The 51157-nt window shown below is 75.6% G+C and carries 53 protein-coding genes (1 of these 53 cut by a window edge); 35 read left to right on the top strand and 18 right to left on the bottom strand.

Annotation, left to right across the window (positions count from 1 at the left end; genetic code table 11):
• Positions 1-1341 (bottom strand): RecQ family ATP-dependent DNA helicase (locus LFA75_RS10475; RefSeq protein WP_225233582.1); only part of this gene is annotated, 1341 nt, incomplete at its 3' end.
• Between the two features lie 140 nt (positions 1342-1481).
• On the opposite strand from LFA75_RS10475, the gene LFA75_RS10470 reads away from it, so the two are divergent.
• From LFA75_RS10470 to LFA75_RS10450, 5 genes are all read left to right on the top strand, one after another.
• The gene (locus LFA75_RS10470) at positions 1482-2303 is read left to right on the top strand and encodes a PIG-L family deacetylase (RefSeq protein ID WP_225233581.1); all 822 of its coding nucleotides are present in this window, start codon (positions 1482-1484) and stop codon (positions 2301-2303) included.
• A 77-nt stretch (positions 2304-2380) separates the two neighbouring features.
• The gene (locus tag LFA75_RS10465; RefSeq protein ID WP_225233580.1) at positions 2381-2773 is read left to right on the top strand and encodes a TOBE domain-containing protein; all 393 of its coding nucleotides are present in this window, start codon (positions 2381-2383) and stop codon (positions 2771-2773) included.
• On the top strand, positions 2773-3588 hold the full coding sequence (gene modA / locus LFA75_RS10460; protein ID WP_225233579.1) for a molybdate ABC transporter substrate-binding protein: 816 nt from the start codon (positions 2773-2775) through the stop codon (positions 3586-3588). Before LFA75_RS10465 ends, modA begins: the two co-directional genes overlap by 1 nt.
• Positions 3589-3674: 86 nt before the next feature.
• Positions 3675-4412 (top strand): ABC transporter permease, encoded by a 738-nt coding sequence (locus tag LFA75_RS10455; RefSeq protein ID WP_225233578.1) that lies wholly within the window; start codon positions 3675-3677, stop codon positions 4410-4412.
• Positions 4409-5455: an ABC transporter ATP-binding protein gene (locus tag LFA75_RS10450; RefSeq protein ID WP_225233577.1), complete on the top strand. Its 1047-nt coding sequence runs from the start codon at positions 4409-4411 to the stop codon at positions 5453-5455. The genes LFA75_RS10455 and LFA75_RS10450 overlap by 4 nt, the downstream gene beginning before the upstream one ends.
• A 4-nt stretch (positions 5456-5459) precedes the next feature.
• On the opposite strand, the gene LFA75_RS10445 is transcribed toward LFA75_RS10450, so the two are convergent.
• Both LFA75_RS10445 and wrbA read right to left on the bottom strand, forming a co-directional pair.
• Positions 5460-6266 carry a DNA-formamidopyrimidine glycosylase family protein gene (locus tag LFA75_RS10445; protein WP_225233576.1) on the bottom strand — a complete coding sequence of 269 codons (807 nt, stop codon included), beginning with the start codon at positions 6264-6266 and terminating at the stop codon, positions 5460-5462.
• Between the two features lie 64 nt (positions 6267-6330).
• Positions 6331-6930, bottom strand: coding sequence for an NAD(P)H:quinone oxidoreductase (gene wrbA, locus LFA75_RS10440; RefSeq protein WP_225233575.1), 600 nt, complete (start codon positions 6928-6930; stop codon positions 6331-6333).
• Between the two features lie 106 nt (positions 6931-7036).
• On the opposite strand from wrbA, the gene LFA75_RS10435 reads away from it, so the two are divergent.
• The 3 genes from LFA75_RS10435 (at position 7037) to LFA75_RS10425 (ending at position 10675) form a co-directional block, all read left to right on the top strand.
• Positions 7037-7603 (top strand): TetR/AcrR family transcriptional regulator, encoded by a 567-nt coding sequence (locus LFA75_RS10435; protein ID WP_225233574.1) that lies wholly within the window; start codon positions 7037-7039, stop codon positions 7601-7603.
• 76 nt (positions 7604-7679) lie between these two features.
• A complete protein-coding gene (locus LFA75_RS10430) occupies positions 7680-8726 on the top strand; it encodes a zinc-binding dehydrogenase (RefSeq protein WP_225233573.1) in 1047 nt (348 codons plus the stop codon).
• 203 nt (positions 8727-8929) lie between these two features.
• Positions 8930-10675, top strand: coding sequence for a SpoIIE family protein phosphatase (locus LFA75_RS10425; RefSeq protein WP_225233572.1), 1746 nt, complete (start codon positions 8930-8932; stop codon positions 10673-10675).
• A gap of 3 nt (positions 10676-10678) precedes the next feature.
• On the opposite strand, the gene LFA75_RS10420 is transcribed toward LFA75_RS10425, so the two are convergent.
• On the bottom strand, positions 10679-11482 hold the full coding sequence (locus tag LFA75_RS10420) for a sulfite exporter TauE/SafE family protein (RefSeq protein WP_225233571.1): 804 nt from the start codon (positions 11480-11482) through the stop codon (positions 10679-10681).
• A 73-nt stretch (positions 11483-11555) separates the two neighbouring features.
• On the opposite strand from LFA75_RS10420, the gene LFA75_RS10415 reads away from it, so the two are divergent.
• Complete coding sequence (locus LFA75_RS10415; protein ID WP_225233570.1) at positions 11556-12320, top strand: amidohydrolase family protein; 765 nt, start codon at positions 11556-11558, stop codon at positions 12318-12320.
• A gap of 9 nt (positions 12321-12329) precedes the next feature.
• Here LFA75_RS10415 and LFA75_RS10410 read toward each other — a convergent pair whose 3' ends face one another.
• Positions 12330-14153: a PP2C family protein-serine/threonine phosphatase gene (locus LFA75_RS10410; RefSeq protein ID WP_225233569.1), complete on the bottom strand. Its 1824-nt coding sequence runs from the start codon at positions 14151-14153 to the stop codon at positions 12330-12332.
• A gap of 149 nt (positions 14154-14302) precedes the next feature.
• On the opposite strand from LFA75_RS10410, the gene LFA75_RS10405 reads away from it, so the two are divergent.
• The 4 genes from LFA75_RS10405 to LFA75_RS10390 all read left to right on the top strand — a co-directional run bounded on the left by LFA75_RS10405 (position 14303) and on the right by LFA75_RS10390 (position 18486).
• Entirely contained in the window at positions 14303-15592 is a 1290-nt protein-coding gene (locus LFA75_RS10405; protein WP_225233568.1) for a PP2C family protein-serine/threonine phosphatase, read from the top strand.
• A gap of 124 nt (positions 15593-15716) precedes the next feature.
• Positions 15717-16196 carry an ATP-binding protein gene (locus LFA75_RS10400; RefSeq protein WP_225233567.1) on the top strand — a complete coding sequence of 160 codons (480 nt, stop codon included), beginning with the start codon at positions 15717-15719 and terminating at the stop codon, positions 16194-16196.
• A gap of 99 nt (positions 16197-16295) precedes the next feature.
• Entirely contained in the window at positions 16296-17684 is a 1389-nt protein-coding gene (locus tag LFA75_RS10395) for a cytochrome P450 (protein ID WP_225233566.1), read from the top strand.
• 79 nt (positions 17685-17763) lie between these two features.
• Positions 17764-18486: a GAF and ANTAR domain-containing protein gene (locus tag LFA75_RS10390; RefSeq protein ID WP_225233565.1), complete on the top strand. Its 723-nt coding sequence runs from the start codon at positions 17764-17766 to the stop codon at positions 18484-18486.
• Here the strand turns inward: LFA75_RS10390 and LFA75_RS10385 are convergent.
• Positions 18483-20288 (bottom strand): SpoIIE family protein phosphatase, encoded by a 1806-nt coding sequence (locus LFA75_RS10385; RefSeq protein ID WP_225233564.1) that lies wholly within the window; start codon positions 20286-20288, stop codon positions 18483-18485. The genes LFA75_RS10390 and LFA75_RS10385 overlap by 4 nt on opposite strands.
• Positions 20289-20443: 155 nt before the next feature.
• On the opposite strand from LFA75_RS10385, the gene LFA75_RS10380 reads away from it, so the two are divergent.
• Complete coding sequence (locus LFA75_RS10380; protein WP_225233563.1) at positions 20444-21163, top strand: ANTAR domain-containing protein; 720 nt, start codon at positions 20444-20446, stop codon at positions 21161-21163.
• Between the two features lie 7 nt (positions 21164-21170).
• On the opposite strand, the gene LFA75_RS10375 is transcribed toward LFA75_RS10380, so the two are convergent.
• Positions 21171-22007: a GAF and ANTAR domain-containing protein gene (locus LFA75_RS10375; protein WP_225233562.1), complete on the bottom strand. Its 837-nt coding sequence runs from the start codon at positions 22005-22007 to the stop codon at positions 21171-21173.
• Positions 22008-22333: 326 nt separating this feature from the next.
• Between LFA75_RS10375 and LFA75_RS10370 the strand changes: the two genes are divergently transcribed.
• Positions 22334-22591, top strand: a complete 258-nt coding sequence (locus LFA75_RS10370) for a hypothetical protein (protein ID WP_225233561.1) — start codon at positions 22334-22336, stop codon at positions 22589-22591.
• Between the two features lie 92 nt (positions 22592-22683).
• Here LFA75_RS10370 and LFA75_RS10365 read toward each other — a convergent pair whose 3' ends face one another.
• The gene (locus LFA75_RS10365; protein ID WP_225233560.1) at positions 22684-23397 is read right to left on the bottom strand and encodes an SDR family oxidoreductase; all 714 of its coding nucleotides are present in this window, start codon (positions 23395-23397) and stop codon (positions 22684-22686) included.
• Between the two features lie 92 nt (positions 23398-23489).
• Here LFA75_RS10365 and LFA75_RS10360 point away from each other — a divergent pair, with 92 nt between their 5' ends.
• Positions 23490-23966, top strand: a complete 477-nt coding sequence (locus LFA75_RS10360; RefSeq protein WP_225233559.1) for a winged helix-turn-helix transcriptional regulator — start codon at positions 23490-23492, stop codon at positions 23964-23966.
• Between the two features lie 36 nt (positions 23967-24002).
• Entirely contained in the window at positions 24003-24806 is an 804-nt protein-coding gene (locus LFA75_RS10355) for a thioesterase family protein (RefSeq protein WP_225233558.1), read from the top strand.
• Here the strand turns inward: LFA75_RS10355 and LFA75_RS10350 are convergent.
• Positions 24803-26710: a heavy metal translocating P-type ATPase gene (locus tag LFA75_RS10350; protein ID WP_318249977.1), complete on the bottom strand. Its 1908-nt coding sequence runs from the start codon at positions 26708-26710 to the stop codon at positions 24803-24805. The genes LFA75_RS10355 and LFA75_RS10350 overlap by 4 nt on opposite strands.
• Before the next feature lie 160 nt (positions 26711-26870).
• On the opposite strand from LFA75_RS10350, the gene LFA75_RS10345 reads away from it, so the two are divergent.
• The 4 genes from LFA75_RS10345 to LFA75_RS10330 all read left to right on the top strand — a co-directional run bounded on the left by LFA75_RS10345 (position 26871) and on the right by LFA75_RS10330 (position 30120).
• Positions 26871-27521 (top strand): pyridoxamine 5'-phosphate oxidase family protein, encoded by a 651-nt coding sequence (locus LFA75_RS10345; RefSeq protein WP_225233557.1) that lies wholly within the window; start codon positions 26871-26873, stop codon positions 27519-27521.
• A 12-nt stretch (positions 27522-27533) separates the two neighbouring features.
• Positions 27534-28106, top strand: a complete 573-nt coding sequence (locus tag LFA75_RS10340) for a nucleotidyltransferase family protein (RefSeq protein WP_225233556.1) — start codon at positions 27534-27536, stop codon at positions 28104-28106.
• On the top strand, positions 28103-28513 hold the full coding sequence (locus LFA75_RS10335) for a molybdenum cofactor biosynthesis protein MoaE (RefSeq protein WP_225233555.1): 411 nt from the start codon (positions 28103-28105) through the stop codon (positions 28511-28513). The genes LFA75_RS10340 and LFA75_RS10335 overlap by 4 nt, the downstream gene beginning before the upstream one ends.
• A 65-nt stretch (positions 28514-28578) precedes the next feature.
• Positions 28579-30120, top strand: coding sequence for a SpoIIE family protein phosphatase (locus LFA75_RS10330; protein ID WP_225233554.1), 1542 nt, complete (start codon positions 28579-28581; stop codon positions 30118-30120).
• Positions 30121-30140: 20 nt separating this feature from the next.
• On the opposite strand, the gene LFA75_RS10325 is transcribed toward LFA75_RS10330, so the two are convergent.
• The 6 genes from LFA75_RS10325 to LFA75_RS10300 form a co-directional block, all read right to left on the bottom strand.
• Positions 30141-30347, bottom strand: coding sequence for a hypothetical protein (locus LFA75_RS10325; protein WP_225233553.1), 207 nt, complete (start codon positions 30345-30347; stop codon positions 30141-30143).
• 13 nt (positions 30348-30360) lie between these two features.
• Positions 30361-31386 (bottom strand): hemolysin family protein, encoded by a 1026-nt coding sequence (locus LFA75_RS10320; RefSeq protein WP_225233552.1) that lies wholly within the window; start codon positions 31384-31386, stop codon positions 30361-30363.
• Complete coding sequence (locus LFA75_RS10315; protein ID WP_225233551.1) at positions 31383-32789, bottom strand: hemolysin family protein; 1407 nt, start codon at positions 32787-32789, stop codon at positions 31383-31385. Before LFA75_RS10315 ends, LFA75_RS10320 begins: the two co-directional genes overlap by 4 nt.
• A gap of 59 nt (positions 32790-32848) precedes the next feature.
• Complete coding sequence (locus LFA75_RS10310; RefSeq protein ID WP_225233550.1) at positions 32849-33103, bottom strand: MoaD/ThiS family protein; 255 nt, start codon at positions 33101-33103, stop codon at positions 32849-32851.
• A gap of 3 nt (positions 33104-33106) precedes the next feature.
• A complete protein-coding gene (gene moaA, locus LFA75_RS10305) occupies positions 33107-34159 on the bottom strand; it encodes a GTP 3',8-cyclase MoaA (RefSeq protein ID WP_225233549.1) in 1053 nt (350 codons plus the stop codon).
• Between the two features lie 123 nt (positions 34160-34282).
• On the bottom strand, positions 34283-34807 hold the full coding sequence (locus LFA75_RS10300; protein WP_225233548.1) for a hypothetical protein: 525 nt from the start codon (positions 34805-34807) through the stop codon (positions 34283-34285).
• A 105-nt stretch (positions 34808-34912) separates the two neighbouring features.
• On the opposite strand from LFA75_RS10300, the gene LFA75_RS10295 reads away from it, so the two are divergent.
• From LFA75_RS10295 to LFA75_RS10280, 4 genes are read left to right on the top strand one after another with little or no spacing between them, the layout of a single operon-like run.
• Positions 34913-36148 (top strand): MFS transporter, encoded by a 1236-nt coding sequence (locus LFA75_RS10295; RefSeq protein ID WP_225233547.1) that lies wholly within the window; start codon positions 34913-34915, stop codon positions 36146-36148.
• Positions 36145-37386, top strand: coding sequence for an amidohydrolase family protein (locus LFA75_RS10290; RefSeq protein WP_225233546.1), 1242 nt, complete (start codon positions 36145-36147; stop codon positions 37384-37386). The genes LFA75_RS10295 and LFA75_RS10290 overlap by 4 nt, the downstream gene beginning before the upstream one ends.
• Positions 37383-37715 carry a TIGR04076 family protein gene (locus LFA75_RS10285; protein WP_225233545.1) on the top strand — a complete coding sequence of 111 codons (333 nt, stop codon included), beginning with the start codon at positions 37383-37385 and terminating at the stop codon, positions 37713-37715. The genes LFA75_RS10290 and LFA75_RS10285 overlap by 4 nt, the downstream gene beginning before the upstream one ends.
• Positions 37712-38707: an LLM class flavin-dependent oxidoreductase gene (locus LFA75_RS10280; RefSeq protein WP_225233544.1), complete on the top strand. Its 996-nt coding sequence runs from the start codon at positions 37712-37714 to the stop codon at positions 38705-38707. The genes LFA75_RS10285 and LFA75_RS10280 overlap by 4 nt, the downstream gene beginning before the upstream one ends.
• A gap of 3 nt (positions 38708-38710) precedes the next feature.
• On the opposite strand, the gene LFA75_RS10275 is transcribed toward LFA75_RS10280, so the two are convergent.
• Both LFA75_RS10275 and LFA75_RS10270 read right to left on the bottom strand, forming a co-directional pair.
• Complete coding sequence (locus LFA75_RS10275) at positions 38711-39694, bottom strand: LLM class flavin-dependent oxidoreductase (RefSeq protein ID WP_225233543.1); 984 nt, start codon at positions 39692-39694, stop codon at positions 38711-38713.
• Positions 39691-40107: a Rid family hydrolase gene (locus LFA75_RS10270; RefSeq protein WP_225233542.1), complete on the bottom strand. Its 417-nt coding sequence runs from the start codon at positions 40105-40107 to the stop codon at positions 39691-39693. Before LFA75_RS10270 ends, LFA75_RS10275 begins: the two co-directional genes overlap by 4 nt.
• Positions 40108-40228: 121 nt before the next feature.
• Here LFA75_RS10270 and LFA75_RS10265 point away from each other — a divergent pair, with 121 nt between their 5' ends.
• From LFA75_RS10265 to LFA75_RS10240, 6 genes are all read left to right on the top strand, one after another.
• Positions 40229-41809, top strand: a complete 1581-nt coding sequence (locus tag LFA75_RS10265; protein ID WP_225233541.1) for an ABC transporter substrate-binding protein — start codon at positions 40229-40231, stop codon at positions 41807-41809.
• Positions 41779-42912: an ABC transporter permease gene (locus LFA75_RS10260; RefSeq protein ID WP_225236044.1), complete on the top strand. Its 1134-nt coding sequence runs from the start codon at positions 41779-41781 to the stop codon at positions 42910-42912. Before LFA75_RS10265 ends, LFA75_RS10260 begins: the two co-directional genes overlap by 31 nt.
• Positions 42909-43841 (top strand): ABC transporter permease, encoded by a 933-nt coding sequence (locus LFA75_RS10255; protein ID WP_225233540.1) that lies wholly within the window; start codon positions 42909-42911, stop codon positions 43839-43841. Before LFA75_RS10260 ends, LFA75_RS10255 begins: the two co-directional genes overlap by 4 nt.
• Positions 43838-44824, top strand: a complete 987-nt coding sequence (locus LFA75_RS10250) for an ABC transporter ATP-binding protein (RefSeq protein ID WP_225233539.1) — start codon at positions 43838-43840, stop codon at positions 44822-44824. Before LFA75_RS10255 ends, LFA75_RS10250 begins: the two co-directional genes overlap by 4 nt.
• The gene (locus LFA75_RS10245) at positions 44821-45801 is read left to right on the top strand and encodes an oligopeptide/dipeptide ABC transporter ATP-binding protein (RefSeq protein ID WP_225233538.1); all 981 of its coding nucleotides are present in this window, start codon (positions 44821-44823) and stop codon (positions 45799-45801) included. Before LFA75_RS10250 ends, LFA75_RS10245 begins: the two co-directional genes overlap by 4 nt.
• A 202-nt stretch (positions 45802-46003) precedes the next feature.
• Positions 46004-47530, top strand: coding sequence for a DUF885 family protein (locus LFA75_RS10240; RefSeq protein ID WP_225233537.1), 1527 nt, complete (start codon positions 46004-46006; stop codon positions 47528-47530).
• Position 47531: 1 nt separating this feature from the next.
• Here LFA75_RS10240 and LFA75_RS10235 read toward each other — a convergent pair whose 3' ends face one another.
• Positions 47532-47969 carry a nuclear transport factor 2 family protein gene (locus tag LFA75_RS10235; RefSeq protein WP_225233536.1) on the bottom strand — a complete coding sequence of 146 codons (438 nt, stop codon included), beginning with the start codon at positions 47967-47969 and terminating at the stop codon, positions 47532-47534.
• 212 nt (positions 47970-48181) lie between these two features.
• Between LFA75_RS10235 and LFA75_RS10230 the strand changes: the two genes are divergently transcribed.
• The 4 genes in view from LFA75_RS10230 to LFA75_RS10215 are tightly spaced (at most 9 nt apart) and all read left to right on the top strand, a layout consistent with a single transcriptional unit that may run on beyond the window.
• Complete coding sequence (locus LFA75_RS10230) at positions 48182-48553, top strand: allophanate hydrolase-related protein (protein ID WP_225233535.1); 372 nt, start codon at positions 48182-48184, stop codon at positions 48551-48553.
• Entirely contained in the window at positions 48550-49923 is a 1374-nt protein-coding gene (hydA, locus tag LFA75_RS10225) for a dihydropyrimidinase (protein ID WP_225233534.1), read from the top strand. Before LFA75_RS10230 ends, hydA begins: the two co-directional genes overlap by 4 nt.
• A 9-nt stretch (positions 49924-49932) precedes the next feature.
• Positions 49933-50862 carry a dihydrodipicolinate synthase family protein gene (locus LFA75_RS10220; RefSeq protein WP_225233533.1) on the top strand — a complete coding sequence of 310 codons (930 nt, stop codon included), beginning with the start codon at positions 49933-49935 and terminating at the stop codon, positions 50860-50862.
• Positions 50859-51157: the 5' end (the start) of an NAD(P)/FAD-dependent oxidoreductase gene (locus tag LFA75_RS10215; RefSeq protein WP_225233532.1), read on the top strand. 886 nt of this gene lie beyond the right edge of the window; only the first 299 of its 1185 coding nucleotides appear in the window; its start codon is at positions 50859-50861; its stop codon lies beyond the right edge, outside the window. Before LFA75_RS10220 ends, LFA75_RS10215 begins: the two co-directional genes overlap by 4 nt.

Here is a 51157-nt window from a genome sequence, read left to right as displayed (position 1 = left end):
CCGGGGAGCACGCCGAGTGGGGGCCGGTCCGTCGGGGGCGGGGGTGACCGTGCCGTCGTCGGCCAGCACCACCGCGCCCACCTGGTCCAGCAGGTTGAGGTCCTTGGTGATCGGGCTGGCGCCCTTGCCGGTCTCCGCCCGCAGCGCGCCGACGTCGACCCGTGCGCCGGCGGCCGCACCGGCCCGGACCAGCCCGGCCACCTGCTGCAGGTCCTCCTCGGCGGGCACCCCGGCGGCGAAGAACTTGCGCAGGCCGAGGTCCTCCTGCCGGAAGAAGAGGACGGCGACCGCGGGCTGGCCGTCCCGGCCGGCCCGGCCGATCTCCTGGTACCAGCTGTCCACCGAGTCGGCGGGCTCGGCGTGCAGCACGAACCGGACGTCGGGCTTGTCGATGCCCATGCCGAACGCGGTGGTCGCCACCACGACGTCCAGCTCGTCGGCCATGAAGGCCCGCTGCACGTCCTCGCGCTCGGCCTTGGGCAGCCCTGCGTGGTACGCCCGGGCCCGCAGCCCGCGCGCCACCAGGGCGTCGGCCAGCTCGAGCGTGCCGCGGCGGGTGGCGCTGTAGACGATCCCGGTGCCGCGGGCGGACTCCGCGACTGCCCGGTCCAGCAGGGCGGCGGTCTTGCGGTCGGCGTCGGCGTGGTGCTCGACCTCGAGCCGGATCTCGGGCCGGTCGAAGCCGGCGACGACGACGGCCGGCTCGGTCATCCGCAGCCGCTCCACGATCTCGGCGCGGACCGGGGGGGCCGCGGTGGCGGTCAGCGCCAGCACGGTGGGGGAGCCGAGCTGCTCGACCACGGCGCCCAGGCGGAGGTAGTCGGGGCGGAAGTCGTGGCCCCAGGCCGACACGCAGTGCGCCTCGTCGACCACCAGCAGGGCGGGCGCGGTGGCGTGCAGCGCGGCGACCACCTCGGTGCGGGCCAGCTGCTCGGGGGCCAGGAACAGGTAGCGGACCGATCCGTCCCGCAGGCCGTCGAGGGCGGCCTGCTGCGCGGTCGCGGACTCCGCGGAGTTGAGCAGGGCCGCGCTCAGCCCGAGGGCGTCCAGCCGCTGCACCTGGTCGCGCTGCAGGGCGATGAGCGGGGAGACCACCACGACCGGGCCGTCCAGCAGCTCGCCGGCCACGGTGAACACCAGGGACTTGCCGGCGCCGCTGGGCAGCACCGCGAGGGTGTCCCGGCCGGCGCACACCGCCTGCAGTGCGTCCTCCTGGCCCGGGCGGAACGCGGCCGCCGGGTCGCCCAGCAGCTCGCGGGCTCGCTCCCGGATGCGGCGGGGGCGCACCGCGGCGGGCGGGCCGGCGACGGGGCGCGCGGGAATGATGTTGGTGCTGGTCACGAGGCGATGTCGCGGTCGGTCACCACGGCCTGCTGCCCCGGCCCGCGAGATCGTCAAACACCTCCCAGGTCAGCGGCCGGATTCGTTCCGTCGACGCCGCGCACACTGGTCCCGCACACCCCCCACCCGGAAGGTCGTCCGTGTCCCGTCCGCTCACCCTCATGGCCGTCCACGCCCACCCCGACGACGAGGCGACGTCGACCGGCGGCGTGCTCGCCCGGTACGCCGCCGAGGGCGTGACCACGGTGCTCGTCACCTGCACCGACGGCGCGCTGGGCGACGCCGGCTCGGTCAAGCCGGGCGAGGAGGGCCACTCGGCCGAGGAGGTCGTGGCCCAGCGCGCGGCGGAGCTGGCGGAGAGCTGCCGGATCCTGGGCGTCACGCACGCCCACCAGCTGGGCTACCACGACTCCGGGATGATGGGCTGGCCGCAGAACGACGCCCCCGGCGCCTTCTGGACGACGCCGCTGGACGAGCCGGTCGCCCGGCTGGCCGAGCTGATCGCGCAGCACCGGCCCGACGTCGTGGTCACCTACGACGAGAACGGCTTCTACGGCCACCCCGACCACATCCAGGCCCACCGGATCACCGTGGCCGCCCTGGAGGCGTCGGGCTCGGATGCCCGGCTCTACTACAGCACCATCCGGCGCAGCGACTTCGCGCGGTTCGGCGAGATGATGCGTGCCGCGGGCGAGGAGTTCCCCGAGGCCGAGGAGGGCCAGGAGATGCCGGCGATGGGGGCCGAGGACGCCGACGTCGCCGCCGACGTCGACTGCACCGCCTTCGCCCAGGCCAAGCGGGACGCGCTGGCCGCGCACGCCAGCCAGGTCGAGAACATCTTCTTCCTCAGGCTGCCGATGGAGGTCTTCACCGCGGCCATGGGCCGGGAGGCCTTCGTGCAGGCCCGGCCGGTCCGCACCGGCACCGACGTCGTGGACGACCTCTTCGCCGGCCTGCGCTGACCTCCGGCGGTCTCCGTTCCGCACCTGCGGGGGATGCGGTGTTGTGACGCCGCCGGTGCGTGTCTAGGGTGCGCGATGTGACCGCCACCTACCGGATCGCCGAGGCCGCCCAGCTGCTCGGGGTCAGCGACGACACCGTCCGCCGCTGGATCGACGGCGACCGGCTGGTGGCCCACCGCGGTGCCGGCCCCGCGCAGGTCGACGGCACCGACCTGGCCCGGGTGGCCGCCGAGCTGCACGAGGCGCCGGCTCCGGGCACGACCCGGGGTTCCAGCGCCCGCAACCGGCTGACCGGGATCGTCACCCGGGTCGTCCGGGACACCGTGATGGCCCAGGTCGAGATCCAGTGCGGGCCCTACCGGATGGTCTCGCTGATGAGCCGCGAGGCCGCCGACGAGCTGGGGCTGGAGATCGGCGTCCGCGCCGTCGCCACGGTCAAGGCCACCCAGGTCAGCGTCGACGTCCCCTGATGAGAGGCACCCCCGTGCGACTGCGCGTCCCCCTGGCCCTGGCCGCTGCCGGCCTGCTCACCCTGACCGCGTGCGGCAGCGACGAGCCGACCGAGGCCGCGGCCGCGGGCACGAGCGCGGACGGCGGTGGCCTCACCGGCACCCTCACCGTCTTCGCTGCGGCGTCGCTGACCGACGTCTTCACCGACCTGGGCGACCAGCTGATGGCCGACAACCCGGACCTGACGGTGACGTTCAACTTCGCCGGCAGCTCCGCGCTGGCCACCCAGATCACCCAGGGCGCGCCGGCCGACGTCTTCGCCAGCGCGAACCAGACCCAGATGACCGTGGTGACCGACGCCGGGCTCAACTCGGACGAGCCCACCGTGTTCACCGAGAACGTGCTGGAGATCGCCGTCCCCGCGGACAACCCGGGCGACGTCACCGGGCTGGCCGACTTCGCCGACGCGGACCTGACCCTGGCGATCTGCGCCCCCGACGTGCCGTGCGGCGCGGCCGCGGAGCAGGTGTTCGAGGCCGCGGGCATCACCGCGCAGCCGGACACCCTGGAGGAGGACGTGCGCGCCGCGCTGACCAAGGTCGAGCTGGGCGAGGTCGACGCCGCGCTGGTCTACGCCTCCGACGTGCAGTCGGCCGGGTCCGGCGTGCAGGGCATCGAGTTCCCCGAGGCCGAGGACGCGGTCAACGAGTACCCGATCACCACGCTGACCGCCGCGACCAACCCGGACGCCGCGCAGGCGTTCCTGGACCTGGTCGAGTCCGACGCCGGCCAGCAGGCGCTCACCGACGCGGGGTTCCGGAGCCCGTCGTCCTGACCCGCACCGCTCCCCGCCGACGGCGCCGGGGCACCGGGGTCCCCGCCCCGCTGCTGGTCCCGGCGCTGCTCGGCGTCGCGTTCCTGGTGCTGCCGCTGCTCGGGCTGCTGATCAGGGCACCCTGGTCGGACCTCTGGCCGCAGCTGACCGAGCCCCAGGTCGGCCAGGCGCTGCGGCTGTCGCTGGTCTCGGCGACGCTGGCCACGCTGGTGTCGCTGGTGCTCGGTGTGCCGATCGCGTGGGTGCTGGCCCGGTCGACGATCCCCGGGCGGTCGGTGCTGCGGGCGCTGGTGACGGTCCCGCTGGTGCTGCCCCCGGTGGTCGGCGGCGTCGCGCTGTTCCTGGTGCTGGGCCGGCAGGGGATCATCGGCCGGGTCCTCCACGAGCAGTTCGACGTGACCATCCCGTTCACCACGACCGCCGTCGTCATCGCCGAGACGTTCGTGGCCATGCCGTTCCTGGTGATCAGCGTGGAGGGCGCGCTGCGGGCCGCCGACGCCCGGTTCGAGGACGCCGCCGCCACGCTCGGCGCCGACCGCTGGACGACGTTCCGCCGGGTCACCCTGCCGCTGGTCGCCCCCGGCGTCGCGGCCGGTGCGGTGCTCTGCTGGGCCCGCGCGCTGGGCGAGTTCGGCGCCACGATCACCTTCGCCGGCAACTTCCCCGGGACGACGCAGACCATGCCGCTGGCGGTCTACCTGGCGCTGCAGTCCAACCCGGAGGGCGCGATCGTGCTGTCCCTGGTGCTGCTGTTCGTGTCGCTGGCGACCCTGCTGCTGCTGCGCGACCGCTGGCTGGGCCGCTCCGGGAGCCCGGTCACGTGAGCCTGCACGCGCACGTCGTCGTCCGCCGGGGTGTCCTGCTGGTCGACGTCGACCTGGCGGTGGCCGACGGCGAGGTGCTGGCCGTGCTGGGGCCCAACGGGGCCGGCAAGTCCACCGTGCTGCGGGTGCTGGCCGGGTTGCTCCCGCCCGACGGCGGCCGGGTGACGGTCGGCGCCGACGTCTGGGACGACGACACCCACCACCTCCCGGCCCACGAGCGGCCGCTGGGGATGGTCTTCCAGGACCACCTGCTCTTCCCGCACCTCAGCGTGCGCGACAACGTGGCCTTCGGGCTGCGCACCCGGGGTGTGCGGCGGGCGCCGGCCCGGGCGACCGCGGAGGGCTGGCTGGGCCGCGTCGGGCTGGCCGGGTTCGGCGACCGGCGGCCCACCCAGCTCTCCGGCGGGCAGGCGCAGCGGGCGGCGCTGGCCCGGGCGCTGGTGGGGGAGCCGCGGCTGCTGCTGCTGGACGAGCCGCTGTCCGCGCTGGACGCCCGCACCCGGCTGACCGTGCGGGCCGAGCTGCGCCGGCACCTGGCCGACTTCGCCGGGTGCACCGTGCTGGTCAGCCACGACCCGGTCGACGCGATGGCGCTGGCCGACCGGGTGGTGGTGGTGGAGGACGGCGTCGTCGTCCAGGAGGGCACGCCGGTCGAGGTGGCCCGGCGCCCGCGCACGGACTACGTGGCCCGGCTGGTCGGGCTGAGCCTGCTGCCCGGGACGGCGTCGGGCACGACGGTCGCCCTGGACGGCGGGGGCGAGGTCGCGGTGGCCGAGCCGGCGCAGGGCCCGGTGCTGGTCGCCGTCCGGCCGGAGACGGTCTCGCTGTACCTGTCCCGGCCCGACGGCAGCCCGCGCAACGTGTGGCCGGCGACCCTGGCCGGGGCCACCCCGCACGGGTCGACGGTGCGCTGCGACCTGGCCGGCGCGGTGCCGCTGACCGCCGACGTCACCGCGACCGCGTTCGCCGAGATGGGGCTGGTGCCCGGCGCGCAGGTGTGGGCCTCGGTGAAGGCCTCGGAGGTCGCGGTCTACCCGCGCTGAGCGCTCAGCGCTGGCAGCTGGGGCACCACCAGGTGTGCCGGACCTCGGGGTCGTTCGGGATCTCCGCGGAGAACTCGAGCTTCGTGCCGCACCGCCGGCAGGGCTCGCCGGTCCGGCCGTAGACGTAGTAGCGCTGGCCCGGGCGGGTGTTGCCGGTGGTGACCCGGCCCGGCCCGCCGGGCTGGACGGCGAAGCGCATCGCCCGGGCGGCCAGCTTGACGAGCGGCTCGACCTGCACCTCGCCGACCGGGGTGAGCGGGAGGTGCCCGCGCAGGAAGGCCAGCTCGTTGACCCAGACGTTGCCCAGGCCGGTGAGCACCCGCTGGTCCAGCAGGGCGGCGACCAGCGGGCGGTCGGGCTGCGCCTCGAGGTTGGCCGTGGCCGCGGCGACCAGGTCGGCGACGTCGCGGTGGTCGTCGAGCAGGTCCGGGCCCAGGTGGCCCACGACGGTGTCCTCGGCGGCGGTGGGCAGCAGCTCGACCACCGGCATCCGCAGCGCGATCGCGGTGGCGCCGGTGGTCTCCAGCACGAGCCGGGCGTCGCCCATCATCCGGCGCGGCAGCATCTTCCCCGCGCCGACGACGCTCCACTCGCCGTCCATGCGCAGGTGGGTGTGCAGCGTCAGCGCCTCGCCGGCGAGGTCGAGGCGGGTGAGCAGGTGCTTGCCGCGCGGGACGGTGCCGAGCACCCGGGCGCCGCTCAGGTCGGCGGTGGCGTGCCGGGCGACCCGGAAGTCGCTGCGCAGCACCTCGGTCCCGGTGAGGACGCCGAGGCGCCGGGCGAGCCGGTAGATCGTGTCACCTTCGGGCATGGGTGGCCCACGGTAGTCCGGTGTGCACCCGGGCAGGACGGCGTCCCACCCGGGTGCGGCCGGGTCAGGCGGTGAGCTTGGCGCTGATCTCGGCGAGTCGGCGACCCTGGTAGCGGGCGGCGGCGAGCGCCTCGTCGGAGGCGGCGTCGGCGTTGCCGGCCGAGGGGGCCGAGGTGCCGTAGGGGTTGCCGCCGGCGGCGAACAGCAGCGGGTCGGTGTAGCCCGGCGGCACGATGACCGCGCCGAAGTGCGAGAACACGTTGAACAGGGTCAGGATCGTGGACTCGTTGCCGCCGTGGGTGTTCTGCGCGCTGGTGAACGCCGTCGCCCCGCGGTTCGCGAGCTTGCCGGTCGCCCACAGGCCACCGAGGGTGTCGATGAACTGCTTGAGCTGCGCAGACGGCGTGCCGAAGCGGGTGGGGGTGCCCAGGGCGTAGCCGTCGGCCCACTCCAGGTCCTCGGGCTGGGCCAGCGGGACGTCGGCGACGGCGTCGGCGTGCGCGCGCCAGGCCGGGTTGCTGTTGATCGCGGCGTCGGGGGCGGTCTCGGCCACGCGGCGCAGGCGTACCTCGGCCCCGGCGTCCTCGGCGCCCTGGGCGAGCGCCTGGGCGAGCTGGTGGGTGTTGCCGGTGGAGGAGTAGTAGACGACAGCGATCTTGGTCATGCGGGGAGTCCTCCTGGGGAGACGGTTGCGTCCTCAACCATCTACCCCGGCAGCCCGGACCTACCCGTGCTTGACGGATCGAGGTTGTGATTGTTCACTCACTCACATGACGACGACCGGCGCGGGGTTCCGCTCCACCGCTGAGGAGCAGCGTGAGCGGATCACCGTCGCGGCCCTCGGCGTCTTCGCCGACAAGGGGCTGCACGCCACCCCGGTGGCCGACGTCGCGACCGCGGCCGGCGTCTCGCCGGCCTACGTGTTCCGGCTGTTCGCCGGCAAGGTCGGGTTGTTCGTCGCGGCGGTCGACCGGTGCTACGAGCAGGTCGCCCAGGTGCTGTCGACGGCGGTGCGGGCCGGCGCGGCCGAGGACCCGGCGGCCCGGCTCGACGCGATGACCGCGGCCTACGTCGAGCTGATCCGCGACCGCAGCCTGATCATGATCCAGGTGCACGCGCAGAGTGCCTGCGACGTCCCCGAGGTGCGCGACGCCGTCCACCGCGGCCTGGCCCGCGTCGTGGAGACCGTCACCCGGGACTCCGGCGCCGACCCGGTCGCCGTCCAGCGGTTCCTGGCCTACGGGCAGCTCTGCCATCTCGTCGTCCAGGCCGACCTCGACCCGGCGGACGGCGGCTGGGCGCAGACCATCACCGCCGGCATCGCGCACGCCCCCTGAGCCGGTCCCCGCCGGTCGGGCACCCGTACTGCCCTGCTTTGTGACTGACCGATCAGTAACCACCGAGGAGCCCGACATGACCAGCACCCCCGCCCTGCCGTCCACCACCACCCGGGTCGTCCTGCCCGGGCTCGTCGAGCCCGAGGGGCTGCAGGTCGTGCAGGCCCCGGTCGCCCCGCCCGGGCCCGGCCAGCTGCTGGTGGCCGTGGAGGCCACCGGCGTCAGCTACGCGGAGCAGGCGATGCGCCGGGGCCGCTACTTCGGCCAGCCGGCCTTCCCGTTCACCCCGGGCTACGACCTGGTCGGTCGGGTCCTGGCCACCGGCGAGGGCGTCGCCGCGGAGCTGGTGGGCTCCCGGGTGGCCAGCATGACCAAGACCGGCGCCTGGACCGGGCACGCCGTCGTCCGGGCGCGGGACAGCGTCGTCGTCCCCGACCACCTGGACCCCGGGCTGGTCGAGGCGCTCACCGTCAACGGCGTCACCGCCTGGCAGATGCTGCACCGCGCCGCCCGGGTCACCCGCGGCCAGACGGTCCTGGTCTTCGGCGCCAACGGCGGCGTCGGCACCGTGCTCGCGCAGCTGGCGCAGCACGCCGGCATCCGGGTGATCGGTGCCGCCTCGCCCCGCCACCACGAGGCGCTGCGGGCGGCCGGGGTCGAGCCGGTCGACTACGCGGACCCCGACCTGGCGGCCCGGGTGCGTGCCCTGGCCCCCGACGGCGTGGCCGCGGTCTTCGACAACGTGGGCGGCGAGACCACCCGCACCGCCTTCGGCCTGCTGGCCCGCGGCGGCACCCTGGTCTCCTACGCGATCATCGACGCCGTCTCGGGCACCGGCAGCCTCGGGCTGCCGTTCGCCAAGGCGATCGGCCGCAACCTGTGGTGGTCGGCGCTGCCCAACGGCCGGCGGGCCACCTTCTACGACCTGTGGTCCGGGCACGCCGTCCGCCGGGCCCGCTTCCGCCGCCACCTGGAGACCGACCTCGCGGCGGTCCTCGAGCTCCTGGACCAGGGTGTCCTGACCCCGGTCGTCGCGGCCCGGTTCACGCTGGCCGAGGCCGCCGCTGCGTTGACCCTCGCCGAGTCCCGCACGAGCAGCGGCAAGATCCTGCTCGTGCCGTGAGGGGGGACGGCGGGACCCCACCTCGCGCAACCGACGCGGTGCCCTCTGCTGGACCATCCGATGGCGCGCGAGGCGACGGGGGTCCCGCCGCCGGTCTGCGCGCTGCCGGGTCCGGGGCAGCTCGTGCCCAGGGAACCACGGCGCGACCCCCTGCCACAACGACCCCCTGGGCACCGGCGCGCGTCGTCCGGCACGATGTCCGGGTGGTCACCCCGGGAGGTCCGGCACCGCAGGCCGCCCTCCGGGCCGTCCTCGGCCCGGCCGAGCCGACCCCGTGCCGTGCGCTGTTCGCCGGGACGGACTGGGCCACGACGGCCATCGGCGCACCGGAGACCTGGTCGCCGACCCTGCGGTCCGCGATCAGCACGGCGATGAACACCCGGTTCGGCATGCTGGTGATGGCCGGGCCCGAGCTGGTGATGGTCTACAACGACGCCTACGCACCGCTCATGGGTGCGCTCCACCCGGCGATGGGCCGGCCGCTGCCGGAGGTGTGGGCCGACGAGTGGCCGACGCTGGCCCCGATGGTCGAGCAGGTCGTCACCGAGCAGGTGGCCAACCACTTCGAGGACTTCCTGCTGATGAGCAGCCGCAACGGGTTCCTCGAGGAGACCTACTTCACCTTCTCCTACAGCCCGCTGATCGACGCCGACGGCGAGGTCGTCGGTCTGCTCGACACCGTCCTGGAGACCACCGAGCGCGTCCTGGCCACCCGGCGGCTGCAGCTGGCCCAGCAGCTGGGCCAGACCGGCGCCGCCCGGCACGACGACCTGGGCGCCGCCGTCGCGGCCGTGGTGGAGGTGCTCGCCGAGCACCGGACCGACCTGCCGCTGGCCGGCGTACACCTGCTGACCGACGTCGACGACCCGGGGAGCCCGCTGCTGCTGCACGGCGGGCACGGTGTCCCGGCGGTCGCGCCGGGGACGGCGGAGGAGGCGTGGTTGCGCACCGCCCTGACCGGCCGGCAGACCGCCGAGGACCTCGACGGCAGGTGGGGCGCTGTGCCGGCCGAGATCGGCGACGGACCGGTCCGGACCGCCGTCGCCCTCCCGCTCACGCCACCGGGGCGCAGCGCCGCGGTCGGCGTGCTGGTGCTGGGCCTGAGCCCGCACCTGGTGCAGGACCAGGCGTACCGCACCTTCCAGGAGCTGGTCGCCAACCAGGTCGCCGGCGTCCTGGGCGACACGCTCGCCCACCTCGCCGAGCGGGCGGCGGCCGAGACCAGCCGGACGATGTCGGAGGCCCTGCAGCGCAGCCTGCTCACCGACCCGGTCGAGCCCGAGCACCTGCACATCGCCGTCCGGTACCGCCCGGCCACGACGGAGGCCGAGATCGGCGGCGACTGGTACGACGCCTTCCGCGGCCAGGACGGGGCCACCTGGTTGGTGGTGGGCGACGTCGCCGGGCACGACCAGAGCGCGGCCGCGGTGATGGCCCAGGTGCGCAACCTGCTGCGCGGGATCGCCTTCACCCAGCACTCACCGGCCCGGGTGCTGGAGGCCCTGGACGCCGCGATGGCCGGGTTGGGGGTCGACCGCCTGACCTCGGCGGTCGTGGTGCGGGTCGAGCCGGAGCCGACCGACGGGGTGCACCGGCTGCGGTGGTCCAACGCCGGCCACCCGCCGCCCCTGCTCGTGCCCGCCACGGGCGGTGCGGTCCCCGTCGGGGCACGCGTGGAGCGGATCCTGGGCGCCGTCCCCGGCAGCCCGCGCACCGACCACGACCTGGACCTCCGCCCCGGGGACGGGTTGCTGCTCTACACCGACGGCCTGGTCGAGCGGCGGACCGGCAACCTGGACGACGCCCAGGCCTGGCTGGTCGGGCACGTCGTCGGCCTGCGGGGTCTGCCGCTGGCGCAGCTGTGCGACGAGCTGATCGCCGTGGTGACCGACCACGCCGAGGACGACATAGCCCTGCTCGCCCTGCGCTCGGACCCGCACGGCGGCTGACGCTCAGCTCCGGTGGTCCTGCCAGACGTCGACCGACAGCCGGGTGATCAGCGCGACGGCGACCACCAGGAACACGACCCGGATGAACCGGTTGCCCTTGGCGATCGCCATCCGGGCCCCCAGGTAGGCGCCGGCCACGTTGGCCGCACCCATGAGCAGGCCGAGGCCGACCAGCACCGCGCCCGAGGGCAGGAAGTACAGCAGGGCGCCCAGGTTGGTCGCGGCGTTGACCACCTTGGCCGTGGCGCTGGCGTGCAGGAAGTCGTAGCCGACCACGGCGATCAGCCCGATGACCAGGAACGTGCCGGTGCCGGGGCCGAGCACCCCGTCGTAGAACCCGATGACCGCGGCCAGCACCATCGCCAGCAGGTAGTGCGCGGCCGCCTCCCGGCGCGGCCGGGCCAGCTCGCCCAGGGAGGGCCGGGTGGCGATCAGCCCGGCCACGGCCACCAGGGCCAGCACGATGACCGGCTTGATCGCGGCGGTCGGCAGGTTCGCCGCGACCGAGGCGCCCAGCGTGCTCAGCAGCAGGGCGACCACGGCCATCGGGGCGGCCGTCCGCAGGTCGGTCCGGGTGCGCCGCAGGTAGGTCAGCGCGCTGGTCGTGGTGCCGGCGATCGAGGCCAGCTTGTTGGTGGCCAAGGCCTGCAGCGGGGTCAGCCCGCCGACCAGCAGCAGGACCGGCAGCTGCACCAGCCCGCCGCCGCCCACGACGGCGTCCACCCATCCGGCGGCGAAGGCCGCCAGCAGCAGGACCAGCAGCGCCGTCGCCGAACCGTCGGGCGGCAGGACGTCGAGCAGGGACACGGGGCAGGCTCCACGGCAGCGGTCGGACGACGACGTAGTGGAGCAGGTCCGGGCCGCTCCTACGCTGCCGGGGGTGCCCCCGCCGCTGTTCGACGCGCACCTGCACGTGGTGGACCCGGCGTTCCCGCTGGTGCCCAACCAGGGCTACCTGCCGCCGGCGTTCACCGTGGCCGACTACCGGGCCGCGGTCGCCGACCTGCACGTGGTGGGCGGGGCGGTCGTCTCCGGGTCCTTCCAGGCCTTCGACCAGAGCTACCTGGTCCGGGCGCTAATGCTGCTCGGACCGTCGTTCGTCGGGGTCACCCAGCTGCCGGCCTCGGTGACCGACGAGGAGCTGCTCCGGCTGGACGCCGCCGGGGTGCGGGCGGTCCGGTTCAACCTGGCCCGCGGCGGGTCGGCGCCGGTCGCCGAGCTGGACCGGCTGGCCCGCCGGGGGCACGAGGTCGCCGGCTGGCACGCCGAGCTCTACGTCGACGCCCGCGAGCTGCCCGGGCTGGCCGGGGTGCTGCGCGCCCTGCCGGCGGTGGTGGTCGACCACCTGGGGCTGCACGCCGACGGCACACCCGCGCTGCTGGACCTGGTGGCCGCCGGGGTGAAGGTCAAGGCCACCGGGTTCGGCCGGGTCGACCTGGACCCGGCCGCGGTGGCCGCGGCCGTCGTGGCGGTCGACCCGGGCGCGCTGCTGGCCGGCACCGACCTGCCCTCCACCCGCGCGCGCCGGCCGTTCGAGCCCGTCGACCTCCGGCTGCTGGCCGACGCTGTGCCGGCCGAGCACCACGACGCCGTGCTGCGCGGCAACGCGGCGGCGCTCTACCTGGCCCGGCCGCGCCCGGCCTGAGGACCTGGCTCAGCCGGCAGCGGTGCCCAGCCGGACGACGAGCAGCGCGATGTCGTCGGACCGCTCGACCACCAGGTCGTCGAAGGCCCGGCAGGCGTCCTCGGGGTGCGTCGTGCGGGGCAGCGCCGCCCACAGCCGGCCCAACCGGTCCATGCCCTCGTCGATGTCCCGCTCGGCCGAGCCGGCCGCGCTGGGCTGCTCCACCAGGCCGTCGGTGTAGAGCAGCAGCTGGCTGCCGGCCGGCACCTCGCTGGAGGTCGCGGTCCGCGCCGGTCGCTCCTGGGACATCCCGGTGCCCAGCAGCATGCCGTGCTCGTCGCAGAACACCGAGACCTCGCCGTCGGGGGTGCGCAGCAGCGCCGGCGGATGGCCGGCGTTCGCGCACTCGACGGTCCAGGAGCCGTGCGGGTCCCCGGTGGCCGGCGGGGTCGCCCGCAGCAGCAGGGCGGTGGCCATCACCGGGAGGCCGAGGACCTCGAGGAGGCGGTCGACCCGGCCGAGCACCTCGGCCGGGTCGGGGGCGTCGACCGCCCACGCCTCGGACCGGAGCAGCCCGCGCAGCTGGCCCATCGCGGCGGCCGCGGTGATGTCGTGCCCGGTGACGTCGCCGATGACGACGCCGACCGACCGACCGGGCAGCGGCAGCAGGTCGTAGAAGTCGCCGCCGACCGAGGCCGTCGTGGAGGCGGCGGTGTAGTGCGCCGCGGCGAGGACGCCGGGGATGGTCGGCAGCTCCGGCAGCAGCGCGTGCTGGAGCGTCTCGGCGACCGAGGCCTCCCGGGCGTAGCGGCGCGCGTTGTCCAGCGCCTGCCCGGCCCGGCGTCCCAGGTCCTGGGCGACCTCGACGTCGTCCTCGTCGAACCCCTCGGGGGTCTGGCGCACGAGCACGAAGACGCCCCAGGTGCCGCTGCGGGAGGTGAGGGGGAAGGCCGCCACCGAGCCGGTGCCCAGGTCGTCCAGGACCGGGGTGCCGTGCAGCCCGCGCGTCCAGGGCTGCATGGCCTCGGCGGTCAGCCCGGAGACGACCACCGGCCGGCCGGTGGCCATGGCCCGGGCGGTGGGGGAGGTGTCGGGGAAGCGCCGGCCCAGGAACTGCGCGGACATCTGCTCCGTCGGCTCCCGGGCGGCCTCGCCGGCCCGGTGCTCGCAGGTGATCGAGGTGACCACCCCGGTCTCGTCGACCTCGGAGATCGCCACCCAGTCGGCCAGCAGCGGTACGCAGAGCCGGGCCAGCCGCTGCTGCAGCTCGGTCATGTCCAGGCTCGCGCCCAGGGCGGTGGTGGCCTCGGCCATCAGCGTCATCCGCGCCCGGGCGGCCTCGGCCACGGCCTGCGCCCGCTCGGCGGCCTGGCGGGCGCTCTGCTCGGCGGCGAGCGCCGCCGCCCGCTCGGCGTCGGCGACCACCCGGGCGGTGACGTCGGTCTGCACGCCGACGAAGCCGACCAGCTCCCCGGCGCGGTCGATCACCGAGTTGACCACCACGTAGTTCCAGAAGGCCGTGCCGTCGGCCCGGTGGTTGAGCAGCGTGACCGCCGAGGACCCGCGCGCCGCCAGGTCGCCGACCAACCGGGTGACCGCGGCCTGGTCGGTGTCCGGGCCCTGCAGGAACTTGCAGTTGCGCCCGACCGACTCCTCGACCGTGTAGCCGGTCACCCGCTCGAACGCCGGGTTGACCCAGACCAGCGGGTTGCCCGGCAGACGGGGGTCGGAGATGGTGAAGCAGATGTCGGTGGCCACCCCCGCCCGCCCCCGCAGCTCCTGCAGCTCCACCTCGGAGATCGCCGTGCCCGCCGGCGGCCAGGCGTCGCCCGGAGCGCTCGAACGGGGGTGCACGGGGTCAGGCTAGATCGTCGGCGACCGATCGTGACCCGGGTCCCCGACGGGGTCACCCCGGCGGGCCAGGGGACGCAGACAGCCGCGGCCGGCGCGGGTAGCTTCGGCACCGTCGCCCGGGCACCGTGCCCAGACGCCCGGGAGGACGCATGACCGACACCGTCCTGGGCGGACTCCCCGCCCAGCTCCCGGTGGTCGCCGTCCCGGCCCCGGACCCCGCCTTCGAGCGGTTCGCCCGGCTGGTCCGCCAGCTGCTGGGCGTCCCCGTGGCGCTGGTGTCGTTCGTGGACGTCGACGAGCAGGTGCTCCCGGGCGCGCTGGGGCTGCCCGAGCCGTGGGCCTCGACCCGGCGCACCCCGCTGACGCACAGCTTCTGCCAGCACGTGGTCCGCTCCGGGGCGCCGCTGCTGGTCGAGGACGCCCGGATCACCCCGCTGGTCTGGGAGAACTCGGCGATCGCCGACCTCGGCGTCATCGCCTACGCCGGCATGCCGCTGCTCGACGCCCTGGGCCAGGTCGTCGGCTCACTGTGCGCGATCGACCACCGGCCGCGGCGGTGGACCCCGCAGGAGCTCACCGCGCTGGAGGACCTGGCAGTGGCGTGCAGCTCCGAGCTGCAGCTGCGGACGCTGCGGGTGCAGTCCTCCGACGCCGCGACGCGCGCCGCGGCGAGCCTGGCCGACCGGCGCGTCGTCGCCGAGACGCTGCAGGCGGCGATGCTGACCCACCTCCCCGAGGTCGACGGCCTGGAGTTCAGGGCCCGGTACGCGGCCTCCCACGCCGGCGACCAGGTCGGCGGGGACTGGTACGACGCGTTCGGCACCGCGCAGGGCGGCACCGTCGCGGCGATCGGCGACGTGACCGGCCACGACATGCAGGCTGCGGCCACGATGGGTCAGCTGCGCACCCTGCTGCGCGCGTTCGCCTACGACCGGGGCGAGCGACCCTCGCAGACCCTCCGCCGGCTCGACCGCGCCGTCGCCGGGCTGGACGTCGCCGGCCTGGCCACCGTCGTGCTGGCCCGCATCGAGCAGGCGGGCGCCGAGGGTGCCCGCACGCTGCACTGGTCCAACGCCGGCCACCCCGCACCGGTCCTGCTGCACCCGGACGGGTCGACCACCCTGCTCGAGCGTCGTCCGGACCTCCTGGTCGGGGTGGACGGCGAGCGGGCCCGCCGCGACTGGACCACCGAGCTGCAGCCCGGGGACACCCTGCTGCTCTACACCGACGGGCTGATCGAGCACCGCCACCTGGGCGCCGACGTCGACCGGGGGATCGCAGCCCTGCGGCGGACCCTGACCGAGCACCACCGGTTGCCGCTGGACGCCCTGCTCGACGTGGTGCTCGCGGAGAACCAGCACGGGCACGACGACGACATCGCGCTGCTGGCGGTGCGCGTCGCGCCGGAGGGGTACGTCCCCCCGCCGCGGAGCAGCTGACCGCTCCAGGAGTGGAAGTGCCGATAACGGGCATGCAGGTCGTGGCAGGTGCGCCCGGCACCGCCCGCGGACCCCGTCCGCCGACCATATGACCGAGAGGGTGGGCGTGGCCGATCGTGCACGGATGTCCGCGCAGGAGCACGTGCTGGCGGCGGCGTCCTGGTCGCGGGACAGCCCCGTCCCCGAGCCGGCGACCGCGGACCGGCTGATCCTGGTCCTGGAGTCCCTGCGCGCGCTGAGCGCCGTCCGCCGGCAGGTGCGGGCCTTCCTGACCGCCTCGCTGCCGCCCTCCGCCGGCGACGCGGGCGAGGACGCCGTGGAGAAGGCCGTGCTGGTCATCGACGAGCTGACCTCGAACGCGGTGCGGCACGGCACCCCGCCGTCCCGGCTGCAGGTGTGCGACGACGTCGACTGCTGGGTCGTCGTGGTCAGCGACAGCGCACCGGACCGGCTGCCCACCCCGGCCGTCGAGCGCCCGGCCGGTGCCGGTGGCTACGGCCTGCACGTGGTCGCCGACCTGGCCGACGCGCACGGCGTGCACCACGACACCGCGCAGAAGCACGTCTGGGCCTGCCTGGAGAAGCCGGTGGCCCCGGCCCGCTGAGCCGGTCGCCGCACACGCTGTTTGCCGGCCGACGGGCACGGTCAGGAACTCCTGGACGACGAGCCGCGCAGTCGCGGCCGGACCCCCGGGAGGGCACGGATGGTGGAGCAGGCGCAGCACGACCGGGCCGTGGAGGAGCCGGGCACCTCGTCGGCCGCGCCGGTCCGCCTGGGCGCCGGCGGGACCGCCCGGCTGGTCGCCGGCGTCCTGGCCCCGATGCTGGCCCAGGGCATCATCGTCCGGCGCCCGGCCGTGGTGCGGCTGCTGGACCGGTGGCAGGGCGACGACCGGGCGGTGCGCGCGCTGCAGCGCGCCCGGGCCCGGTACGGCCGGGGCCCGCTGGTGCTCCGCATCCCGGGCCGCAGCGTCGCGCTGCTCACCGGGGCGCAGGACGCCGCCCGGGTCCTGGCCGGCAGCCCGGAGCCCTTCGCGCCGGCGACCACGGAGAAGCGGGCCGCGCTGCAGCACTTCCAGCCCGGCGGGGTGCTGATCAGCGACGGGGCGCCGCGGGCGGCCCGGCGGCGCTGGAACGAGGACGTCCTGCAGCTCGACGTGCCGCTGCACGAGCAGGCGGCCGCGATCGGGGCGGTGGCCGCCGAGGAGCTGGCCCCGCTGCGCCGGGCGGGCTCCTGGGACTGGCCGACCTTCACCGAGGCCTGGGCCCGGATCACCCGCCGGGTGACGTTGGGGGACGGCGCCCGGGACGACGTCGGGCTGACCGACGAGCTCGCCCGGCTGCGCGGGCGGGCCAACTGGGCCTACCTGCGCCGCACCGACCACGACGGCCGGCGGCGGCTGCTCGCCGCCGTCCAGGACCACCTGGACCGGGCCGAGCCCGGCAGCCTGGCCGCCACCGTCACGGCGGCCGCCGGCGGGGAGCACGGGGCGGACCTCGACCTGCCCTCGCAGGTGGCGCACTGGTTGTTCGCCTGGGACGCCGCCGGGATCGCGACGCACCGGGCGGCGGCCCTGCTCGCCGGCCACCCGGAGCACGCCGCGGCGGTGCGCGCCGAGGTGGCCGCGGCCGTGCCCGGGCGACCGGACCTGCCGCTGCTGCGCGCGACGGTGCTGGAGTCGGTCCGGCTGTGGCCGACCACGCTGGCGGTGCTCCGCGAGACCACCCGGCCCACGGACTGGGGCGGGCGGACCGCCCCGGCCGGCACCACGTTCGTCCTGGTCTCCTCGCTGCTGCACCGCGACGACGAGCAGCTCCCCGAGGCGGACCGGTTCGTCCCCCGGATGTGGCTGGACGAGACGGCGCCGGCGGGGACCAGCGCCTCGCTGCGGTCGATGGTGCCCTTCAGCGCGGGCCCGGCTCGCTGCCCGGGGCGGGACCTGGTGCTGCACACGTCCTCGGTGGTCCTGGCCGCCCTCCTCGGCCCCGACGAGCCGGTGCAGACCGCGGGCCGCAGCGCCCCGGACACCGGGCCGCTGCCCCGGACCCTCGACCACACGGCGCTCCGGTTCGCGCTGCGACCCCCGTCCTGAGGCCTCGCGGGGTTCCGGCAGAATCCGTCTCGGCGGTCTCCAGGTCTCGGGGACGGCCACGATGCGTGGGAGGCGTGTCATGCACGGCGGTGATCCTGTCCTGGACCGGGTCGGGGAGAAGGGCGCAGGACCGGCGGGCGCCGGTCGAGCGCTGCTCGGGGACCTGGTGGACACCGTCGTCCGGCTGGCGCCGGGCGCCGACGCGTGCGGGCTGACGGTGCAGCGGGCCGGGGGCCCGCTGACGATCGCCAGTGCCGGCGAGCTGGCCCGGCTGGGTGATGCCCAGCAGTACGAGCTGGGCGTCGGGCCGTGCCTGGAGTCGATGCGCGAGGGCGTGGTCGTGGCCGTGCCGGACATGGTCGCCGAGCGCCGGTGGGGTGGGTACCCGGCCCGCGCGGTGGCCGCAGGAGTGCGGGCCACCCTGTCCCTCCCGCTCCCCGGCGGGGAGACCCCGGGCGCGCTGAACCTGTACGCGCGCACCCCCGGGGCCCTCGGCGACGCCGACCGGCAGATCGGCCAGCAGTGGGCCGACCTCCTCGCCGGAGCGCTGGCGACGACGCAGTCGCTGGAGGAGCACCGCGACCAGGTGGGCCAGCTCGAGCAGGCCCTGGTCAGCCGGACGGTGATCGGGCAGGCCACCGGTCTGCTGATGGCCCGGGCCGACTGCGACGCCGCCGTCGCCCTGGAGGCGCTCAAGCGGCAGAGCCAGCACACCAACCGCAAGCTGCGCGAGGTGGCCGAGGAGCTGGTCGCGGCCCACGAGCGCGGCGCCCGCACCACGGCCGGACCGGCCGGGGGCTAGGCCGGTCGGACCCCTGCGCCGGGGTGCAGCCGGGCGGCGACGAGGGCGACGTCGTCGGCGGGGTGGCCGTCGACCAGCCGGTGCAGCACCTCGTCGCACAGCTGCTCCAGGTCCCGGCCGGCCAGCTCCACGAGGAGGTCCTGCAGGCGGGCCACCCCGCGGGCGACGTCCTCGCCCGGGCGCTCGACCAGGCCGTCGGTGAACAGCAGCACCGTCGAGCCCTGGTCCAGGGTGACCACGACGTCCCCCCGGGTGCAGCCGGCGTCCACCCCCAGCAGCAGGTGCCCGGCCGGGTCGGGGACGGGGACCGCCGCGCCCCGGGAGTCCACGACCACCGGGGCCGGGTGCCCGGCGCTGGCCCACCGCAGCCGGGTGGTCCCGCGGCACGGGTCGTCCGGGTCCTGCTCCAGCCGGGCCAGGCCGACCGTGGCGTAGGTGCGCAGGTCGAGCTGGGCGATCGCGGTGTCCAGGGTGGCCAGCGCCGCCGTCGGACCGGGGCTGCCGGCCACCACGATGCCGCGCAGCAGGCTGCGCAGCTGGCCCATCGCCGCGGCTGCGTGGATGTCGTGGCCCACGACGTCCCCGATCACCAGGTTCACCGCGCCGTCGGCCTGCAGGAAGGCGTCGTACCAGTCACCGCCCACCTGCGCGGCGTGCGAGGCCGGCAGGTAGCGGACGGCGAGCTGGACCCCGCGCGGCGCCGTCGGGGCGCTGAGCATGGAGCGCTGCAGGGTCTCGGCGACGGCCCGGCTGCTGGCGGCGGCCCGGCGCTCGGCCGCGATGCCCCGGATCCGGCGGACGGCGTCCCCCGCCTGGCTGGCCAGCGCCTCCACCAGCTGCGCCTCGTCGTCCCCGGGTGGCCGTGGTCGGTCCCAGGTCGCCAGCAGCGCACCGAGGACCCGGCCGGCGCCGCGGACCGGGGCGGCCAGCCAGGTGGCCGACCCGGGCAGCTCGACCTCGGCACCGGTCTCCGCCGACCACCTGCGGGCACCGTCCGGCCCGGTCAGGGCGACCGGTCGGTCGTGCTGCACCACCCAGCTGCACAACGCCCGCGCGCCGGCCGCGGCACCGTCGGTCCGGGCCCCGGCGACGGTCAGCCGGACGACGGAGGAGCTGTCCTCGCGCAGCGCCAGGGCGCCGCCGACCGCGCCCAGCGCGGCCAACCCGGTGCCGGCGACGACGTCGGTGACCTCCTGGACCGTCTCGACCGCGCCGAGCTGCACGGCGACCTCGGCCAGGGCGGCCAACCGGCGGGCGGTGGCCTCCTGCGCGGCGAGCGCGCTGCGCAGCTCGCGGGTGCCGGCGAACAGGTCGGCCTCGAGCTCGTCGACGCGGGCCCAGGGATCGCACCCGTCGGGCGCCCCGGGCCGCGCCCGTCCGGCCACGAGGTCGGCCACGTAGTCGGTCACGTCCATGACCCGTTGCAGCACCCACCGGGTGGTCCCGCCGGGGCCGCGGACCGGGACGCTGGTGAGGGACCAGGTGCGGCGGCGGACCTGACCGGTGGTCTGGTCGAGCACGTCGTACCGGAACATCGGCAGCGGGTCGGGCACCCCGGTGTCCCGGGCGCGCTCGAAGGACCGCTGCAGCGGGTTGCCGCCGTCGTCGTCCAGGGTGTCCGGCGACGGGGGGAACGCGTCGAAGACGTACCGGCCGACCAGCTCCGCGCGCGTGCGGCCCAGCAGGTGCAGGTAGGCCGGGTTGGCGTCCAGGATCACCAGCTCGGGGGACATCACGAGGTAGGCGGTCGGCAGGGCGGAGAACAGGGCGGCGAAGTCCAGCCCGGCAGCGTCCGCGGTCACGGCGGTGGCCTCTCGTGGCGCTGCGCCGGTGGCACTCGACGCAGCGCCGCCCATCCTGCCCGGTCCGGTCGGCGAGGGGAACAACCGGTGTGTACGGCGGTGGAGCGCCGGGGCAGGAAGAGCGGAGATGGTGTCCCGAGGAGAGGAGGTCGACCGTGCTGGACACGTTCCGGGCCGCGATGGCCGCATCGGCGGGGGGGCTGCCGGCGGCGGAGCTGGTGCCGCAGCGGTTGGCCGAGGCGGCCGCCCAGGTGCTGCCGGTCGCCGGGGTCGGGCTGAGCCTGTACTTCGCCACCGGTCGCCGGCTGCCGCTGGGTGCCAGCGACCCGGTGGCCGCGTCCGCCGAGCGCCTGCAGTTCACCGTGGGCGAGGGCCCGTGCCTGTCCGCGCACGCCGAGCAGCGGGCGCTGGTCGCCGACGAGGCCGAGCTGGCGGAGCGGTGGCCGGTCTTCACCGCGGAGCTGGTCGCCCGCACCCCGGTCCGCGGCGTGATCGCCCTGCCGCTGGAGGACGGGCTGGCCGAGGTGGGCGTGCTGGACCTCTACGTGGTCCCGCCGCACCGGGTCGGCGAGCTGTCGGTCTCCGACGCCCTGGTGGTGACCCGGGAGGTCACCCGGGTGTTCCAGGAGGCGAACGGGCCCGGTCGGCCCGGGGGTCCGGCGTGGCTGGACTCCCCGGCCGCCCAGCGCCGGTCCCTGGTGTGGCAGGCGATGGGCTTCGTCAACGTCTCGCTGCGGGTCGACAGCCCCGAGGCGCTGGCGCTGCTGCGGGCGTACGCCTACGGGCGGGGCACCGACGTGGACGACGTCGCGGCCGCGGTGCTGGACCGCTCGCTGCCGGTGGACGCGCTGCTGGCCGAGGCCGACGCGCCCTGAGCCGGGTTCAGGCCCGGTCGGTGCCCGCCCCGGGAGCCGGCTGCTCGCGGACCACCTGGTCGATCATCTCGGCGGCGATGTCGCGCAGCTTGCGGTTGCTGTTCTGCGACCGGTGGGACAGCACCTCGAAGGCCTTGTCGGCGTCGTAGCCGTGGATGGCCATCAGGATGCCCTTGGCCTGCTCGATGCCGGCGCGCGACTCCAGCGCCAGCTGCAGGTTGGCGATCTCGGTGCGGGCCCGGTCCAGGTCGTGCATGTTGGCGATGGCGGCCGCGGCCTGACCGGCGGTGTGCATGGCCTTGGAGACCAGCAGCGGGTCGTCGAAGGCAGCGGTGCTGGTGGAGTAGAGGTTCAGCGCGGCCTGGGCGCTGTCCCCGACCGGGATCGGTACCGAGAGCGTGCTCGCCACGCCCTGCCGGGCCGCCAGCTCGGCGAAGGCCGGCCACCGGGTCTCGGTCGCGGTGTCGGAGATGACCACCGCGCGGCCGGTGACGGCGGCCTCCAGGCACGGCCCGTAGCCCAGGCCGTACTGGCACTCGTCGAGCTCGAAGGCCATCAGCCCTGTCCAGGCCGCCGAGGCGCGCCGGGGGCCGGTCGTCAGGGTCACCGAGGCCTCCTCCGCGACGGGCAGGGTGCGCTGTGCGTAGCTGGCCGCGCGGTGCAGCACCGAGGCCACCGACTCCGAGCCGAGCAGCAGCCGGCCGAGGGCGTCCACGCCCTCGCTGTCCACCGTCCCCAGCTGGGGGGTGGGCACCTGGTTCCGGGCGGCGCGGTGGGTCTCGTCGTCCATGTCGGCCGGGTCGCCGGACGAGGTGTCGGCACGGGCGTTCCGGTTCGCGTCCATCGGGGTCACATCCATCCCGGCGTCCCGGTGGGGACGCCGACGGAGGCCATCCCTCTCGGGCTGGCGGATGCGCCCTTGGTTGGACGAGCACCGCCGGGGCGGCCTGGCGATCACCGTAGTCCACCGGGAGCGCACAGGTTGGTCCTCCGGGTTGCCGGATCGCCGCGGCTGGCTAGCGTGGGGGGCGCAGTCGAGGGGCCGGCTGCGTCGTGCGAGACCACGCCGTCGCCGGCCCGTGAGCTGCCGGGCGACGGCCGCCGGGAGGCGACCACTCCATGCCGTTGCAGCAGCACCCATCCCACCCCGCCCGACCTCGTCCGCGGGTCGTGCCGCCCGCCCGTCCTGCCGAGCTCGTGCTGCACGTGGGCGGGCCCCGGCACGGCCAGGTGGACCGGATCCCGACCGACCAGCTGCGGGGACGGCTCGTCTACGCCGGTCCGCGCTGGATCGGGGTCTACCGCCGGATCGAGCCCGTGCGCACCCGCAGCACCCCGTACGGGGCTGCCCAGGTCTGGGTGGTCGACGAGGGCGACCTGCTGTCCGGGCCAGCCTCGCCGGCGCCCTGTTTGACCGACGAGACCTGAGCCCCCGTGTCTGGCGGCCTGACCGTGTATAGCACCGTTTCCGCAGGGCGCGGCGAGTCGCGGGGAGGGGTCGCCCGGCTCCGGCCCGCGCGTCAGGCGGCGTCGAGCTGCGGGTACAGCGCGCCGACGCCGCCCGCGAGGCCCTGCTGCACCTGCCGGCTGACGTCGTCGAACAGGACCTCGTGCGCGCCGGCGGCGACGGCGTCGAGCAGGGCGCGGGCGACGTCGGCCGGGTCGGACTTCGGGTCCTGGACGCCGGCGGCCATCTCGGTGTCCATGTAGCCCACGTGCAGCGCGGTCACGGTGACGCCGCGGGGCGCGAGCTCCTGGCGGATGCCGTTGGTCATCGACCAGGCGGCGGACTTGGCCGCGGCGTAGGCCCCGACCGCCGGGAAGGAGACCCAGCTCAGCGCGGACAGGACGTTGGCCACCGCGCCGCCGTGCTCGACCAGGGACGGCAGGAAGGCGCGGGTGACGGCCAGCGAGCCCAGGTAGTGGGTCTCCAGCTCGACCCTGAGGTCGTCGAGCGGGCTGGTGAGCAGGTCGGCGCCCGTCGAGCTGCCTGCGTTGTTGACCAGCAGGTCGACCCCCGGTGCGGCGGCCGCGGCCGCGGCGACCGAGGCAGGGTCGGTGACGTCGAGCTGGACCGGGGTCACCCCGGCCAGGTCCACCGACCGGGGGTCGCGGGCGCCGGCGTAGACGGTGGCGCCGCGGCGGACGAGCTCGGCGGCGAGGTGCCGGCCGAGGCCGCGGTTGGCGCCGGTCACGAAGGCGGTGCTGGTGGACAGGTCACGGACGGTGGGCACGGGGGCTCCTCGGTACAGCTGGCGCACGTGGGATGAAGCCAGCGTAGACCGGCTGGCTGAACCAGCAGCAAGTCAGGGGTACGCTCGGCCTCGTGGACGACTTCCTGGGCGAGCGGGACACCTGGACGTCGGAGGGGTGCTCGATCGCCGGGGCGCTGGACCTCGTCGGCGCCCGCTCGACGCTGCTGCTGCTGCGCGAGGCCAGCCTGGGGACCACCCGGTTCGGCGACTTCGTCAGCCGGGTCGGCCTCAGCGAGCCGATGGCCGCCCGGCGGCTGAAGGACCTGGTCGGCGAGGGGTTGCTGGAGCGGCGCAGCTACCGCGAGCCGGGCAGCCGGGCGCGCGAGGAGTACCGGCTGACCGCGAAGGGGCAGGCGCTGGTGCCGGTGCTGATGGCGCTGCGGCAGTGGGGCGACGAGTACGCCAGCCCCGAGGCCGGGCCGACGCTGCGGATGGCGCACGCCGACTGCGGTGCCGAGCTGCGGGTCGAGGTCCGGTGCGCGGCCGGGCACCGGGTGGGTCGGGGTGAGGTCGAGGTGACCCCCGGGCCAGGCCTGGTGCGTCGCTGACTTGCTCTGACTGAAGCCAGCGGTACTGTCCGCGGCATGTCGACCGCACCGTCCCCGCCCGCCCCGACGGTGCACCGCTGGGACCCCACCTGGCGGTCCTTCGCGGCGGTGCAGGGCGGCGTCGTGGTCGGCGCGCTGCTGTCCTCGGCGCTCGCCTGCGTGCAGGACCACGGCCGGCCGGGCCAGGAGGTCCGGGTGCGGACGGCGGCCACCCACCTGCTGGCCCCCGTCGTCCCGGACGCCGACCTGGAGGGCCGGTCGGTCCCCGAGCGCCTGGGCGCGACGTCGAGCATCCGGGTCGAGGCGCGCCAGGCCGGCGTGCTGTGCGCCGTGGCCCAGGTGCTGCTGTCCTCGTCGCCGGCCGGGGCGCCGGCGGAGGGCCCCGTCCCGGTCCCGGAGCTGCCCGCGGACGCCGTGGGCCCGGCCGCGGCGGAGGAGCTGGTGCTGCCGGTGGCCTACGTGCCGATGAGCCAGCACCTGGACTTCCGCGTGGTCGGTACCGGCCGACCGCTGGCCGGGGGCAGCGAGCCGCGGCTGACGGTCTGGTGCCGGGTCCGGCCCTCGGCCGGGGTGACCGACCCGCTCGTCGCCCTGGGCCTGGTGGTCGACGCCCTGCCGCCGAGCCTGTTCGCCGTCCGGACCGAGCCCGTGGGACTGCCGACGGTGGAGCTGACGATGCACCTGGTGGGCCCGCCGCCGCCGGTCGGCGCCTGGGTCCGGGTGGACCAGTGGACGGCCTGGAGCGACGGCTGGTCGTGCGTGGACGAGGCGGACCTGCACGACGAGCAGGGCCGGCTGGTCGCGACCGCGCGGCAGTCCCGCCGCCTCCCGCGCGGCTAGGGCCGCCAGGTTCCCCGGCGGAGCAGCCGCAGACCGTTCAGCGCCACCAGGATCGTGGACCCCTCGTGCCCGGCCACGCCCAGCGGCAGCGGCAGGTGGCCGACCAGGTCCCAGGTCGCCAGCGCCACGACGACCAGGCCGGCGACCACCAGGTTCTGCACCACCAGCCGCCGCGCCCGCCGGGACAGGGCGACCAGCGCCGGCAGCGTGCCCAGGTCGTCCCGGACCACCACGACGTCGGCGCTGGCCACCGCGAGGTCGGAGCCGATGCCGCCCATCGCCACCCCGACCTCGGCGGCGGCCAGGGCCGGCGCGTCGTTGACCCCGTCGCCGACCACCAGCACCCGGTGGCCCTGCGCCTGCAGCTCCCGGACCGCGGCGACCTTGTCCCCGGGCAGCAGCCCGGCCCGCACGTCGGTGATGCCCAGCTCGGCGGCCAGGGTCCCGGCCGCGCGCGCGGTGTCCCCGGTGAGCAGCACGGGGGAGCGGCCCAGCAGCCCCCGCAGCGCGGTCACGGTGCCGGCGGCGGAGGGCCGGAGCCGGTCGGCCAGCGCCAGCCAGCCGGCCGGGTCGCCGTCCACGGTGACCGCGACGACCGTGCGGCCGCGCGCCTGCTCGGCGGCGGCACCGGGCGGGCCGTCGTCCGTGGCCGAACCGACCGCGACCACCCGGCCGTCCACCGTCCCGACGACCCCGCGGCCGACGGCCGCCCGGAAGCCCTGCACCGGCCGGGTCGCCAGGCCGCGCTCCCGCGCCGCGGCGAGCACCGCCCGCCCGACCGGGTGCTCGCTGGGCACCTCGACCGACGCCGCCAGGGACAGCAGCTCGGACTCCGCCCACCCCGGCCCGGCGCCGACGGCCACCACGGCCGGCGTCCCGTCGGTGAGCGTGCCGGTCTTGTCCAGCACGACGGCGGTGACGCTGCCCAGGCCCTCCATGGCCACCGCCGAGGTGACCAGCACGCCGTGCCGCCCAGAGGTCGCGATCGCCGACAGCAGCGGCGGCATCGTGGCCAGCACGAGCGCGCAGGGCGACGCCACGATCATGAAGGTCATCGCCCGCAGCAGCGCGCTCTGCAGGTCGGCGCCCAGCAGCAGCGGGACGGCGAAGACCGCCAGCGTGGCGACGACGACGCCCACGGAGTACCGCTGCTCCACCTTCTCGATGAACAACTGCGTGCCGGCCTTGGTCTCCGACGCCTGGGCCACCAGGTCGGCGATCCGGGCCACCACGCTGTCGTGCGCCGGCCGGCCCACCTCGACGGTGAGCGTCCCGGTGCCGTTGACGGTGCCGGCGAAGACCTCGTCGCCGGGCTGCTTGTCCGCCGGCAGCGGCTCGCCGGTCACCGAGGCCTGGTCGACCTCCGAGGCTCCCTCGACGACCGTGCCGTCGGCGGGTAGCCGGTCGCCGGGGCGGACCAGCACCCGGTCGCCGACCTCGAGCTCCGCGGCCGGGACCGTGGACTCCCGGCCGTGCTCGAGCCGGCAGGCCTGCTCCGGGGCCAGGTCGGTGAGCGCCCGGACGGCGTCGCGGGTGCGCCGGGTGGCGAAGGCCTCCAGCGCGCCGGACGTCGCGAAGATGACGATCAGCAGGGCGCCGTCGAAGACCTGGCCGATGGCCGCGGCGCCGAGGGCGGCCACCACCATGAGCAGGTCGACGTCCAGCGTTCGCTCCCGCAGCGCCTGCACGCCGGCCACCGCCGGTTCCCAGCCGCCCGCGGCGTAGCAGGCCAGGTACGCCGCCCACCAGACCACGGCGGGTGCCCCGGCCAGCTGCAGCAGCACGCCGACCGCGAAGAGCCCCAGCGACACCGCCGCCCAGCGGACCTCCGGCAGCGTCCAGGCCACCGCCAGGCGGGGGCGCCGGTCGACGAGCACGGGCCGGTCGGCGGTCGTGGCGGTCACGACTGCCACGCTACCTGCGCATCCGTGAAGGCACGCATGTGGTCAGGTGGCCGACCGAGCGCGGACCGGGTCACCGGGGGGGGGGGGGGCGGCCCCGGCTCTTTTTAACAACNGGGCCGACCGGTCCGCAGCGTCGCGGACCGCGGACGAGGGGGCACCCGTGACCGACTTCTACACCGCACCGCAGCGGACCTGGCAGGACCACTTCGGCTCCCGCCCGCTGGCCGACCGGCTCGAGGCCGCGGTCGTCGCCGACCGGCTCGACGACGGGTCGGCGGCGTTCATCGCCTCCCGGGACTTCTTCTTCCTGTCCACCGTGGACGGGCAGGGCCGGCCCACGGTGTCCTACAAGGGCGGGCCCACCGGCGTCGTCGCCGTCCTGGACGAGCGCACGCTGGCCTTCCCGCACTACGACGGCAACGGCATGTTCCTGTCGATGGGCAACGCGACCGAGACCGGGCAGGTGGGCCTGCTGTTCATCGACCTGGAGACCCCGGACCGGGTCCGGGTGCAGGCCACCGCCACCGTCAGCGCGGACGACGAGCTGCTGGCCCGCTGGCCCGGTGCCACGCTGGTCACCCGGGCCGTCGTCGACGAGGTGTTCCCCAACTGCGGCCGGTACGTGCACGTGCACCAGCGGGTCCGGGCCAGCGAGTACGTCCCCGATGCCGGCGGCGACGCGCCCCGCCCCTCGTGGAAGCGGCTGGACGTGGTGCAGGACGTGCTGCCCGACGCCGCCCGCACCGCCGGGGAGGGCGGCCCGATCACCTTCGAGGAGTACGTGGGCAAGGTGCGGTCCGGCACCTCCTGAGAGGGTGGGGTCGTGTCGGTCGCCGCGCTCGTCCTCGCCGCCGGGGGCGGCTCCCGCTACGGCATGCCCAAGGCACTGGTCGAGCACGAGGGGTCGCTGTTCGTCGAGCGGGCCGTGCGGACGGCGCGCACGGTCTGCGACCCCGTGCTGGTCGTGCTCGGCGCCGCGATGGTCGAGGTGTGGCAGCGCGCCGACCTGGACGGCGCGACCGTGGTCGGCAACCGCGACTGGGAGACCGGCATGGCGTCCTCGCTGCGCACCGGCATCCAGGGGCTGCAGGCCCTGGGCGGCGGCATCGAGGCGGCTTTGATCATGCTGGTCGACGTCCCCGGCATGACCGCCGAGGCGCTGGCGCGGATCAGCGGGCACGCCGCGCCCGACGCGCTCGTCGTCCCGACCTACGACGGCGTCCCGGGACACCCGGTGCTGATCGGCCGGGACCACTGGGCCGGCGTGGCCGCCTCGGCGACCGGGGACGAGGGCGCCCGGGCCTACCTGCGCGACCACGAGGTCACCGAGGTCGACTGCACCGGCCTGGCCGACCCGGCCGACTGGGACGTCCCGCCGAGTACGGTCCAGCCGTGATCGCCACCATCAGCGACCAGCCCCTGGACGTCGCCGCGCACGAGGCCGCCGCGGCCCACCCGGCCGCCGGGGCCACGGTCAGCTTCGCCGGCGTCGTCCGCGACCACGACGGCGGACGCGGCGTCACCGAGCTGGAGTACGTCGGCCACCCGACCGCGCAGGCGCTGGTCGAGGAGATCGCCGCGGAGTTCGCCGCCCGGCCCGAGGTGCACGCCGTGGCGGTCAGCCACCGGGTGGGCCTGCTCGCGATCGGCGACGTGGCCCTGGCCTGCGCGGTCTCCACCAGCCACCGTGGCCAGGCGTTCGCCGCCTGCGCGGAGCTCGTCGACGAGATCAAGGCCCGGCTGCCGATCTGGAAGCGCCAGGTGTTCACCGACGGGGCCGAGGAATGGGTGTCCTGCCCCTAGGCTGAGCGCCGTCGGGAAAGGGGACCCGGGTGGTGCGGCAGGCGGGTACAGGTGTTCTCGAGGGGATGCCCATGGGCTTCCTGCAGTTCGCCGCCGACTGGACGATCACCTACGTCAACGCCGGCGCCGAGCGGACCTTCCGCCGCAACCGGGCCGACCTGCTCGGCCGCAACGCCTGGCAGGCCTTCCCCGGCAACGAGGAGAGCGCCTTCGGCCGCACCTACCGGCGGGTCGCCCGGACCCGGGTGCCCGAGGTGGCCGAGGCCTTCTCCGCGGCGCTGGGTGCGTGGTTCGAGGTCCGCGTCGTGCCCGCCGAGCAGGGCGGGATCAACGTCTTCTTCACCGACACCACGCAGCGGCACCGGGCGCAGGAGCGGCTGGCGGTGCTGGCCCAGGTCAGCGCCGAGGTCGTCGGGTCGCCCGACGCCGTGCAGAGCATGAGCCGCATCCCCCGCCTGCTGGTGCCGGTGCTGGCGGACTGGGCCGTGGTGACCGTGCTGGACGACGCCGGCCGCCCCCGGGACGTCGGGTGCTGGCACGCCGACGCCGAGCTGCGGCCGGTGCTGGAGCGGTACAGCGAGCTGCGGCTGGGGGCCCTGCCCTCGACCACCCCGCTGATCCGGTCGATGCAGGCCCAGGAGCCGATGCCGGTCACCGCCGCGGAGGTCGCCGACAGCCTGCCGCCCGGCGAGGCCCGCCGGCTGCAGGCGCAGCTGGCCACCGGCACGGGGTTCTACCTGCCCCTGCTCGGCCGGGGGCGCACGCTGGGCGTGATCACCCTCTGGTGGTCGGCCGGGCACGCCCCCGCGCCGGAGGACCTCGCCGCCGCCCGGGAGTGCGCCGACCGGATCGGGCTGGCGTTGGACAACGGCCGGCTCTACCGCCAGCAGGCCGCCCTCGCCGAAGAGCTGCAGCGCAGCCTGCTGACCCAACCGTTCCGGCCCGCCGGGGCCGAGGTCGCCGTCCGGTACACCCCGGCGGCCGAGGCGGCCCGGGTCGGCGGGGACTGGTACGACGCCTTCCGCTCGCCCAGCGGCGCGATGACCCTGGTCATCGGCGACGTCGTCGGGCACGACACGGCGGCCGCCGCGGCGATGGGTCAGCTGCGCGGGCTGCTGCGCGGCATCGCCACCTACTCCGACGCCGGGCCCGGCGAGGTGCTGCGCGGGCTCGACGTGGCGATGGACCACCTGGACTTCCCGACGCTGGCCACCTGCGCGGTCGCCCGGCTGACGGAGGTCGAGGGCGGCGGCGCGACCATGGTCTGGTCCAGCGCGGGCCACCTGTCCCCGGTCGTGCTGCACGCCGACGGCTCGCTGGGCGCACCGGACCCCTGGCAGGGCGACCTGCTGCTCGGCGTGGACGGCCTGGCCGCGCGGCACGAGCACGTGGTCGCGCTGCCGCCGGGGTCGACGGTGCTGATGTTCACCGACGGCCTGGTCGAGCGCCGGCACGAGGACCTCGACACCGGGCTGGCCCGGCTGCGCGCGGTGGTCGCCGAGCTCGCCGGCTGCCCGCTGGACGTGCTGTGCGACCAGGTCGTCGAGCGGCTGGTGCACGGCCGGCCGGACGACGATGTCGCGCTGGTCGCCGTCCGGCTGCGCTGAGCCGCCGGCCGGTCAGTCCGTCAGCGGGCGCCGGCGAGGCCGTCGTCGTCGGGGTGCCGGCGCTGCTGGTCGGCGCGCTCGGCGGCCTCCTCGTCGGCCTCGCCCTCCAGTCGGCGGGCCTCCCCGGCGACCTCGGCGGCGGCGTCGCCGTGCGACTCGCCGTAGACCTCCGTCGCCCGCCCGAGCAGCTCCTCCGCCTTGGCCTTGGCCTTGTCGAACACGCTCATCCCAGTGCTCCTCTCATCGGTGGGCCGAATCCCTGATCTCGCCGACCAGCTCCTCGAGGATGTCCTCCAGGGCGACGACGCCGAGCACCCGGCCTTCGTCCACGACGGCGGCGAGCTGGGCCCGGCCGGCCTGCATCGTCTGCAGCGTCGTCCGCAGGTCGGTGGTGGCGTCCACCCGGGGCAGCGGGCGGGTGATGTCGGCGACCCGGACGTCGGGCTCGCCCTCGGCCACCAGCACGTCCTTGAGGTGGACGTACCCGGTGAGCTCGTCGCCGACGAGGACCGGGAACCGGGAGAACCCGGTGGTGGCCGCCAGCTGCTCCACGACCAGCCCGTCGTCGTCCGGGGCCAGCACGGCCAGCTCGGCGCGGGGGATGAGCACCGAGCGGGTGTCCCGGTCCTCCAGGGTCAGCGCGCCGGTCAGCAGGTCGTGGTCGGCGGCGTCCAGCAGCCCGCCCTCGCGGGACTGGTCGAGCAGCCCGGCGACCTCGTCGCGGGTGAAGGAGCTGGCGACCTCGTCCTTGGGCTCGACGCCGACCAGCCGCAGGACGGCGTTGGCGATCGCGTTCATGGCCAGCAGGAACGGCTTGAGCACCGTCGCCACGATCTTCAGCGGCGGGGCCAGCGCCAGCGCGGCCCGGTCGGGGCCGGCCAGCGCCAGGTTCTTGGGCACCATCTCGCCGATCACCACGTGCAGCGCGACGACCACCGACAGCGCGATGGCGAACGAGATCGGGTAGACGGCGCCCTCGGGCACCCGCAGCGCCGCGAACACCGGCTCCAGCAGGTGTGCCACGGCGGGCTCGCCGATCGCGCCCAGCCCCAGCGAGCAGACCGTGATGCCCAGCTGGGCGGCGGCCATCATCAGCGAGACCTGCTCCATGGCGGCCAGCGTGGTGCGGGCACGGCGGGAGCCCGCCCCCGCCAGCGGCTCGATGGACGACCCGCGCGCGGGGATCAGCGCGAACTCGGCGGCCACGAAGAAGGCGGTGGCGCCCAGCAGGACGACGGCCACGACGAGCCCGATCCAGTCGCTCATCGGGTCGCCCCCTCCTCGACGGCGGCGGGCGCGGTCTCCTCGCCGACGGGCGGGATCTCCCCGACCAGCACCCGGTCGACCCGGCTGCCCTCCAGGGCGACCACCTCGAGCCAGACACCGCCCAGGCCGGTCTCGTCGTCGACGTCGTCGGCCAGCTCGGGCGGCAGCTCGCGCATGACCTCGACCCGGTCGCCGACCTCGGGCATCCGGCCGAGCTGGCGGAGCACCAGCCCGCCGAGGGTCTCGTAGCTGTGGTCGTCGGGGACCTGCAGGCCGGTGGCCTCGCGGACCTCGTCCGGGCGCAGCAGGCCGCTGGCCGACCAGGTGCCGTCCTCCAGGTCGGTCAGGCCGGGGACCTCCGGCTCGTCGTGCTCGTCGGCGACCTCGCCGACCAGCTCCTCGACCAGGTCCTCGACGGTGACCACGCCGTCGGTGCCGCCGTACTCGTCGACCAGCACGGCCATCTGCAGGCTGCCCTGCCGGAGGTCGGTCAGCAGGTCGTCCAGCCGTCGGCTGGTGGGCACGTGCAGCGCGGGCACCATCACCGACGCGACGCTCGCCGTGCGGCGGTCGGCGCGGGGGACGGACAGCGCGTGTTTCACGTGGACCAGCCCGACGACGTCGTCCACGCCGTCGCCGACCACCGGGAAGCGGGAGTGCCCGGACTCGCGGGCGGCGTCCAGCACGGCCGAGACGGCGGCGTCGGCCGGGATGGTGGTCATCTGCAGCCGGCGGGTGGCCACGTCGGAGGCGCGCAGCTCGCCGAAGGCCAGGCTGCGGGTGAGCAACTGGGCGGTGGTCGCCTCCAGCGTGCCCTGGCTGCTGGACCGGCGGACCAGCGACGTCAGCTCCTCGGGGGACCGGGCCGAGGCCAGCTCCTCCTGCGGCTCGATGCCGAACAGCCGGCGCAGGACGGCGTTGGCCCAGCCGTTCAGCGCCCGGATCACCAAGGAGGTCGACCGGGTGAAGCCGCGCTGGAAGCCGGAGACCGCGCGGGCGGTGCGCAGCGGCTCGGACAGCGCGATGTTCTTGGGCACCAGCTCGCCGAACACCATGGTCAGCCCGGTGGCCAGCACCAGGGCCAGTGTGATCGAGACCGACCGAGCGGCCCCCTCGCCCAGCCCGGCGGCGCCCAGCGGGCCGCGCAGCAGGGCGGCGATGGAGGGCTCGGCGACGAAGCCGACGGCCAGGTTGGTGACGGTGATGCCGAGCTGGGCGCCCGACAGCTGGGTGGACAGCGTCTGCAGGGCAGCCAGGACGCCCTCGGAGCCCTTGTCGCCGTCGGCGACCTGGCGCTCGACCGTGGCGCGGTCGACGGTGACCAGGGAGAACTCGAAGGCGACGAACGCGGCGCAGGCGGCGATCAGCACGACCCCGACGAGCACGAGGAGCCACTCGATCACGGCGCGCTCCGGGCAGATGTCTCAGGACTGTGAGGCAACGAGCTCACGAGCGGGGTGGATCAGCCTCCGGCGAAGGGGGGCAGCACGTCGACGACCGCCCCGGGTGAGAGCACCAACGTACGGTCCCTCGTCGACGTTCCGTCCACCAGGAACGAACACGCCGTCAACACCCGTTCGAGTCTCTCGCCGTGCGCGTCGACGATCTGGCCCACCAGCTCGTCCAGCGAACCGGCGTCCCGGGTCTCGGTGTCCACGCCGACCGCGGCGCGGGCCCCGGCGAAGTAGCGCACGGTGACCGTGTTGCCCTGGCCCACCGCTCAGCCGCCGATCGCCGACATGGGGCGCGAGGGCTGCAGGAACGACGGGTCGTCGATCCCGTGGCCGGGCAGCTTGGTCAGCGTGGCGATCCGCCAGCGGTCGGCCAGCTCCTGGTCGGTGGCGCCGTCCCGCATCGCCGTCCGCAGGTCGGACTCCTCGCGGGCGAACAGGCAGTTGCGGATCTGGCCGTCGGCGGTGAGCCGGGTGCGGTCGCAGGCGCCGCAGAAGCTGCGGGTGACGGAGGCGATGACGCCGACGGTGAGGTCGGTGCCGTCGACCAGCCAGCGCTCGGCCGGGGCCGCGCCGCGCTCCTCGACGTCCGGGGTGAGGGTGTGCGTGGCCGACAGCTTGGCCAGGATGTCCTCGGCGGTCACCATCTCGGCGCGGGTCCACGCGTGGTGGGCGTCCAGCGGCATCTGCTCGATGAAGCGCAGCTCGTAGCCGTGCTCGAGGCAGTACTCCAGCAGCGGGACGGCGTCGTCCTCGTTGATGCCCTTGAGCAGCACCGTGTTCACCTTGACCGGGGTGAGCCCGGCCTCCTTGGCGGCCTTGAGGCCGGCCAGCACGTCGGGCAGCCGGTCGCGGTGGGTGAGCTGCTTGAACCGGTCGCGGTCCAGGGTGTCCAGGCTGACGTTGAGCCGGTCCAGCCCGGCGGCGGCCAGGGCCGGCGCCATCCGGGACAGGCCCACGGCGTTGGTGGTCAGGCTGACCTCGGGCCGGGGCAGCAGCGCGGTCGTGGCCGCGACGATGCCGGGCAGGCCGGGGCGCAGCAGCGGCTCGCCGCCGGTGAACCGGACCTCCTCGATGCCCAGGTGCTCCACGCCGATGCGGACCAGCCGGACGACCTCGTCGTCGGTCAGCTGCTCGACCTTGGGCAGCCAGTCCAGGCCCTCGGGCGGCATGCAGTAGCTGCAGCGCAGGTTGCACCGGTCGGTCAGCGAGCCCCGCAGGTCGGTCGCGGTGCGGCCGTGCCGGTCGACCAGCCCGCCGCTGCCCGGGGCGGGTGCGGGCATGCGGACCACCGGGTCGGGGAGCGGGCTCGGCGTCGTCACCCTCCCGACTGTAGAGCCGCCCGGTCGCGGGCTCGTCACGGCTGTGTCCGCGGTCACCCCTGCTTCCGCGGCTGCGGATCTCCGGGCTCCCACAGCCCGCACCGGCGGGTTGCAGCACGTTGCTCAGTGCGTGAGCGTCAGCTTCAGGACGACGACGAGCAGCGCCACCGCCGCGGCCACCACACCCATCAGCACGGCCCGGCCCAGCGGGACGTCGGCCTGCAGGCGCCGGTAGACCAGCCCGATGCCGGCCACCCGGACCAGCCCGACGGCAGCGGCCAGCGACTGCCCCCACACCTCCGGGGGCCAGCCCAGCGCGGTGGCCAGCAGGACGAGCGCGGGCAGCGACCCCGAGCTGAGGATGGGCGTGGCGTCCCGGACGGCGTGGGAGAGCTGCCGGTGCTGACCGCCGGTGAGCAGCGATCCGACCGAGTGCGCGAGCACGTGCGCCAGGTAGGTCGACAGCACGGTGCCCACGACCAGCAGCACCGCGGCGCCGTCGTCCACCGCCTCGGGCGAGGTGCCGACCACCGCGGCCAGCACGAGCACGGTGCCGTAGACGTAGGCGGTGACCCGGCTCTCCGCGCGGTGCGGGTCGACGTCGTCCCGGCGGCGGGTGAGCGGGCGCAACGCGCGGGAGGTGGCCACGCGGGCATCCTGCATGGACGCCGTCGCTAGCATCGGGGGTGCCACCCGGGAGTCCGGCAGGCCCCCCTGTCTCCGCCTGTGGCCAGGAAGTCGAGATCGATCCCCGTGCGCAACCCGTTCTCCCCGTACGCCCGCATCTTCACCGTCCCGGGCTCGCGGTCCTTCTCCTTCGCCGGCTGGCTGGCCCGCGTGCCGATGTCCACCGTCGGACTGGGCTCGGTGCTCCTGGTCGCCGGGGAGTCCGGCAGCTACGGCCTGGCCGGCGCCGTCTCCGGCACGCTGGCGCTGGCCTTCGCGGTCGGCAGCCCGCAGTGGGCCCGCGGCATGGACCGGGTCGGCCAGGGTCGGGTGCTCGTCGTGTCCTCGGCGGCCTACCTGGTGCTCGGCCTGGTGTTCGCCTCGGCCGTGGTGCTGGACGCGCCGCGCTGGTCCTGGTTCGTGCTCGCCGCGCTGACCGGTGCGTGCGGGGCCAACGTCGGCTCCGCCGTCCGGGCGCGGTGGGCGCACGCGCTGCCGGACTCCGACGACCGGCAGACCGCCTTCGCGTTCGAGTCGGTCGTGGACGAGGTCGTGTTCGTCGTCGGCCCGCCGTCGATCACCTTCCTGGCCGCGCTGATCGCCCCGCCGGCCGGCTTCGTCGTCGGGCTGGTGGTCGGCGTCGCCGGCGCCGTCTGGCTGGCCCGGCAGGAGACCACCCAGCCGCCCGTGCAGCGCACCCCGGTGGGTGAGTCCCGGACCCGGACGTCGGTCATCGGGCCCGCACTGCTGGTCGTGGCCACCGCGTACCTGGCGGTCGGCACGGTGTTCGGCGCGATGGACGTCGTGGTCGTCGGGTTCGCGCAGGACGAGGGCGCCCCGGTGATGGCCGGCGTCGCGCTGGCCGCCTACGCCGGCGGCAGCCTGGTGTCCGGGCTGTTCTACGGCGTCGTCCGGCTCCCCGGGTCGCTGACCGCGCGGTTCGTGGCGTGCGCGGTCTTCTTCGGGCTGGTCGCGCAGGGGCTGCTGCTCGTCGGCTCGCTGACCTGGCTGGTGCCCGCCGCGTTCCTCGCCGGGCTGGCGATCGCGCCGGTGCTGGTCTCCGGGATGTCGCTGGTGGAGTCCCGGGTGCCGCGCGCGGCGCTGAACGAGGGCCTGACCTGGACGTCGACCGGCCTCACCCTCGGCGTCACCGCCGGTGCGGCGCTGGCCGGCGCCGCGGTCGACGCCTGGGGGGCGGAGGCGGCGTTCCTGGTGCCCGCGCTGGGCGCGGCGGCGGCGGGGGTGCTCGCCCTGGTCGGTGCGATGGTGCTGCGGCGCCCGGCCGCGGTGGCCGTGCGCGAGCCCGAGGAGGCGCTGCGGTGACCGACCTGCTCCTGCACCACGCGACGTTGTTCGACAGCGAGGCCGGCCGGCTGGTGCCCGACGCCGCCGTGCACGTGCGCGACGACCGCGTGGTGGCGGCCGGCCGCGCCGACGACGTCCCGGTGCCCGCCGACGCCGTCCGGGTGGACCTGGGCGGCGGCTACCTCCTGCCCGGCCTGCTGAACCTGCACACCCACCTGTCGATCTCGCTGCCCGGTGCCGCCGGTGACCGGGTGGAGGCGATGGGCCCGCACGAGCTCGCGCTGTACATGGCCTCGGGCGCCGAGCGGACCCTGCTGGCCGGGGTGACCACGGTCCGCTGCGTGGCCGAGAAGTCCGGTGCGGACTTCGCGCTGCGGGCGGCCATCGAGGCCGGCGAGGTGCGCGGGCCGCGGGTGTTCACGGCCGGCCGCGCACTCTGCTGCACCGGTGGGCACGGCGCGGGCTCGCCGGACACCCTGGAGTGCGACGGGGCGGACTCCTTCCGCCGCGGTGTGCGCTCGCAGGTCGCGCTGGGCGCCGACCTGGTCAAGGTCATGGTCAGCGGCGGCATCGCCGGGGAGCACGAGCAGATCTCCACCCCGCAGCTCACCGACGACGAGCTGGCCGCGGTGATCTCCACCGCGCACGACTGGGGCCGCAAGGTCACCGCCCACGCCGGACCGGCCGCGGTCATCGCCCGCGCGGTCGCTCTCGGGCTGGACTGCGTCGAGCACGGCTACCAGCTGACCCCCGAGGTCGCGGCGCAGATGGCGGCCGCCGGCACCGCGCTGGTGCCGACCCTCGTGGTCACCCGGTGCGGGGCGTTCTTCGACGAGCTGGGTGTGCCGGCGTGGATGCAGGCCCGCTCGCTCGGTGCGGCCGATCAGCACGCGGCCAGCTACCGGATGGCCCTGGAGGCCGGGGTCGAGGTCCTGCTGGGCAGCGACATGCCGCCGTTCTGGGACTTCGAGGGCACCAGCGCCACCGTCCGGGAGCTGGAGCACATGGCCGTCCTCGGCGCGCCGGCCGGGATGACCCCGGCCCGCGCGCTGCAGGCCGCCACGATCGCCCCGGCCCGCTGGCTGGGCGCCGAGGACCGGGTCGGCGTCGTGGCCCCCGGCCGGTTCGCCGACCTGGTGCTGGTCGACGAGGACCCCACGGCCGACGTGGCCGCCCTGCGCACGCTGCGCTGGGTGATGAAGGGCGGCCGGGTGGTCCGCGACGACTCCACCGACCTGACCAGGAGGGCCCGATGACCGAGCCGGACGGCGTGGCGGACATGGAGCTGTACGACCTGCGGGTGGTGGTCGACTCGATCGGCGGCCGCTCGGTCTGCGGTCTGGCGGTGGGCGACTCCTTCGAGCTGACCAACTCCGCCGAGCTGCGCATCCCCGCCGGGAAGCACTTCTGCGTCTACGCCCTGCAGTCGGTGCTACCGCTGCTGCCGGCCAAGCAGCGCGACCTCCCCGCGGCCGACTGGCTCGAGCGCGACACCCTGGTCGCCTGCCCGGACCCCGAGGAGCGGCTGGTCATGCGGATCGAGCGGTCCCGCCGGGTGGCGCTGCGGTCGGGTGACCTGACGTGACGGAGATCGGGCTGGGCCTGCAGTCGGACAAGGCCCCCGGGGACTACGCCCGGCTGGCCGCGGCGGCCGAGGAGCACGGCATCGACGTGATCAGCGTCTTCGGCGACCTGCTCTACCAGCCGCCGGTCGTGCCGCTGCTGGAGATGGCTGCGGCCACCTCGCGCGTGCGGCTGGGCGCGGCCTGCTGGAACCCGTTCACCACGCACCCCTACGAGCTGGCCGGCCAGCTGGCCGCGCTGGACCGCCTGTCGGGCGGCCGGGCGTACTGCGGGCTGGCCCGCGGCACCTGGCTGGGTGCCCTGGGGGTGTCCCAGGCCCGGCCGGTCGCGCAGCTCCGGGAGGCCGTGGCGCTGATCCGGGCGCTGCTGTCGGGGTCGGCGGACGGCGTCGAGGGCGACCTCTTCCCGCTGGCCGCCGGGACGACGCTGCGCTACCCGCTGCCCGACGTCGTCCCCCCGTTCCTGGTCGGCACCTGGGGCGCGCAGACCGCAGCCCTGGCCGGCGAGGTCGCCGACGAGCTCAAGGTCGGCGGCTCGGCCAACCCGGCGATGGTCGGGGTGATGCGGGAGTGGACCGCGGTCGGCGCCCGTCGGGCCGGCCGGCCCGACGACGCGGTCGGCATCGTGGTCGGCGCGGTGACCGTGGTCGACGAGGACGGCGCCGCCGCCCGGGCCCGGGCGCGCACCGAGGTCGCCATGTACCTCGCCGTCGTCGCCGGGCTGGACCCGACGGTCACGCTGCCCGACGGGCTGCTGCCCGAGGTGACCGCCCGGGTGGACGCCGGGGACTCCGAGGGTGCCGGACGCCTGGTGCCCGACGAGGTGCTGGACCTCTTCGCGTTCTCCGGGACGCCGGAGCAGGTCGCCGTCCAGGCCCAGCTGCTGGTCGACGCCGGCGCCTCCCGGGTCGAGTTCGGCACCCCGCACGGGCTCACCGACGACCGCGGCGTCGAGCTGATCGGCACCCGGGTCCTGCCGCTGCTGCACCGCTGAGGCTCAGAGGCGGGGCAGCACCTGCTCGCCGAGGACGGTCACCGCGCGGACCGGGTCCGGGCCCAGGGGTGGGCCGAAGGACAGGTGGGTGGCGCCCTCGTCCTGCAGCCAGCGGCAGCGGCGGACCACCTCGTCGGCGTCCCCCGCGATGCCCAGACCGAGCATCTGCGGGGTGACCAGGTCGGTGGCCCGCCCGACCTCGCCGGCGGCCAGCGCGGCCTGGATGCCGGCGAAGTCGGCCACCGCCAGGCCGGCCCGCTCGAGCAGATATGGGGAGAACGAGGCGCCGTAGTATGCGATCTTCTCCGCCAGCGCCCGCTCGGCGGCGGCGCGGTCCTCGTCGACGGACACCCAGAAGGCCGCGGCGAGGTCGACCGACGCGGGGTCCCGGCCGGCCTCGACCGCCCCGGCGTGCACCAGGTCGCGGGCGGTGGGGAAGTGCTCGGGCGGGTAGAGCAGGGGCAGCACGCCGTCGGCCACCGCACCGGCCATGCCGAGCATCTTCGGGCTCATCGCCCCGACGTAGACCGGGGCGGCGGCCGGGAAGCGCAGGTGCGCCTCCGCCGTCCAGCCCGGGCCGGTGTCCTCGTGCTCCACCGGCCGGCCGCCGGCGCCGAGCACCTGCAGCGCGCGGACCGCCTCCCGGGTGCGGGTCAGCGGCTTGGGCCGGGGGATGCCCGCCCACCCCAGGAACTCCTCGGCGCCCGCGGCGACGCCGAGCAGGAACCGGCCGCCGGACAGTTCGGCCAGCGTCGCCGACGTCATCGCGATCTCGGCCGGGTGCACCGAGTACGGGTTCATGATCCCGATGCCCAGCCCGACCCGGGAGGTGGCGACGGCGGCCGCGGCCACCATCACCGGCGCCGACCGCAGGAAGAGGTCGTCGGACACCCACACCTGGTCGAAGCCCAGCCGCTCGGCGGTGACGGTGAGCTCGACGAACTGGGCGACCGACAGGTCGTTGTTCAACCGCAGCGAGGTCGTCATCCCGTGCACGCGTCCAGCTCGACCTCGACCAGGAAGCCCTCGCCGACCAGGCCGCCGACGTACAGCGTGGTGTTGGCCGGGGCCACGTCGCCCAGGAGCTCGGCGTGCGCCCGTGCGGCGCCCTCCCAGTCCGCGCCGGGGGCGAGGAACAGCCGGGAGCGGAGCACCTGCTCGCGGGTGCCGCCCAGCTGCTGCACGGCGGCGATCGCCCGGGTCAGGCAGGCGTGCGCCTGGGCGTGCACGTCGCCGGGGTGCGCCGCGGAGCCGTCCGGCCCGTGGTCGGTCGTGCCGCTGACGGCGATGCAGCACCCGCTGCGGGCGGCGCGGGCATATCCTGCCGCGGCCTCCCAGCCGGTGCCGTCCAGCACCCTGGCGTCCGTGCTGGTGGGGGTGTGGTCCGGGTCCTGCGACATGTGATCTCTCCGTAACCCAATCGGGGGATCTGCGGCGCTACCGTACCGACTCGTTGGGAACGTTCCCATGCTGACCGGTCCCGCCGTGGAGGCGTCAGTCCGCTCGATCCCGGAGGTCGTCATGCGCCGCCCCCTCTACCCCGTGGCCGCGGTGCTCGTCGCCGCGCTCGGCCTCTCTGCGTGCGGAGGAGGTGGGGACGACGCCGGGTCGGCGTCCGGTGACCGGACGCTCGTCGTCGACACGTCCTTCCAGCTGACCACCAGCGACCCCGCGCGCATGTTCGAGCCGACCGGCCAGATCATCGACCACGTCATCTACGAGACGCTCTACACCTTCGAGGGCACCGACTCGACGACGCCGGTGCCGCTGCTGGCCACCGACGAGGAGATCTCCGAGGACGGCCTGACGCACACCTTCACGCTGCGCGACGACGTCACGTTCTCCGACGGCACCCCGATGACCGCCGACGACGTCGTCTTCTCGCTGAACCGGGTCATCCAGGTCAAGGGCAACCCCTCGTTCCTGCTGGACGGCGTCACGGTCGAGAAGGTCGACGACACCACGGTCACGCTGACCACGGCGACCCCGGACCCGGCGCTGCCGTTCAAGCTGACCAACCCCGCGCTGGGCGTGGTGAACTCCGCGGCCGTCACCGAGGCCGGCGGCAGCGACCAGGAAGGCGCCGAGACCGCCGACACCGCCGAGGACGCGCTGAACGGCGAGTCCCAGGGCTCGGGCCCCTACGTCATCGAGTCCTTCGACGTGCAGGACCAGGTCGTGCTGACCCGCAACCCGGAGTACTGGGGCGAGGAGCCGGCCTACGACCGGATCGTGCTGCGCAACACCGAGGCCTCGGTCCAGTCGGTGAACGTCCGCAGCGGTGACGCCCAGCTGGTCGTCGACCTCTCCGCCGACCAGGCCGCCGAGCTCGGGGGCGGCGACGTGACCGTCGACAGCTCGCCGTCGGCCAACGTCTTCTTCGTCTACACGAACAACGACCCCGCGGTCTCGCCGATCACCTCGAACCCGGACTTCCAGGAGGCGGTGCGCTACGGCATCGACTACTCCGCGCTGGTCGACCTGGCCGGTGAGGGCTCCTCGCAGACCCCGGGCGTCATCCCGACCACGTTCCTCGGTGCGCTGGACCCCTCCGACGCCGTCGAGCGGGACACCGACCGGGCCGAGCAGGCGCTGGCCGCCAGCGGGATCAGCGACCCGACCGTGACGCTGTCCTACCCGAGCGAGATCCAGGTCAACGGCATCGACTTCGGTGACCTCGCCGCCGCGGTGCAGGCCCAGCTGGCCGAGGTCGGCATCACCGTCGAGCTGGCCCCCGCCCCGGTGCAGACGGCGCTGGAGGGCTACCGCGCCGGCACCGAGGAGATGGGCCTGTGGTCGTGGGGCCCGGACTACCCGGACCCGTCGGACTACCTGGTCTTCACCCCGGGCCAGCTCGTCGGCCTGCGCGCCGGCTGGGCCGCCGGTGCCGACCCGACGCTGGAGGCCGCGGCCACCGCCGTGTCCAGCGAGTTCGACGACGACGCCCGCGTCGACGCCTACACCACGATCCAGCAGCAGCTCAACGAGAGCGGCCCGTTCTACCCGCTCATCCAGCCGGCCCAGGTGCTCGCCTACTCGTCCTCCCTCGAGGGCGTGGCGTTCAACCCGAGCTGGACGGTCGACCTCGCGGACATCAGCTGACCACGACCGCACCGCGCGACGCCGGGACCGGGGACACGTCCCCCGGTCCCGGCGTCGCGGCGGCCCGTCCGCGCCGCCCCCGGCGGGCCCTGCTCCGCTTCGTCGCCCGACGGCTGGCCGCCGGGCTGCTGCTGTGCATCGGCGTCACCCTGGTGTCCTTCCTGCTCACCCAGGCGGTCCCCGGCGACCCGGTCACGGCGAACCTGGGCCAGCGCGCCTCGGAGGACCCCGACGCCGTCGCGGCCTTCCGCGCCGCCAACGGCCTGGACAAGTCCCTGCCCGAGCAGTACCTGACCTACGTCGGCAACCTGCTCACCGGTGACTTCGGGACCTCCCAGCAGACCCGCAACCCGGTGGCCTCGGACCTGGCGGAGAAGGTGCCCGCCACGATGGAGCTCGCCCTGGCGGCGATCCTCGTCGCCGTCGTCCTCGGCGTCGGGTTCGGCATCGTCGCGGCGCTCTACCGGGACCGCTGGCCCGACCAGGTCCTCCGGGTGCTGTCGCTGTCCGGGGTGTCGGTGCCGACCTTCTGGCTGGCCCTGATCGCCTACTACTGGATCAGCTTCAAGCTCGACCTGCTCCCGGCCGGGGGCCGGCTGTCCCCGGGCGCGCCGACGCCGCCGCAGGTGACCGGCTTCTACACGGTCGACTCCCTGCTGGCCGGGGACTGGGCGACCTTCGGGGACGCCGTCAGCCGGCTGGTGCTGCCGGCCCTCGTGCTGGCCTCGTTCACCGTCGGCGTGCTGCTGCGGTTCACCCGGGCCGCCGTCCTGGAGGTGCTCGGCGACGAGTACGTGCGGGCCGCCCGCGCCAAGGGCCTGCCCGAGCTGACCGTCGTCCGGCGGCACGTGCTGCGCCCGGCGCTGCTGTCGGTCGTCACCGTCACCGGCGTGGCCTTCGCCGGGCTGCTCTCGGGCACCGTGCTGGTCGAGCAGATCTTCGGCTGGCGGGGGCTCGGCGCCTACGCCTACACCAGCGCGCTGGCCCTGGACCTGCCCGCGATCATGGGCGTCAGCGTCGTCGTCGCGGTCATCTACATCCTGATCAACCTGGTGGTGGACCTGTTGTACGGCGTCATCGACCCCAGGCTGAGGCTCTCGTGACCGGGCCCGATCCGCTGCTCGTGCCCGCGGCCCCGCTCGCCGGGGACGTCGACGTCCCCGGCGCGGCGGCCGCCGCGGGGGAGGAGCGCGCGGCCCGGACGCTGACCCGCTCCCCGTGGCGGCGCCCGCTGGCCGTCATCGGCCTGGTGGTGATCGCCGCCTGGGTGCTGATCGCGGTCTTCGCCCCGGCGCTGGCGCCCTACGACCCGCTGGCCCAGGTGGCGCCCAAGCTGCTGGAGCCCTCCGCCGAGCACCTGTTCGGCACCGACAACCTGGGCCGCGACGTGCTCTCCCGGGTGCTCTACGGGTCGCGGCTGTCGGTCCCGCTGGCACTGCTGCTGGTCGTGCTGGCCACGGTCGTCGGCACCGTGCTGGGCGCGGTCGCCGGCTACTTCGGGCGCTGGGTCGACGGCGGCATCATGCGGCTGACCGACCTGGTCTTCGCCTTCCCGGGGATCATCCTGGCGATGGCGGTCACCGCCGCTCTGGGCGCCGGGCTGCGCAACGCCGTCCTCGCGCTGGTCATCGTCACCTGGCCCTCCTACGCCCGGGTGGTGCGCGGGCTGGTGCTGTCCACCCGCGAGTCCGACCACATCCAGGCCTCCCGGCTGCTGGGCGCCTCCGCGCTGCGCACGCTGGCCGTCGACGTCCGGCCGACGGTGCTGGGCCCGGTGCTGGTCCTGTCCGCCCTCGACGTGGGGAACGCCGTGCTGCTGCTGTCCGGGCTGTCCTTCCTCGGCCTGGGTGCGCGCCCGCCGGCCCCCGAGTGGGGCGCGATGGTCTCGGCCGGGGCGGCGGTGTTCGACAGCTGGTGGGTCGGCCTCTTCCCGGGCCTGGCCATCCTGACCGTCGTGCTGGCCTTCAACTTCCTCGGCGACACCCTGCGCGACGCCCTCGACCCGCGCACCGCGCGCGCCCTGCGCGGATGACCGCCCCGCTGCTGGAGGTGTCGGGCCTGCGGGTCCGGCTGCCCTCCCGGACCGGGGCCATGCTGCCCGCCGTCGACGGCGTGGACCTGACCGTGCACGCCGGCGAGGTGCTGGGGGTGGCCGGGGAGTCCGGCTCGGGCAAGACGATGACGGCCCTGGCGACCCTGGGCCTGCTGCCGCACGGCGCGCGCACCGACGGCTCGATCCGGCTGGCCGGCCGGGAGCTGCTGACGCTGTCGGACAAGCAGCTGCGCTCGGTCCGCGGCCGCGAGGTCGCGATGGTGGCCCAGGACCCGCGGACGGCGCTGCACCCGATGCTGTCCATCGAGCGGCAGCTCACCGAGCACCTGCGCCACCACCACGGCGTCGGCAGGAAGGCCGCGCGGGACGAGGCCGCGGACCTGCTGGACCAGGTGCGCATCCCCGACCCGCGGGCCGCGCTGGCCCGCTACCCGCACGAGTTCTCCGGCGGGATGCGGCAGCGCATCGCGATCGCCTCGGCGTTGGCTGCCCGGCCCTCGCTGCTGATCGCCGACGAGCCGACGACGGCGCTGGACGTCACCGTGCAGGCCGGCATCCTCCGGCTGCTGGACCGGCTGCGCCGCGAGCGCGGACTCGCCGTCCTGATCATCACCCACGACCTGGGCGTGCTGTCCTCGATCGCCGACCGCCTGGTGGTCATGTACGCCGGCCGGGTCGTGGAGTCCGGGACGACGGCCGACGTGCTCGCCTCGGCCCGGCACCCCTACACGCACGGCCTGCTCGACGCGCTGCCCGAGGGCGGGTCGGCGGCGATGCGGCCGATCCCCGGCAGCCCGCCGGCGCTGGGCGCCGTCCCGTCGGGCTGCCCGTTCCACCCGCGGTGCGCCAGCGCCCGGGACACGTGCGCGGCCGACGTCCCGGCCCTGCTGCAGATCGCCCCGGGCCGGCTGTCGGCCTGCCCGGTGGACCCGTACGCACCCGTCCGGGAGGTTGTCTCGTGAGCATCCTGACCGCGACCGGGGTGGAGGTCACCTACCCCGGATCCGGGCGCCCCGTCCGCGCCGTGGCCGGGGTGGACCTCGCCGTCGAGCCCGGCGAGGTGCTCGGCCTGGTGGGCGAGAGCGGCTGCGGCAAGTCCTCGCTGGCGCGCGCCCTGGTCGGTCTGGTCGCGCCCACCGCGGGCACCGTCGTCTTCGACAGCCAGCCGGTCGAGGCGCTGCGCCGCCGGGCCCGCCCGGTCGCCCAGCGGCGGCTGCAGATGGTCTTCCAGGACCCGTACTCCTCGCTCAACGCCCGTCGCCGGGTCGGCGACCAGATCGCCGACGCCCTGCGCCTGGCGGGGGGCGGCGGACGCCGCCGGGCCCCGGCCGCGGTCGGGGCGCTGCTCGAGCGGGTCGGGCTGGACCCGGCCATGCAGACCCGGTACCCGCACGAGTTCTCCGGCGGCCAGCGGCAGCGCGTGGCCGTCGCCCGGGCGCTGGCCGCGGACCCCTCGGTCATCGTGGCCGACGAGCCGATCTCGGCCCTGGACGCCTCGGCCCAGGCCCAGGTGGCCAACCTGCTGGTCGGGCTGGCCCGGACCGAGGGCGTGGCCGTGGTGTTCATCAGCCACGACCTGGCCATCGTCCGGCAGGTCGCCGACCGGACGGCGGTGATGTACCTGGGCACCGTGGTCGAGGTCGGCCCGACCGCGACGCTGTGGGAGGACCCGCAGCATCCGTACACCCGCGCGCTCATCGACGCCGTCCCCACCCCGGACGGCAGCGGCCGGCTGCCCGCGGACCTGCCGGGCGACGTGCCGGACCCGGCGGCCCCGCCGTCGGGGTGCCGGTTCCACCCCCGCTGCCCGCTGGTGACGCCGGACTGCTCGAGCTGGGAGCCGGTGCTGCGGGTGCAGGAGCCCGGGCACGCGGCCGCCTGCATCCTGGCCCCCGATCGTGGGGCCCCCGACCGCTCGACCACCGGAGTGCCCTCGTGACCGTGCCCGTGGTGGGCCCCGCCGTCCCCGACCCGTCCCGCCCCGGGTGGGACGGGTCGGGGGCGGCGGGGCCCCGCCCGGGCAACGTCCCGGGGCTGTCTCTTAGACACGTCCGACGCTCGCGGATGTANTCCCCGACCCGTCCCGCCCCGGGTGGGACGACGTCCAGGCCCTGGCCGCCGACGTCTGGGCCTGGCGCCGGGTGCAGGCGCCGCGGTCCCGGGACGACATCCCGCGCCAGGAGCGCCCGGCCGGCTGGGCGCCGGACTTCTCCGCGGCCGGCGTCGAGGCCGCCCGCGCCCGGCGCGCCGAGCTGCACGCGCGGTGGGCCGGCATCGACCTGGCCGGCGCCGACGTCGCCACCCGGGTGGACCACGCGCTGGTCGGGTCCACGCTGGCCCGGGTGCGCTGGGAGCTCGACGTGCTCCGCTCGCCCGAGCGGGACGCCTCCTTCTGGGTGGACCAGGCGCTCGGCCCGGTCTTCGACGCGCTGCTGCAGCCCCCGCCGTTCGGGCCGGAGCGGGTGGCGCAGTTGGCGCACCTGCTCGCCGTCGTCCCCGCGCAGGTGGCCACCGCGCAGGCGCAGCTGGCCGGCGGCGCGGAGGCCGAGCTCGCCGCCGTCGCCCTGGACATGCTCGCCGACGCCGGGACCCGGCTGCGCGCGGCGGTCGCGGCGCTGCCGGTGCCCGACCTGGACGCCGGCCCGGCCGCGGACGCCCTCGATGCCCTCGCCGGCTGGCTGACCGCGGAGCTGCCCCGCATGGCGCCCTTCGCGCCGGTCGGGCGGGCCGCGTTCGAGGAGTTCCTGCGCGAGGTCACGCTGGCCCCGGAGTCGGTGGACTGGATGGTCACCGTCGCCGAGGCCGAGTTCGCCCGCGCGGTGACCATGGAGGCGGTCGCGACGGCGGCCGCCGCGGGGGTCCCCGTGCCGCCGCTGCCGGTCGACGTCGCCGCGCACTGCGCCGACGAGGCGGCCGCCGAGGCCGAGGTCCGCCGCTGGTACGACGAGAAGGGCCTGCTCACCGTGCCGGCCTGGGCCGGCCGCTACCTCTTCGCGCCCCGGCCCCCCTGGCTGGCCCCGCTGGCCGGCATGGGCGTGACCGACGACCTGCTCGGTCCTTCCCGGCTGGGCCAGGACCCGGTCAGCTACGCCCCGGACCCGGCTCCCGAGCTGCCCTTCTTCTACCGGGCGAACATGCTCGACCCACGGCTGGGCGTGGCCCACGAGGGCGTGCACGCGCTGCAGCTGACCTGGTCGGCCACTCACCCGGACCCGGTGCGCCGGGAGTACGTGGACTCCCAGTCCAACGAGGGCATCGCCTTCTACGACGAGGAGATGCTGCTGGACTCCGGGCTGTGGTCCGACGCGCCGCACAGCCGGGTCGTCGTCGCCCGGTTCCTCCGGCTGCGCGCGCTGCGGGTGCTGCTCGACGTCGGGCTGGCCACCGGCTCGATGAGCATCGACACCGCGGCCCGGATGCTGGCCGAGCGGGTGCCGGTCGACGTCGAGACCGCCCGCGAGGAGGCCGCGTTCTTCGCCGGCACGCCCGGGCAGGCGTTGACCTACCTGGTCGGCAAGGTGCAGGTGCAGCAGCTGCTGGCCGACGTCGTCGCCGCGCAGGGGGACGAGTTCGACCTGCGCGCCTTCCACGACCGGTTGTGGCTGGAGGGCAACGTGCCGCTGGCGATGCAGCGCTGGGAGCTGCTGGGCACCCCGCCGGAGCTCTAGCTCACGGCAGGCCGTGCGGCGGGATCTCCTGCTCGTGGTGGTGCACGATCGTCCACCGCTCGCCGTCCCGGCGGAGCACGTCGGTGACCCGCGCGGTGGACGTCGACCCGTCGGCGGTGGCGACGTCGAGCAGGTGCCGGCACCAGGCCACGTCGCCGTGCGCGTCGACCAGCACGGTGTGCGGTGCCAGCGCGGCGACCGCGGGGCCCGGGGCGGGGTCGGTGACCCGCGCCGCGCGGACGGCGTCCAGGTCGGCGGTGCCCTGCATCAGCGGCACGTGGTCGTGGTTCCAGATGGTGACGTCGTGGGCGAGGACGGCGTCCACGGCACCGGCGTCCCCACCGAGGAACCCGGCGTAGACGGTGGCGACAGCGGCCCACACCGCCTCGCCCTCGGACTGGCTGAGCGCACCGCGCACGGTGACGTCGGGAGCTGGCACGTCGGGCAGCCTAGCCAGCCGCGCGACCTGGGAAGCTTCCCACCAGTGGAACGGACCGGTCCGGCGCGTGTTGCGGGCACATCACATCTTCCACCGAGCGCCTCCTGGTGCTGGTGCCTGATGGGTCGGGACCCCTACGGTCGGTGCGTGGAATCCTTTCCACGGTCGTCGTCCGCGCGGGTGCGCGCGGCCCCGCGCAGGAGGAGGACCGGATGAGCACCGTCCGGATGTTCGTGAACGGCCAGGCCATGCGGGGTGGGTCGCTGGCCCCGGCGCTGGCCGACGCCGAGTTCCTGGGCGAGGTGCGCACGGCCGCCCGGTACCGCTTCCACTCCTTCGGCGACTTCCCGGGCCTGGTGCCGGTGGCCGAGGGCGGGACCGAGATCGCCGGCGAGCTGTACGCCGTCGACTACGCCGACCTGCGGGAGCGGCTGCTGCCCGGTGAGCCGCCGGAGCTCGAGCTCTCGGTGATCGAGCTGGCCGACGGCAGCGGCACCTGCTCGATGGTCGTGCGGGAGGGCGTGGCCGGCGAGGACATGACCGGCCACGGCGGCTGGCGCGCCTACCGGGAGACGCTGGCGTGACGCCCGACCTCGTGGTCCGGGGCGGGACCGTCGTCACCGATGGCTGGTCCGGTGCCGCCGACGTCGTGGTGGCCGGCGGGCGGGTGCAGGCCCTGGTCGAACCGGGCAGCGTGCGCGGGCCGGACGAGCTGGACGCGACCGGCCGCGTCGTCGTCCCCGGCGGGGTCGACCCGCACTGCCACGTGGGGTTCACCTCAGGGGACTTCACCAGCCTCGACGACCACCGCGAGTGCACCACGGCCGCCGTGGCCGGGGGCACGACGACCATCGTCGACTTCGCCATCCCCCGCCCCGGCGAGGCCCCCGCCGACGCCGCCGTCCGGCAGCGGGCCAAGGCCGACCAGGGGCTCTGCGACTCGGCGCTGCACGCCAGCGTCGTGGAGTGGGACGGCACCACCGCCGAACAGCTGCGCCAGCTGTGCGACGAGGGTCTGCGCACCGTCAAGATGTTCACCACCTACCGCGGCGAGTCCATGGCCGACGAGGACACGTTCCTGCGGGTGATGAAGACCCTCGGGCCGCTGGGCGGGATGGTCGTCGCGCACTGCGAGGCCAACCACCTGATCGAGGAGCAGCAGGCCGTGCAGGCTGCGGCCGGCCGCATCTCCGCAGCGCACCACCACGAGACCCGGACCGAGCTGGCCGAGGACGCCTCGGTGGCCGAGGTGCTGGCCATCGCCGAGGCGCTGGGCACCCCGGTCTACTTCGTGCACCAGTCGACCGCGGCCGCCGTCGACCAGGTGGCCACCGCCCGGCGGCGCGGGGTACGGGCGTACACGGAGGCCGTGGCCCACCACCTCACGCTGGACGACTCGGCCTACCGCGGCGAGCACCCCGAGCGGTTCGTCTGCTGCCCGCCGCTGCGCTCGGCCGCCACGGTCGCGGAGCTGGGCACCCGGCTGGTGAGCGGCACGATCGCCACCGTGGGCAGCGACCACTGCTGCTACGACACGGCGCAGAAGACCAGCGTCGACCACGACGTGCGGGTGATGCCCAACGGCCTCCCCGGCGTGGAGACCCGGCTCGTCGTCGTGCAGGACGCCTTCGTGGCGACCGGGCGGATGCCCTGGACCCGGTTCGTCGAGGTGACCGCAGCCGCCCCGGCCCGGCTGAACGGCCTGTACCCGCGCAAGGGCAGCCTGCTCCCCGGGTCCGACGCCGACATCGCCGTCTGGGACCCGGCCGCGCAGCGCACCGTCACCGCCGCCGGGCTGCACCAGGCCACCGACTACACGCCCTACGAGGGCCGCACGGTCACCGGCTGGCCGACGACCGTGGTGGTCGGCGGGCACGTCGTGGTCGACGGCGGACGGGTCGTGGACGACACCGCGCGCGGGCGCCACCTGCCCGCCGCACCGCTGACGGTCTAGGGGAGCACCGTGGACAGGGACGACGTCGACTGGCGGGGCTACTGGGCCGCCGCGCCCACCGCCTTCAGCGCCACCGGGGAGCTCGACGAGCCGGCGATCACCGCCACGCTGCAGCTCTACCGCGACCAGGGCGTGCACGGCGTCCTGGTCAACGGCACCACCGGGGAGTGGTTCGCGCAGAGCCCCGCCGAGCGGCGCCGGGTCGCCGAGGTCGCCGTGGCGGCCCTGGCCGGGTCCGGTGTCACCGTGGTGGTGGGCTGCAACAGCTACACGGCGGCGGAGACCATCGGGCTGGCCGAGCACGCGCGGTCGGCGGGCGCCGACGGTGCGCTGACCACCCCGCCGCCCTACGTGCACCCCTCCGACGAGGAGGTGCTGGCCTTCTACCGGACCGTCACCGAGGCCGTGGACCTGCCGTGGATGGTCTACAACTGGCCCCGGGGGACGGCCGTGGACCTCTCGGTGGCGGTGCTGGACCAGCTCGCCGACCTCGACCGGGTCGTCGCGGTCAAGGACAGCACCGGTGACGAGATCAAGTGCCTGGAGGGCTGCGAGGCGGTCATGGACCGGGTCCGGTTCTTCGGCCGGTTCGTCCACCGCCGGGGGATGGCGTTCCTGACCGGCCTGGGCGGGGACGGCAACATCGACGGCGGCGCGGTCGGGGCGCCGTTCGCGGCGCCGTTCTACGACGCCGTCTGGGCCGGCGACCTGGACACCGCCCGGGCCTGCTCGGACCGGTACGGGCTGCTGGTCGCCGCGCTGGTCAACAGCGACTACAGCGCCAAGTTCGCCTCGCCGACATCGCAGGTCAAGGCCGCGATGCACGTGCTCGGGCAGCCCGGCGGCGGGTACGTGCGGCCACCGCTGCTGCCGCTCACCGACGCCGGCCGGTTGGCCGACCTGCGCGCGGCTCTGGCCGGGGTCGGGTTGACCGCGTGAGCGGCACGGCCGACGTCGTCGTCATCGGCGCGGGGATCGTCGGCGCGGCGGCCGCCCACCGGCTGACGACGCTGGGTTTCGACGTCGTCGTCCTCGACAGCGGCGAGCCCAACGGCCAGGGCTCGGGCGCCAGCGCGGCCAACCTGCACTCCCAGGGCATCCACACCCGGCGGCCCGGGCAGGCCGTCCCGGTCGACGTGCAGCGGTTGCTGCCGCTGCAGCGGGCCGCCCGCGAGCGGTGGACCCACCTCGCCGCCGAGCTGGACGCCGACATCGGGTTCTCCCCGACCGGCGG

Source organism: Klenkia terrae, from assembly GCF_900491935.1.
Classification (GTDB): domain Bacteria; phylum Actinomycetota; class Actinomycetes; order Mycobacteriales; family Geodermatophilaceae; genus Klenkia; species Klenkia terrae.
Note: the sequence above shows the minus strand (reverse complement) of the source record. Positions and strands in the feature narration are given on the sequence as shown.

Excerpts from the sequence above, each read along its gene's own strand:
- modA (WP_225233579.1), top strand. The coding sequence starts at position 2,773 with ATGAGAGGCACCCCCGTGCGACTGCGCGTCCCCCTGGCCCTGGCCGCT.
- LFA75_RS10445 (WP_225233576.1), bottom strand. The coding sequence starts at position 6,266 with ATGCCCGAAGGTGACACGATCTACCGGCTCGCCCGGCGCCTCGGCGTC.
- wrbA (WP_225233575.1), bottom strand. The coding sequence starts at position 6,930 with ATGACCAAGATCGCTGTCGTCTACTACTCCTCCACCGGCAACACCCAC.
- LFA75_RS10435 (WP_225233574.1), top strand. The coding sequence starts at position 7,037 with ATGACGACGACCGGCGCGGGGTTCCGCTCCACCGCTGAGGAGCAGCGT.
- LFA75_RS10430 (WP_225233573.1), top strand. The coding sequence starts at position 7,680 with ATGACCAGCACCCCCGCCCTGCCGTCCACCACCACCCGGGTCGTCCTG.
- LFA75_RS10405 (WP_225233568.1), top strand. The coding sequence starts at position 14,303 with ATGACCGACACCGTCCTGGGCGGACTCCCCGCCCAGCTCCCGGTGGTC.
- LFA75_RS10400 (WP_225233567.1), top strand. The coding sequence starts at position 15,717 with ATGTCCGCGCAGGAGCACGTGCTGGCGGCGGCGTCCTGGTCGCGGGAC.
- LFA75_RS10395 (WP_225233566.1), top strand. The coding sequence starts at position 16,296 with ATGGTGGAGCAGGCGCAGCACGACCGGGCCGTGGAGGAGCCGGGCACC.
- LFA75_RS10390 (WP_225233565.1), top strand. The coding sequence starts at position 17,764 with ATGCACGGCGGTGATCCTGTCCTGGACCGGGTCGGGGAGAAGGGCGCA.
- LFA75_RS10375 (WP_225233562.1), bottom strand. The coding sequence starts at position 22,007 with ATGGACGCGAACCGGAACGCCCGTGCCGACACCTCGTCCGGCGACCCG.
- LFA75_RS10355 (WP_225233558.1), top strand. The coding sequence starts at position 24,003 with ATGTCGACCGCACCGTCCCCGCCCGCCCCGACGGTGCACCGCTGGGAC.
- LFA75_RS10330 (WP_225233554.1), top strand. The coding sequence starts at position 28,579 with ATGCCCATGGGCTTCCTGCAGTTCGCCGCCGACTGGACGATCACCTAC.
- LFA75_RS10325 (WP_225233553.1), bottom strand. The coding sequence starts at position 30,347 with ATGAGCGTGTTCGACAAGGCCAAGGCCAAGGCGGAGGAGCTGCTCGGG.
- LFA75_RS10320 (WP_225233552.1), bottom strand. The coding sequence starts at position 31,386 with ATGAGCGACTGGATCGGGCTCGTCGTGGCCGTCGTCCTGCTGGGCGCC.
- LFA75_RS10285 (WP_225233545.1), top strand. The coding sequence starts at position 37,383 with ATGACCGAGCCGGACGGCGTGGCGGACATGGAGCTGTACGACCTGCGG.
- LFA75_RS10275 (WP_225233543.1), bottom strand. The coding sequence starts at position 39,694 with ATGACGACCTCGCTGCGGTTGAACAACGACCTGTCGGTCGCCCAGTTC.
- LFA75_RS10270 (WP_225233542.1), bottom strand. The coding sequence starts at position 40,107 with ATGTCGCAGGACCCGGACCACACCCCCACCAGCACGGACGCCAGGGTG.
- LFA75_RS10265 (WP_225233541.1), top strand. The coding sequence starts at position 40,229 with ATGCGCCGCCCCCTCTACCCCGTGGCCGCGGTGCTCGTCGCCGCGCTC.
- LFA75_RS10250 (WP_225233539.1), top strand. The coding sequence starts at position 43,838 with ATGACCGCCCCGCTGCTGGAGGTGTCGGGCCTGCGGGTCCGGCTGCCC.
- LFA75_RS10230 (WP_225233535.1), top strand. The coding sequence starts at position 48,182 with ATGAGCACCGTCCGGATGTTCGTGAACGGCCAGGCCATGCGGGGTGGG.